The organism is Pseudomonas sp. AOB-7, assembly GCF_003696305.1.
GTDB lineage: Bacteria > Pseudomonadota > Gammaproteobacteria > Pseudomonadales > Pseudomonadaceae > Aquipseudomonas.
Map to the genome: position 1 here is coordinate 54,494 of NZ_RFFK01000009.1, position 55,569 is coordinate 110,062.

The 55,569-nt window shown below is 68.2% G+C and carries 54 protein-coding genes and 1 tRNA gene (1 of these 55 running past the window's edge); 23 read left to right on the forward strand and 32 right to left on the reverse strand.

Annotated elements, in window-relative coordinates:
* Positions 1-33 precede the first annotated feature (33 nt).
* Entirely contained in the window at positions 34-681 is a 648-nt protein-coding gene (locus EA796_RS16800; RefSeq protein WP_021444669.1) for an FKBP-type peptidyl-prolyl cis-trans isomerase, read from the forward strand.
* A 94-nt stretch (positions 682-775) separates the two neighbouring features.
* On the opposite strand, the gene EA796_RS16805 is transcribed toward EA796_RS16800, so the two are convergent.
* From EA796_RS16805 to EA796_RS16840, 8 genes are all read right to left on the reverse strand, one after another.
* Positions 776-1,249, reverse strand: coding sequence for an Rsd/AlgQ family anti-sigma factor (locus tag EA796_RS16805; protein ID WP_021444668.1), 474 nt, complete (start codon positions 1,247-1,249; stop codon positions 776-778).
* A gap of 311 nt (positions 1,250-1,560) precedes the next feature.
* Positions 1,561-2,052, reverse strand: coding sequence for a disulfide bond formation protein B (locus EA796_RS16810; RefSeq protein ID WP_021444667.1), 492 nt, complete (start codon positions 2,050-2,052; stop codon positions 1,561-1,563).
* Between the two features lie 143 nt (positions 2,053-2,195).
* The gene (locus tag EA796_RS16815; RefSeq protein WP_122109434.1) at positions 2,196-3,443 is read right to left on the reverse strand and encodes a heme biosynthesis HemY N-terminal domain-containing protein; all 1,248 of its coding nucleotides are present in this window, start codon (positions 3,441-3,443) and stop codon (positions 2,196-2,198) included.
* Positions 3,440-4,558, reverse strand: a complete 1,119-nt coding sequence (locus tag EA796_RS16820; RefSeq protein WP_122109435.1) for a uroporphyrinogen-III C-methyltransferase — start codon at positions 4,556-4,558, stop codon at positions 3,440-3,442. The genes EA796_RS16815 and EA796_RS16820 overlap by 4 nt, the downstream gene beginning before the upstream one ends.
* Before the next feature lie 13 nt (positions 4,559-4,571).
* Positions 4,572-5,345, reverse strand: coding sequence for a uroporphyrinogen-III synthase (locus tag EA796_RS16825; RefSeq protein WP_122109436.1), 774 nt, complete (start codon positions 5,343-5,345; stop codon positions 4,572-4,574).
* Positions 5,342-6,280 carry a hydroxymethylbilane synthase gene (hemC, locus tag EA796_RS16830; protein WP_122109437.1) on the reverse strand — a complete coding sequence of 313 codons (939 nt, stop codon included), beginning with the start codon at positions 6,278-6,280 and terminating at the stop codon, positions 5,342-5,344. The genes EA796_RS16825 and hemC overlap by 4 nt, the downstream gene beginning before the upstream one ends.
* Before the next feature lie 97 nt (positions 6,281-6,377).
* Positions 6,378-7,124, reverse strand: coding sequence for a LytTR family DNA-binding domain-containing protein (locus tag EA796_RS16835; RefSeq protein ID WP_021443294.1), 747 nt, complete (start codon positions 7,122-7,124; stop codon positions 6,378-6,380).
* On the reverse strand, positions 7,121-8,203 hold the full coding sequence (locus tag EA796_RS16840; protein WP_122109438.1) for a sensor histidine kinase: 1,083 nt from the start codon (positions 8,201-8,203) through the stop codon (positions 7,121-7,123). The genes EA796_RS16835 and EA796_RS16840 overlap by 4 nt, the downstream gene beginning before the upstream one ends.
* Positions 8,204-8,448: 245 nt before the next feature.
* On the opposite strand from EA796_RS16840, the gene argH reads away from it, so the two are divergent.
* The 4 genes from argH (at position 8,449) to EA796_RS16860 (ending at position 13,529) form a co-directional block, all read left to right on the forward strand.
* Positions 8,449-9,843, forward strand: a complete 1,395-nt coding sequence (gene argH / locus EA796_RS16845; protein ID WP_122109439.1) for an argininosuccinate lyase — start codon at positions 8,449-8,451, stop codon at positions 9,841-9,843.
* 79 nt (positions 9,844-9,922) lie between these two features.
* On the forward strand, positions 9,923-10,198 hold the full coding sequence (locus EA796_RS16850; protein WP_122109440.1) for a hypothetical protein: 276 nt from the start codon (positions 9,923-9,925) through the stop codon (positions 10,196-10,198).
* Positions 10,199-10,302: 104 nt separating this feature from the next.
* The gene (locus EA796_RS16855; protein WP_122109441.1) at positions 10,303-10,554 is read left to right on the forward strand and encodes a TIGR02647 family protein; all 252 of its coding nucleotides are present in this window, start codon (positions 10,303-10,305) and stop codon (positions 10,552-10,554) included.
* Between the two features lie 116 nt (positions 10,555-10,670).
* Positions 10,671-13,529, forward strand: a complete 2,859-nt coding sequence (locus EA796_RS16860) for a class I adenylate cyclase (protein WP_122109442.1) — start codon at positions 10,671-10,673, stop codon at positions 13,527-13,529.
* Between the two features lie 7 nt (positions 13,530-13,536).
* Here the strand turns inward: EA796_RS16860 and rnk are convergent, their stop codons facing one another.
* The 4 genes from rnk to EA796_RS16880 form a co-directional block, all read right to left on the reverse strand.
* A complete protein-coding gene (gene rnk, locus EA796_RS16865) occupies positions 13,537-13,962 on the reverse strand; it encodes a nucleoside diphosphate kinase regulator (RefSeq protein WP_122109443.1) in 426 nt (141 codons plus the stop codon).
* Between the two features lie 119 nt (positions 13,963-14,081).
* On the reverse strand, positions 14,082-14,288 hold the full coding sequence (locus EA796_RS16870) for a DUF1289 domain-containing protein (protein WP_122109444.1): 207 nt from the start codon (positions 14,286-14,288) through the stop codon (positions 14,082-14,084).
* Complete coding sequence (gene cyaY / locus EA796_RS16875) at positions 14,278-14,610, reverse strand: iron donor protein CyaY (RefSeq protein WP_021443482.1); 333 nt, start codon at positions 14,608-14,610, stop codon at positions 14,278-14,280. Before cyaY ends, EA796_RS16870 begins: the two co-directional genes overlap by 11 nt.
* 68 nt (positions 14,611-14,678) lie before the next feature.
* Positions 14,679-15,716, reverse strand: coding sequence for an AraC family transcriptional regulator (locus EA796_RS16880; protein ID WP_122109445.1), 1,038 nt, complete (start codon positions 15,714-15,716; stop codon positions 14,679-14,681).
* Between the two features lie 178 nt (positions 15,717-15,894).
* Here EA796_RS16880 and EA796_RS16885 point away from each other — a divergent pair, with 178 nt between their 5' ends.
* The 6 genes from EA796_RS16885 (at position 15,895) to EA796_RS16910 (ending at position 20,547) form a co-directional block, all read left to right on the forward strand.
* Complete coding sequence (locus EA796_RS16885; protein ID WP_003242379.1) at positions 15,895-16,020, forward strand: lipoprotein; 126 nt, start codon at positions 15,895-15,897, stop codon at positions 16,018-16,020.
* Between the two features lie 11 nt (positions 16,021-16,031).
* Positions 16,032-17,279 carry a diaminopimelate decarboxylase gene (gene lysA, locus EA796_RS16890; RefSeq protein WP_122109446.1) on the forward strand — a complete coding sequence of 416 codons (1,248 nt, stop codon included), beginning with the start codon at positions 16,032-16,034 and terminating at the stop codon, positions 17,277-17,279.
* A gap of 10 nt (positions 17,280-17,289) precedes the next feature.
* Entirely contained in the window at positions 17,290-18,120 is an 831-nt protein-coding gene (gene dapF / locus EA796_RS16895; protein ID WP_122109521.1) for a diaminopimelate epimerase, read from the forward strand.
* Entirely contained in the window at positions 18,117-18,815 is a 699-nt protein-coding gene (locus tag EA796_RS16900) for a DUF484 family protein (RefSeq protein ID WP_021443486.1), read from the forward strand. Before dapF ends, EA796_RS16900 begins: the two co-directional genes overlap by 4 nt.
* Before the next feature lie 140 nt (positions 18,816-18,955).
* Positions 18,956-19,858, forward strand: a complete 903-nt coding sequence (xerC, locus tag EA796_RS16905) for a tyrosine recombinase XerC (RefSeq protein ID WP_122109447.1) — start codon at positions 18,956-18,958, stop codon at positions 19,856-19,858.
* Positions 19,855-20,547: an HAD family hydrolase gene (locus tag EA796_RS16910; RefSeq protein ID WP_122109448.1), complete on the forward strand. Its 693-nt coding sequence runs from the start codon at positions 19,855-19,857 to the stop codon at positions 20,545-20,547. The genes xerC and EA796_RS16910 overlap by 4 nt, the downstream gene beginning before the upstream one ends.
* Positions 20,548-20,611: 64 nt before the next feature.
* Here the strand turns inward: EA796_RS16910 and sutA are convergent, their stop codons facing one another.
* From sutA to glnK, 4 genes are all read right to left on the reverse strand, one after another.
* The gene (sutA, locus tag EA796_RS16915) at positions 20,612-20,932 is read right to left on the reverse strand and encodes a transcriptional regulator SutA (RefSeq protein WP_021444673.1); all 321 of its coding nucleotides are present in this window, start codon (positions 20,930-20,932) and stop codon (positions 20,612-20,614) included.
* A gap of 77 nt (positions 20,933-21,009) precedes the next feature.
* Positions 21,010-21,435 (reverse strand): secondary thiamine-phosphate synthase enzyme YjbQ, encoded by a 426-nt coding sequence (locus tag EA796_RS16920; protein ID WP_122109449.1) that lies wholly within the window; start codon positions 21,433-21,435, stop codon positions 21,010-21,012.
* Between the two features lie 98 nt (positions 21,436-21,533).
* Positions 21,534-22,784 (reverse strand): ammonium transporter, encoded by a 1,251-nt coding sequence (locus EA796_RS16925; protein WP_122109450.1) that lies wholly within the window; start codon positions 22,782-22,784, stop codon positions 21,534-21,536.
* A 324-nt stretch (positions 22,785-23,108) separates the two neighbouring features.
* On the reverse strand, positions 23,109-23,447 hold the full coding sequence (glnK, locus tag EA796_RS16930) for a P-II family nitrogen regulator (RefSeq protein ID WP_003096476.1): 339 nt from the start codon (positions 23,445-23,447) through the stop codon (positions 23,109-23,111).
* 409 nt (positions 23,448-23,856) lie between these two features.
* Here glnK and EA796_RS16935 point away from each other — a divergent pair, with 409 nt between their 5' ends.
* Positions 23,857-24,117: an accessory factor UbiK family protein gene (locus EA796_RS16935; protein WP_122109451.1), complete on the forward strand. Its 261-nt coding sequence runs from the start codon at positions 23,857-23,859 to the stop codon at positions 24,115-24,117.
* 34 nt (positions 24,118-24,151) lie between these two features.
* Complete coding sequence (locus tag EA796_RS16940; protein WP_122109452.1) at positions 24,152-25,645, forward strand: YifB family Mg chelatase-like AAA ATPase; 1,494 nt, start codon at positions 24,152-24,154, stop codon at positions 25,643-25,645.
* A gap of 10 nt (positions 25,646-25,655) precedes the next feature.
* Here EA796_RS16940 and EA796_RS16945 read toward each other — a convergent pair whose 3' ends face one another.
* The gene (locus EA796_RS16945) at positions 25,656-26,573 is read right to left on the reverse strand and encodes a LysR substrate-binding domain-containing protein (RefSeq protein WP_122109453.1); all 918 of its coding nucleotides are present in this window, start codon (positions 26,571-26,573) and stop codon (positions 25,656-25,658) included.
* 139 nt (positions 26,574-26,712) lie between these two features.
* Between EA796_RS16945 and EA796_RS16950 the strand changes: the two genes are divergently transcribed.
* Entirely contained in the window at positions 26,713-28,098 is a 1,386-nt protein-coding gene (locus EA796_RS16950; RefSeq protein WP_122109454.1) for a NorM family multidrug efflux MATE transporter, read from the forward strand.
* Positions 28,099-28,114: 16 nt separating this feature from the next.
* Here the strand turns inward: EA796_RS16950 and EA796_RS16955 are convergent, their stop codons facing one another.
* A complete protein-coding gene (locus tag EA796_RS16955; protein ID WP_178082572.1) occupies positions 28,115-29,788 on the reverse strand; it encodes a bifunctional diguanylate cyclase/phosphodiesterase in 1,674 nt (557 codons plus the stop codon).
* Between the two features lie 220 nt (positions 29,789-30,008).
* Positions 30,009-31,670: a bifunctional diguanylate cyclase/phosphodiesterase gene (locus EA796_RS16960; protein WP_021445824.1), complete on the reverse strand. Its 1,662-nt coding sequence runs from the start codon at positions 31,668-31,670 to the stop codon at positions 30,009-30,011.
* Between the two features lie 177 nt (positions 31,671-31,847).
* Between EA796_RS16960 and rep the strand changes: the two genes are divergently transcribed.
* Positions 31,848-33,857 carry a DNA helicase Rep gene (rep, locus tag EA796_RS16965; protein WP_122109456.1) on the forward strand — a complete coding sequence of 670 codons (2,010 nt, stop codon included), beginning with the start codon at positions 31,848-31,850 and terminating at the stop codon, positions 33,855-33,857.
* 117 nt (positions 33,858-33,974) lie between these two features.
* A complete protein-coding gene (locus EA796_RS16970; protein WP_021445826.1) occupies positions 33,975-34,547 on the forward strand; it encodes a xanthine phosphoribosyltransferase in 573 nt (190 codons plus the stop codon).
* A gap of 107 nt (positions 34,548-34,654) precedes the next feature.
* Here EA796_RS16970 and EA796_RS16975 read toward each other — a convergent pair whose 3' ends face one another.
* The 5 genes from EA796_RS16975 to dadA all read right to left on the reverse strand — a co-directional run bounded on the left by EA796_RS16975 (position 34,655) and on the right by dadA (position 38,925).
* A complete protein-coding gene (locus EA796_RS16975) occupies positions 34,655-35,074 on the reverse strand; it encodes a cytochrome c5 family protein (RefSeq protein ID WP_021445827.1) in 420 nt (139 codons plus the stop codon).
* A gap of 113 nt (positions 35,075-35,187) precedes the next feature.
* Entirely contained in the window at positions 35,188-35,736 is a 549-nt protein-coding gene (locus EA796_RS16980) for a cupin domain-containing protein (RefSeq protein WP_031303843.1), read from the reverse strand.
* Positions 35,737-35,982: 246 nt separating this feature from the next.
* On the reverse strand, positions 35,983-37,059 hold the full coding sequence (gene alr, locus EA796_RS16985) for an alanine racemase (protein ID WP_122109457.1): 1,077 nt from the start codon (positions 37,057-37,059) through the stop codon (positions 35,983-35,985).
* Between the two features lie 178 nt (positions 37,060-37,237).
* Positions 37,238-37,588, reverse strand: coding sequence for a RidA family protein (locus tag EA796_RS16990; RefSeq protein ID WP_122109458.1), 351 nt, complete (start codon positions 37,586-37,588; stop codon positions 37,238-37,240).
* Between the two features lie 38 nt (positions 37,589-37,626).
* Positions 37,627-38,925 (reverse strand): D-amino acid dehydrogenase, encoded by a 1,299-nt coding sequence (gene dadA, locus EA796_RS16995; RefSeq protein WP_122109459.1) that lies wholly within the window; start codon positions 38,923-38,925, stop codon positions 37,627-37,629.
* 156 nt (positions 38,926-39,081) lie between these two features.
* Between dadA and dadR the strand changes: the two genes are divergently transcribed.
* The gene (dadR, locus tag EA796_RS17000; protein WP_013713454.1) at positions 39,082-39,570 is read left to right on the forward strand and encodes a transcriptional regulator DadR; all 489 of its coding nucleotides are present in this window, start codon (positions 39,082-39,084) and stop codon (positions 39,568-39,570) included.
* A 254-nt stretch (positions 39,571-39,824) separates the two neighbouring features.
* On the opposite strand, the gene EA796_RS17005 is transcribed toward dadR, so the two are convergent.
* Positions 39,825-40,178: a YkgJ family cysteine cluster protein gene (locus EA796_RS17005; RefSeq protein WP_122109460.1), complete on the reverse strand. Its 354-nt coding sequence runs from the start codon at positions 40,176-40,178 to the stop codon at positions 39,825-39,827.
* A gap of 206 nt (positions 40,179-40,384) precedes the next feature.
* Here EA796_RS17005 and EA796_RS17010 point away from each other — a divergent pair, with 206 nt between their 5' ends.
* Positions 40,385-41,698 (forward strand): FAD-binding oxidoreductase, encoded by a 1,314-nt coding sequence (locus tag EA796_RS17010; protein WP_122109461.1) that lies wholly within the window; start codon positions 40,385-40,387, stop codon positions 41,696-41,698.
* 328 nt (positions 41,699-42,026) lie between these two features.
* Here EA796_RS17010 and EA796_RS17015 read toward each other — a convergent pair whose 3' ends face one another.
* Positions 42,027-43,352 (reverse strand): tetratricopeptide repeat protein, encoded by a 1,326-nt coding sequence (locus EA796_RS17015; RefSeq protein ID WP_122109462.1) that lies wholly within the window; start codon positions 43,350-43,352, stop codon positions 42,027-42,029.
* Between the two features lie 151 nt (positions 43,353-43,503).
* On the opposite strand from EA796_RS17015, the gene EA796_RS17020 reads away from it, so the two are divergent.
* The gene (locus EA796_RS17020; protein WP_122109463.1) at positions 43,504-44,463 is read left to right on the forward strand and encodes an AraC family transcriptional regulator; all 960 of its coding nucleotides are present in this window, start codon (positions 43,504-43,506) and stop codon (positions 44,461-44,463) included.
* A 4-nt stretch (positions 44,464-44,467) separates the two neighbouring features.
* Here the strand turns inward: EA796_RS17020 and EA796_RS17025 are convergent, their stop codons facing one another.
* Positions 44,468-44,689 (reverse strand): DUF1127 domain-containing protein, encoded by a 222-nt coding sequence (locus EA796_RS17025; protein ID WP_122109464.1) that lies wholly within the window; start codon positions 44,687-44,689, stop codon positions 44,468-44,470.
* Between the two features lie 173 nt (positions 44,690-44,862).
* On the opposite strand from EA796_RS17025, the gene EA796_RS17030 reads away from it, so the two are divergent.
* Positions 44,863-46,284 (forward strand): PLP-dependent aminotransferase family protein, encoded by a 1,422-nt coding sequence (locus tag EA796_RS17030; protein ID WP_122109465.1) that lies wholly within the window; start codon positions 44,863-44,865, stop codon positions 46,282-46,284.
* Between the two features lies 1 nt (position 46,285).
* Here EA796_RS17030 and EA796_RS17035 read toward each other — a convergent pair whose 3' ends face one another.
* Both EA796_RS17035 and EA796_RS17040 read right to left on the reverse strand, forming a co-directional pair.
* Entirely contained in the window at positions 46,286-47,458 is a 1,173-nt protein-coding gene (locus tag EA796_RS17035) for an MFS transporter (protein ID WP_122109466.1), read from the reverse strand.
* A 384-nt stretch (positions 47,459-47,842) separates the two neighbouring features.
* Positions 47,843-49,336: an aldehyde dehydrogenase gene (locus EA796_RS17040; protein WP_122109467.1), complete on the reverse strand. Its 1,494-nt coding sequence runs from the start codon at positions 49,334-49,336 to the stop codon at positions 47,843-47,845.
* A 226-nt stretch (positions 49,337-49,562) separates the two neighbouring features.
* On the opposite strand from EA796_RS17040, the gene EA796_RS17045 reads away from it, so the two are divergent.
* Positions 49,563-50,879 (forward strand): aspartate aminotransferase family protein, encoded by a 1,317-nt coding sequence (locus tag EA796_RS17045; RefSeq protein WP_122109468.1) that lies wholly within the window; start codon positions 49,563-49,565, stop codon positions 50,877-50,879.
* A gap of 23 nt (positions 50,880-50,902) precedes the next feature.
* A complete protein-coding gene (locus EA796_RS17050) occupies positions 50,903-51,265 on the forward strand; it encodes a cupin domain-containing protein (protein ID WP_122109469.1) in 363 nt (120 codons plus the stop codon).
* 402 nt (positions 51,266-51,667) lie between these two features.
* On the opposite strand, the gene gabT is transcribed toward EA796_RS17050, so the two are convergent.
* Positions 51,668-52,948 carry a 4-aminobutyrate--2-oxoglutarate transaminase gene (gene gabT / locus EA796_RS17055; protein WP_122109470.1) on the reverse strand — a complete coding sequence of 427 codons (1,281 nt, stop codon included), beginning with the start codon at positions 52,946-52,948 and terminating at the stop codon, positions 51,668-51,670.
* Positions 52,949-53,202: 254 nt separating this feature from the next.
* Positions 53,203-54,654 carry an NADP-dependent succinate-semialdehyde dehydrogenase gene (gabD, locus tag EA796_RS17060; RefSeq protein ID WP_122109471.1) on the reverse strand — a complete coding sequence of 484 codons (1,452 nt, stop codon included), beginning with the start codon at positions 54,652-54,654 and terminating at the stop codon, positions 53,203-53,205.
* A gap of 334 nt (positions 54,655-54,988) precedes the next feature.
* Here gabD and EA796_RS17065 point away from each other — a divergent pair.
* A tRNA-Arg gene (locus EA796_RS17065) sits at positions 54,989-55,065 on the forward strand.
* Between the two features lie 67 nt (positions 55,066-55,132).
* Here the strand turns inward: EA796_RS17065 and EA796_RS17070 are convergent.
* A protein-coding gene (locus tag EA796_RS17070; protein ID WP_122109472.1) for an HD domain-containing phosphohydrolase crosses the window boundary here: on the reverse strand, positions 55,133-55,569 show its 3' end. Its footprint extends 994 nt past the window's final position; the window shows 437 of its 1,431 coding nt (coding positions 995-1,431); its start codon lies off the right edge, out of view; its stop codon occupies positions 55,133-55,135.

A 55,569-nucleotide genomic window follows, 5' to 3' on the forward strand; every position in this document is an offset into this window, starting at 1 on the left:
TAATCGCCGCCATCTTGATCGGGAGACATCGCCATGAGCCGCGCCGCCTTCGCCCTCTTCGTTCTCTGCGCGAGCCTCGCGGCACAGGCCGACAGTCACCAGCAGGATCTGGCCTACAGCCTCGGTGCACGCCTGGGCGAACGCCTGCGCGAGGAGGTGCCGCAACTGCCGCTGAGCGACCTGCTGGAAGGTCTGCGCCAGGCCTACGCCGGCCAGCCGCTGCGCCTGGAAGAGGCGCGCATCGAAGAGTTGCTCGACCAGCACGAGGCGCGCATCGCCGCCGACCCGCAGCGCCATGCCCAGGCCATCGCCGCGCAGCGACGCTTTCTCGCCGAGCAGCGAATCCGCCCCAATGTGCGGGTGATCGAGGGCGGCGTGCTGGTCAGCGAGCTGCGCGCCGGCAGCGGCGCCAAGCCCGGTCCCGGCAGCCGGGTGCAGGTACGTTACCGCGGCACCCTGGCCGACGGCAGCCCGTTCGACGAGAGCAGCGAACCGCAGTGGTTTCGCCTGGACAGCCTGATCGCCGGCTGGCGCAGCGCGCTGCTGCAGATGCCCAGCGGGGCACGCTGGCGCCTGGTGGTACCGTCGGATCAGGCTTACGGGGAAGAGGGCGCGGGCGATCTGATTCCGCCCCATGCGCCGCTGGTATTCGATCTGGAACTGCTCGACGTGGCCGACTGAAGGTCGGCCCGGCAGACAGCTTCTGGCCCGGATGCAAGCCAGGGCCGCCGACCTGTTGCCCGGAATGCATCCGGGCTAAGCGGCCGTCGCAGGCTCAGAGCGCCGGCGCGGCCTGCTCCTGGTGGGCGTTGTGCAGCACCTCGATCAGGCAGTCTTCCAGCTCGAAACGTTCGTGCAGCAACTGCCCCAGGCGACCCAGCTCGGCCACCAGCGACACGCTGTCGCGGCAGTCGCCGTTGTCGCAGTGATCGTTGAAGGCCAGCGCCACCTCGGTGATGGCTTCGATGCGCGGGTAGATCTGCTTGGCCAGTTCCAGGCCGCGCTGGTCGTTGAACGCCTTGGCCTCGCTGGTGAGCTGCTCGTAGACCTCGAAGTGACCGGCCGAGACGTAATCCACCAGGATTTCGCAGAAGCCCTGCAGGGCTTCGCCGTTGGCCGCCGGCGCCTGTGGCGACTCGACCAGGGCGCTGTAGGCCTGCACCAGTTCATGGCGCTCGCCCAGCCAGCGATCGATCAGTTGGTGGACCCCACCCCAGCGTTCCTGTGCGTTCTGGCAACTTTCGAGCATGATGGACCTCGCTTCCCTTATCGCTAATGCCTGTTATGCGTCCGCTCCCGAGACGATTTTTCTGTGGCCTACCATCCCGGGCGGCCAGCCTGCGGGGCATCGCACTCGACGCCACAAATCGCTCCCGACGCTTTTTTGTCAATCGGTGCTTGGCTTTGGGAAGGCAACCGCGAAACGGCGTTTTTCCGGCGGTGCGTGCGAGCCAGATTATGCCCGTGGGCAGGCGCCATCAAGGCACCGCCGGGAGATAATTTCATACGAGCGTTTAATCGACGACCCGCGACAGCCGTGGCCTGGGCGATGGGCCGCGATCAGCTGCGGCGCAGCAACTGGAACAGGCAGAAACCGAGCATGGCGACGAAACCGAGCAGACTCCACTCGGGAATGCTCATGCCGAACAGGCTCCACTTGACCTCGGCGCAGTCGGCGCTGCCCTGGAACACCAGGCGCACGATGTCCTGCATCGGCAGGGCCTGCATCATGAATTCCAGGCTCGGCAGGCAGGCCTCCAACTGGTCGGCCGGCACGCTCTGCAGCCAGATCTGCCGACCGGCCGTGGCGGCGCCGGCGCCGGCGAACAGCAGCGCCAGCAACGCATAGACCCGCCGGCCGAAGCGCGCCGGGCCGTGTACGGCGGCCACCAGGCAGACCAGGCCGAAGGCGATCACGCAGATGCGCTGCAGCACGCACATCGGGCAGGGCTCCAGGCCGACCACGTGTTCCAGGTACAGGGCCGCCGCCATCAGCAGCAGACTGCCGACGAATGCCAGGAAGAACAGGGGACGCGGACTGGCCAGGTACATGGAGGCTCCGGGGGAGAGAAATCGAGGGCAGTTACGGTAGAGGAAAGCGCGGGCGCCTTTCAAGGCGCCTCACGCACTGCCGCGCGCTGTTCGTCCACCCAGCGCGCCCCTTCGTCCGCTGCGTGACGATCGGCCGCAGCGGCTCAGGCGCGCACGCCCTGCGGCTGCGGCAGCGCCGGCAGGCCCTGATGGAGCAGGCCGAGGCTCTCCTGTAGCAGCTGGTTGCTGCGCTCCAGCTCGCCCAGCTGGGCCAGCAGGCGCGCCAGCTCGGCGCAGGTTTCCGGGTGGCGCTCCAGCTTCAGGCTGGTCTCGAAGTAGTCGCGCGCCTTGCCCCACAGCTGGTTCTGCAGGCACAGGCGACCGAGGGTCAGCAGCAGCGCCGGGTCCTGCGGGTGCTGCTTGAGCCAGAGCTCGGCGGTGTGCAGCTGCTGCGCCGGATCGGCGCCGCGCAGCACGCCGTAGAAGCGCGCCAGGCGGCTGTCGTAGGCGCGCTTGAGGGCGCTGCGCAGCACCTGTTCGGCCTCCTCCTGGGCACCCAGGCGACGCAGTTGCTCGACGTAGGCGGCGATCAGCTCGGGCTCCTGGCGCAGCGGCGCGGAGAGCTGCTGCCAGGCCTGGGTCAGCGGCTGCAGGGCGGTTTCGCCATCGCCCAGACCGGCCTGCCCGGCATCGCCCAGGCGACCGCGCCAGGTCGCGCGCTCCAGCTCGTCCAGCTCGGCGGCCGGCAGGGCCTTCTCCTTGCGCAGCTCCGGCAGCAGGCCGAGCAGCGCCGACCAGTCCTGGCGCTGCAGGTACAGGCGCTGCAGCTGGCGCAACACCAGGTGATGGCCGGGATGACGCTCGCGCATCGCTTGCAGGGTCTCCAGCGCCGCGTCGCTCTCGCCGCGGCTCTGCTGCAGTTCGGCATGGGCCAGGGCGATGGCCAGTTCGGCCTGCGGCTGACGCGCCAGGGCGCGCTCGAGCATGGCGTCGCTCTGCTCGTGCTGGCCCAGCTTGTGCGCCGCGCGGGCGGCGCCGAGGTAGTACATCAGCGGCTGGGGTTCGTCTTCGGCGGCCCGACTCAGCTGGCGCAGCGCGCGCGCCCAACGGCCCTCGGCCAGGTCGAGCAGGCCCTGCTGCGAGGCCAGCCGTGCCCGGCGGTGACGATGCAGACGCGACCAGGGGTTGGCCAGGCGCGTCGAGGCGAGCAACAGGCGCAGGCTGGCGCGCAGCAGGTAGAGCAGCAGCACCACCACCAGCACCAGGGCGAGGAAGGCCCACAGCCCGGACTGGTAGCGGAAGCCCTGGTAGGCGAACAGCACGTAGCCGCGGTCGGCCTGGATCGCCAGGCCGAGCAGATACAGCAGGCCGCCGACGGCGAGCAGGAGCAGCAACCAGAGCAGGCGCTTCATGGCGCCTCCCCGGCCGCGGCGGCCCCCTGCCGGCGCTGCGCCTGCTTGCGCTGCAGGTAGGCCTGCAGCGCCTCGAGCGACTCGCTCAGATCCGGCACCTGCACCTCGACCCGCTCGTCGGCCAGCTCGGCGAAGCGCTGACGCAGGGCGCGACTATCGGGGTTGTCCAGATTGAAATGGGCGTCGAGGATCTCCCCGGCCTGCTTCAGTGCCTGCCGATAGACCCCGCTCTGGCCATGCAGCGCGGCCCACTGCGCCTGCTCCAGGGCCAGCGACAGGCTCAGGCGCACCTGGCTCAGGCTCTGCCCGGAGAGCAGCGGACGGATATTGCGGTCGGCGTCGAACTCGATGCGGAAGTACTGCGCCAGGGTCGCCAGCCATTCGCTCCACCAGGCGCGGCCATCGCCCTCGGCGGCCAGGTCGGCGAGCACGTCGCCCTGCCCCGCGAAACTCGGCGCCAGCGGGTTGAGGCTGGCGGCCTGCTCGCGCAGCGCGGCCAGTTGCAGGAACAGGCCGACGCGATCCGGCCGCTGGGTGGTGCGCAGCGCTTCCAGGCTGCGGCTGAGCTGCTCGCGGGCGGCGAAGGCGGCGGGGTCGTCCTGCTCGCGGAGGATCTCGTCGGCGGCCAGCACCAGGGCTTCGGCGCTGGCCACGTCCTGCAGCGCGGACAGGCGCAGGGTGGCCAGGCGCAGCAGGTGCTCGGCCTCGTCCAGGCGCCAGTCCTGGCGGCTGCCGTCGAGCACGCTTTCCAGGCGCTGGCTGAGGCGCTGCTGATCGCCCTGCAGATTGGCCAGCAGACGCCGGCGCTCGTCCAGCTCATCGGCGCTGGGCAGCTGGTTCAGACGGCGTTCGAGTTGCCCGATCAGCTCGCCGACCTTGCCGCTCTCGGCGCGCGCGCTCTGCAGCTGATCGCGCTGCTGCTGATCCTGCTGCTGCAACTGCTGCAGCTGCCACAGGCTCCAGCCACCGGCACCGGCGCCGCCCAGGCCGACCAGCAGGGCGAACGCGGCGAGGCCGCGGCCGGCGCTGCGCGGGGCCTTGGCGGGAGCTGCGGGGGGAGTGGCGGTGGCCTCGCTGGCCGGCGTCTGGTCTTGCGGGGTGGCTGCTTCGCTCACGTATCCATCCTTTCTAGAGGGCAGCGGCCGGGTATCGTTCCAGCGCTGCCAGCAAGGCCGCGGCGCTGGCGCCGCGACAATCCACAACGATCTGTGCACCCGCGCGGCGTGCCTGCTCGGCGACCCGCGGGCTGGGCAGGAACAAGGGTAGCCGAGCCAGTTCGGGCCAGTCGGCAGCGGCCAGTTCGATCAGGTGTTCGAGCCCCTGCCCACTGCTGACCACCAGGGCGTTCAGGCGTTCCGCACGCACCCGTGCGGCCAGTTCGCCCGGCGCGTAGCTGGGCAGCAGGCGGCGGTACAGTGGCAGATAGTCGACCGTCGCACCTTGGCCGCGCAAGCGTTCGGCGAGGAATTCTCGGCCACCCTCGCCGCGCAGGATCAGCACCCGCGGCGCCGGCGCGGCGGCCAGCGCCTGCTGCAGGCGCGGCAGGGCCAGCAGCGCCTCGCTGTCGTCGCCGTCGTCCGGGCAGTGGGCGTTGAGGCCATGCTCGGCGAGCACCGCGGCGGTCGCCGCGCCGACCGCGAACCAGGGCTGCTCGGCCGGCGCCGGCACGCGGTGGCGTTCAAGCAGGGCCAGGCCCAGGCGCGCGGCCGGCTTGCTCACCGCGATCACCGCGCTGTAGTGCGCCAGCTCGAGGATGGCGGCGCGCTGCGCGGGCGTTTCCGCCAGCGGCTCGATGACCAGCAACGGCAGGCTGTGACTGGCGATGCCGCGCTCGGCCAGGGTCTGCGCCAACGCCGCGCACTCCTCGGCCGGCCGCGTCAGCAGCAGGCGCCAGGCGCTCACGGATGGCCGGCCTCGCCGTAGACCGCCTTGAGGATGGCCTCGGCGCCCTGCGCCAGCAGTGCTTCGGCCACCCGCACGCCGAGCGCTTCGGCATCGGCGGCGGCGGCACGCGCCTCGGCGCGCAGCAGCTGGCCTCCATCGGGCTGGCCGACCAGGCCGCGCAGCCACAGCTGCTCGCCTTCGAGCAGGGCGTAGCAGGCGATGGGCACCTGGCAGCCGCCGTTGAGGCGCTTGTTCAGCGCACGCTCGGCGGTGACCCGCAGCGCGGTCTCGCGGTGGTGCAACGGCGCCAGCAGGGCGTGGATCTCGGCGTCGACGCTGCGGCACTCGATGCCGACGGCGCCCTGGCCGCCGGCCGGCAGGCTGTCCTCGGCGCTGAGCGAGCTGCGGATGCGCTCCTCGAAGCCGAGGCGGATCAGCCCGGCGGCGGCGAGAATGATGGCGTCGTACTCGCCGGCATCCAGCTTGGCCAGGCGGGTGTTGACGTTGCCGCGCAGGAACTGGATCTTCAGGTCGGGCCGGCGCGCCAGCAGCTGGGCCTGGCGGCGCAGGCTGGAGGTGCCGACCACGCTGCCGGCCGGCAGCGCATCGAGGCTGGCGTAGCGGTTGGAAACGAAGGCGTCGCGCGGGTCTTCGCGCTCGCAGATGCAGTACAGGCCCAGGCCTTCGGGGAAGTCCATCGGCACGTCCTTCATCGAGTGCACGGCGATGTCGGCCTGGTTCTCCAGCAGCGCGGTTTCCAGCTCCTTGACGAACAGGCCCTTGCCGCCGATCTTCGCCAGCGGCGCGTCGAGCAGTTTGTCGCCGCGGCTGACCATGGGCACCAGGCTGACCTTGAGGCCAGGGTGGGCCGCTTCGAGACGGGTTTTGACGTGCTCGGCCTGCCACAGGGCCAGGGCGCTCTTACGGGTGGCGATACGGATTTCGCGGGACATGGGGCAAATTCCAGAAAACGGATTGCCGCGAATCATAACAGGCTCGCCCGGCGCCAGCTGATGGGCGGCGGCTATCGGCCGCAGCCGGCACCCGGCGCTACAGCGACTGCATCAGCTTGCGCACCCCGGCCACATGGCGCCGGCTGACCACCAGCGAATCGCCCTCCAGCCCCTTGAGGAACAGCTGGAAGTGCCCCAGCGGCGTGCGCTGCAGGCGCTCGATGCGCTCGCGGGCGACCAGGGCGTTGCGGTGGATGCGCACGAAGCGCTCGCCGAACTCGTCTTCCAAGGCCTTCAGCGGCTCGTCCAGCAGCACCTCGCCACCCTCGTGGCGCAGGGTCACGTACTTGTGATCGGCGATGAAATAGACTACGTGATCCAGCGGGATCAGCTCGATGCCCTTGCGCGTACGGGCGCTGATATGGCTGCGCGGGCCGCTGCCGCTCTCGGCGGCCGGCCGGGTCAGCGCCGCCAGCTGCACCCGGTTGGGCCGCTCGGCCTTCTTCAGCGCCTCGCTGAGGCTCTCGGCGCGCACCGGCTTGACCAGATAGCCGACCGCGCTGACCTGGAAGGCTTCCAGGGCGAACTCGTCGTGCGCCGTGCAGAAGATCACCGCCGGCGGCGCCTCGCGCTCGCACAGCTTGGCGGCGACCTGCAGACCGTCCAGCCCGGGCATGCGGATATCCAGCAGGACCACGTCCGGCTTGAGGCTGTCAATCAGGGTCAGGGCCTCCTCGCCATTGCTGGCAGCGGGCTCCAGGACCCGGTAGCCCTCGAGTTCGCCGACCATGCGGCTGAGGCGCTCGCGGGCGAGGGGTTCGTCGTCGACGATCAGGACATTCATATTGCTCTGGCTTCCTGCGTGAGTCTCGCACAAGGATAGCGTAGACAGCTGTAATGGCGGCCGTCACGGCGCTCCACGCTGAGACTGGCGCGCGGCCCGAAAAGTGCCGCCAGGCGCGCGTCGATATTGCTCAGCGCTTGGTGCGTTCCCCGCGACGGGTGCTGCTCGCCCCGCTCTTCATACGGATTGCTGACACACAAGCTGAACACACCATCCTGGTAGTCCGCCTCGATCCGCACCAAGCCGCCCTCGATGCGCGGCTGAATGCCGTAGATCAACGCATTTTCCAACAGCGGTTGCAGGGTCAGCTGGGGAATCGGCAGATCCTCCGGCACACCCTCGACCTCCCACTGCAACTGTAGCCGTTCGCCGAGCCGATAGTGCTCGATCGACAGATATCGTTTCGCCAGTTCCAGTTCCTCCTTCCAGGGCACCAGACTGCCGGGCTTGGCCAGGCTGGCGCGAAACAGGTCGGACAGATCCAGCACCGCCTGTTCGGCCTTGAGCGGGTCGACCGCCACCAGGCTGGCGATGCTGTTCAGGCTGTTGAACAGAAAATGCGGGCGGATGCGCGCCTGCAGCGATTCGATGCGCGCGCGCAGCTCGGCCTGCTCCTGCCGCCGCCATTGGCTCTGCAGGTAGAAATAGCGTAGCAGCAGCGCGGACATGATCAGGCCGATCAATGCATGGCGCAGATAAAGGTTGACCTCGCCGCTGCGCGGCAGCGGCCCGCCCAGCTCGTAGTAGTCGGCCACCGCCGTGCAGCCCAGGGTCAGCAGCACCACCAGGGCGCAGCACAGGCCGCCGGCCAGCGCCGGACGCCTGCGCGCCAGCAGCGGCCGCAGGCGGCACAGCAGCGCCGCCGAAAGCAGCACGATCCACTGCACGAACAGCGAGGTCAGCGCCAGGCGCACCCAGTCGAAGCCGGGCAGCATCGGCTCGGACAGCACCAGCACCAGCACCAGCAGCTCGGCCAGCAGCACCATGCTCAGCAGCGCTTCCGGCTGGCACAGTTCGGGAACGAAGAAGTCGTCGGCAGACGCGTTGTGGTTGTTCTTGGCAGGGACTTGTTTTGGCATCGACGCAGTTTCCGTGTCGCCCGGCGGGCCGGCAAGCCAGACGGCTCCGGCCGGGCAAAATAAAGCACCGAAATGCCGCCGCCGCGACAAAATTGTGAAGCAGCCGACAGCGCCGACGCCTGCCGGGCGGCAAACGCGGCGCGGCGAAAGGGCCGCCGACCCTGTTATTATCGGCGCACTTTGTCCGCCATGCCGGCCGCCGCACGCGGCCCGCCCGATCCAGAGCCCGAACCAGAGCACGTGCCATGAGCAGCGAAAAAACCAACCAATCCTGGGGCGGCCGCTTCAGCGAGCCCGTCGACGCCTTCGTCGCCCGCTTCACCGCCTCGGTCGAATTCGACAAGCGCCTGTATCGCCACGACATCATGGGCTCCATCGCCCACGCCAGCATGCTGGCCAAGGTCGGCGTGCTCACCGATGCCGAGCGCGATGCGATCATCGACGGCCTGAAGCAGATCCAGGCCGAGATCGAGGCCGGCCAGTTCGACTGGCGCGTCGACCTGGAAGACGTGCACATGAATATCGAGGCGCGCCTGACCGACCGCATCGGCGTCACCGGCAAGAAGCTGCACACCGGGCGCTCGCGCAACGACCAGGTGGCCACCGATATCCGCCTGTGGCTGCGCGACGAGATCGACCTGATCCTCGCCGAGATCACCCGCCTGCAGCGGGGCCTGCTGGGTCTGGCCGAAGCCGAGGCGGACACCATCATGCCCGGCTTCACCCACCTGCAGACCGCCCAGCCGGTGACCTTCGGCCACCACCTGCTGGCCTGGTTCGAGATGCTGTCGCGCGACTACGAGCGCCTGGTGGACTGCCGCAAGCGCACCAACCGCATGCCCCTGGGCAGCGCCGCGCTGGCCGGCACCACCTACCCGATCCAGCGCGAGATCACCGCACAGTTGCTGGGTTTCGACGCCGTTGGCGGCAACTCCCTGGACGGCGTGTCGGATCGCGACTTCGCCATCGAATTCTGTGCCGCCGCCTCCCTGGCGATGATGCACCTGTCGCGCTTCTCCGAAGAGCTGGTGCTGTGGACCAGCGCGCAGTTCCAGTTCATCGACCTGCCGGACCGTTTCTGCACTGGCAGCTCGATCATGCCGCAGAAGAAAAACCCCGACGTACCGGAGCTGGTACGCGGCAAGAGCGGCCGGGTGTTCGGCGCGCTGATGGGCCTGCTGACCCTGATGAAAGGCCAGCCGCTGGCCTACAACAAGGACAACCAGGAAGACAAGGAACCGCTGTTCGACGCCGCCGACACCCTGCGCGATTCGCTGCGAGCCTTCGCCGACATGGTCCCGGCGATCAAACCCAAGCGCGCGATCATGCGCGAGGCGGCGCTGCGCGGCTTCTCCACCGCCACCGACCTGGCCGACTACCTGGTGCGCAAGGGCCTGCCGTTCCGCGACTGCCACGAGATCGTCGGGCATGCGGTGAAATACGGCGTGGACAGCGGCAAGGACCTGGCCGAGATGAGCCTGGACGAGCTGCGCCAGTTCAGCGGCGAGATCGAGCAGGACGTGTTCGCCGTGCTGACCCTGGAAGGCTCGGTCAATGCCCGCGACCATATCGGCGGCACCGCGCCGAACCAGGTGCGCGCCGCCGTGGTGCGTGGCCGCGAGCTGCTGGCGGCACGCTGAACGAGCAGCGCAACGAGCCTGCCTTTTCTCCAGCAGAGAAAGGCAGGCGGCACGCAACACCTAGCGGAGAATCCCTCGCATGAGCGACCACGACGACAACGAAGAAGACTTCGCCGAAGCCACCCTGGTCCAGGCTATCGAGAACCAGTTGGAAGCCGGCGAGCCGGCCGCCGCGCAGGCGGTGTACAACAAGCTCAGCCTGGTCGGCTATGCGCGCGAGGAAATCCTCCAGCTGATGGCCCTGGTGCTGGCCCACGAGGTCGACGCCATGCTGCGCGACGACCGCCCGTTCGATGCCGCCTGGTACGAGCAGGCCCTGCGCGCCCTGCCGGAGCTGCCCGAGCAGCAGGACTGAATGCGGCGAAGGTCGCACAGGCGAGCGCGCAAAACCCTCACTACACTGCACAGACCCAAGCCCGGCAGTCGCGTCGGCCTTATAACAACAAGAGCGGAGTCGCCATGAAATCCTTTACCCCCGAACTGATCGACGAGCTGGAAATCCTCGCCCTGTACAACCTGGACAATCACCAGGAGGGGCTCAAGGTGCACAACAACGCCTCGTTCAAGGCCCAGGGCGCCATCACCCGCCTGCATGAGAAGGGCCTGGTCAGCCAGGCCGACGGTGGCTACCTGACCAGCCTGGGCATCGATGCCGCCGAACACGCGCAGAGCCTGCTGACCATTCTCAGCACCAGCAAGACGCCCGCTTAAGCAAGATCCTTCGCCCGCCGCCCTACACTATCGGCCCCGGCGGGCGATATAGCGTCAGGCACTGCAGTGGATGCGCGCCGCTGATAGGCTTGCACCATTCCCCGTAGAGCTCGAGCATGACGCGCACCCTGGAAATTCGCCCGGACATCGACGACGGCATCGACCGCAAGGTGCTGGCGCAGCTGCGCGCGCGCTTCCTGCAGATCAACCAGGGCCGCCTGCAGCGCGCGCGGCAGGGCCTGTCGACGCGCCAGCAGCTGGTGCTCAAGCTGCTGCCGCTGCTGCTGCACGTCAACCATCCGCTGCTGCCGGGCTATGTCTGCGCCAGCACGCCGGCCGGCCTGAGCGGCTTCGAGCCGGACGACGAGGTGCTCGCCGAAGTCCAGCGCCTGACCCGCTCCTTCGTCTACAAGCCGCGCCGTGGCCAGGGCGCCGCGCCGCTGCACGGCCTGTTCCTAATGGGCAGCCTGGGCACAGTGGCGCAGGCCGAGCAGAGCGACATGGACCTGTGGCTGTGCCACGCGCCGACCCTCAGCGCCCGGGAACTGCAGGACCTGCGCAAGAAGTGCGACCAGCTGGAGAGCTGGGCCGCCACCCAGGGCGCCGAGGTGCACCTGTTCCTGGTCGACCCGCAGCGCTTCGCCCAGGGCGCGCGCGAGGCGCAGCTGAGCTCCGACGACTGCGGCACCACCCAGCACTACCTGCTGCTCGACGAGTTCTACCGCACGGCGATCTGGCTCGGCGGACGCACGCCGATCTGGTGGCTGGTGCCGGTCTACGAAGAGCCGCGCTACCACGACTACTGCCGCACCCTGCTGAGCAAGCGCTTCGTGCGCGCCGAGGACGTGCTCGACCTCGGCCACCTGGCGTACATCCCGCCGGAGGAGTTCATCGGCGCCGGCATGTGGCAGCTGTACAAGGGCATCGAGTCGCCCTACAAGTCGGTGCTCAAGCTGCTGCTCACCGAGGTCTACGCCAGCGAGCACCCCAGGGTAGAGTGCCTGTCGCTGCGCTTCAAGCAGGCGGTGTTCGAGGGCCGCCTCGACCTCGACGAGCTCGACCCCTATATCGTCGTCTACCGGCGCCTGGAGGAGTACCTCGGCGCGCGCGGTGACCGCGAGCGCCTGGAGCTGATTCGCCGCTGCCTGTACCTGAAGGTGAACAAAAAGATCAGCCGGCCGCCGACCCGCGGCCGCACCAAGAGCTGGCAGCGCCTGCTGCTCGAACGCCTGACCGGCGAGTGGGGCTGGGATGCGCGCCAGCTCAGCCTGCTCGACAGCCGCAGCCAGTGGAAGGTGCGCCAGGTCGGCGCCGAGCGGCGCGTGCTGGTCAACGAACTGACCTACAGCTACCGCTTCCTCTCCCAGTTCGCCCGCAGCGCACAGACCGGCAGCTCGCTGAACAACCGCGACCTCAACGTGCTCGGCCGACGCCTGTACGCCGCCTTCGAGCGCAAGGCCGGCAAGGTCGAGTTCATCAACCCGGGCATCGCCCCGGACCTGGCCGAGGACACCCTGACCCTGGTGCGCCACCCCAGCCCGGAATCGCCCGAGGAACATCAGTGGGCGCTGTTCAACGGCAGCCTGGGCACCCAGGAATGGCCCGACTTCGCCCCGCTGAAGCGCGCCCGCGAGCTGATCGAACTGCTCGCCTGGTGCCACCGCAACGGCGTGATCGACGCCAGCACGCGGCTGTCGCTGCACCCGGGCAACAGCGATCTCAGCGAGTTCGAGCTGTCCAACCTGATCACCAGCCTGCAGCAGGCCTTCCCCCTGCCGCTGCCCAGCGTGCCGGAGGCCGCCCTGCTGCGCGCCAGCCGCCCCAGCCAGGTGCTGCTGCTGGTCAACGTCGGCGTCGACCCGCTGCCGCAGCACAGCCAGATGAACGTGCACATGACCAGCGGGCGCACCGACGCCCTGGGTTATTCCGGGGTGCGCGAGAACCTGGTACTGACCCTCGACCAGATCGTGCTCAACAGCTGGAACGAGTTGCAGGTCAGCCGCTACGACGGCGCCGACGCCCTGCTCGACTGCCTGCGCGACCTGCTCAACAGCCTGCCGTCGGACGGCGCGCAGCCCCAGGTGCAGGTGCGCTGCTTCTGCCGCAACCGCGCGACGGCCATCGCCGAGCGGGTCGAGGAGCTGCTGCGCGACCTGCTCGCCACCTACGCCGAGGGCCGCCAGGCGCGCTACCTGGTGCAGATCCGCCAGCACTACCACGTGCTGCAGCTGACCCCGGGCCAGGTCAGCCATGCCGTGCTGGGCGATTTGCCGGCGCTGCTCGACCACCTCGGCGGCGAGCAGGAGCTGTACAGCCCGCTGCACCTGGACCGCCACGCGCTGGACGGCGATGACCTGGCGCTGATCCTGCCGATGGGCCGGCCGCAGTGCATCCAGCTGTTCTATCGCCTGCACGAGAGCACCGGCGACGCCGAGCTGACCCTGCTCGACGAATACAACGCGCTGTGGCGCCGGCGCCTGCCGTTTCGCGACGAACAGAGCCTGCTCACCCCGCTGCAGCGCTTCCTGCAGTCGCTGCTGTACCGGCGCAACGCCATGCTGCCGCTGGACAGTGGCGATGCCGGGCCGGCGCTGGAAATCCTCTACTACCAGCTGCTGCCCGCCGCGCCGCTGCGCGCCCAGCGCCTGGAACGCCGGCCGCCGCCGCAGGCGCCGGTCAGCCACCCGTTCTACGACGTGCAGGCGATCCTCGAGCCGGGCGACGGCCGCCAGCCGCACGTCACCCTGTACTGCAACCACCGCGAGTTTTCCGAGCTGGAGTACGGCCGCGAGCTGTACCGCGCCGTGGCCCGGCATATCCTCGCCCAGCGCGCCGGCGGCGAGCGCTACCCCTGCTACATCACCGACCTCGACCTGTCCGCCCTGCTCGCCAGCCAGCAGGCGCAGACCGTGCACTACCTGCGCTACAAGAGCGAACTGGAGGATGCGCTGAACGCGGCGCTGCAGAGCGCCTGAGCCGGCGTCAGGAGGCCGAGGCCGGCGCCTGGGCGTATTCGCCCGCGGCCTCCGGCTGGTATTCCACCGCCAGCAGGGTCAGCTTGAGCAGCTTGCCGCCAGGCGCCGGCCAGTCGATATGCTGCCCGACGGACAGGCCGAGCAGGGCGCAGCCGATCGGCGCGAGGATGCTGACGGTGCCCTCGCCGCCGGCGTCCTGCGGGTAGACCAGGGTCAGGTGGTAATCCTTGCCGCTGCTCTCCTCGCGGCAGTGCACGCGCGAGTTCATGGTCACCACGCCGGCCGGCACCTCGTCGTGCCCGACCACCTCGGCACGATCCAGCTCGGCCTGCAGCGCGGTGGCGCCGGGGCCGAAATCCTCCAGGCTGTCGAGCAGACGCTCGAGGCGCTGCAGGTCGAGACGGGTAATGGTGATAGCGGGCGTGTTGCTCATGATGGCGGCCTGACTCCTCGTGCTGGGCGCAGAAAAAGCAAAACCCCGCCCGAAGGCGGGGTTTTGCGAAACCTTAGACCGACCCTAACACAGCCGGGCAAATAAACAAGACCGCCCGGTCAGGGCGCCGCCTTGCGCTGGCGCAGGCGCTGTTCGGCCTCGCGGCAGATCTGCCGGCGCCGGGCGTCGTCGGCCGCGCCCCAGTCGAGGATGTCCTGCAGGGTGCGACCGCAGCCGAGGCAGACGTCGCCGCCGTCCAGGCAACACTGGCGCCGGCAGGGCGAGGCCAACGGCGCGGTGTCGCGCGAGCCGGGCTCAGAGCTCATCGAACTCCAGCTCGGTGCCGCACTGCTCGAGGGTGATGCGCACCAGCATCTCGCCCAGCTGCTCGTCGCTGCTGTCGCAGATCCAGCGCTCGCTGGCTTCATCGAAGTCGAAGTGGAAGCCGCCGGAACGCGCCGCCAGCCACAGCTGACGGATCGGCTCCTGACGGCTGAAGATCAGTTGGCTGCCGTTGTCGAAACGCACGGTGAGCACGCCGCCGCTGTTCTCCAGGTCGACGTCCAGACCGCTGTCGTCAAAGATGTCTTCCACCGCCTGCTGGGTGGCATCGACCAGGTCGTGGAAGCGGGCTTCGCTCAGGCTCATCGGGGTGTCCTCACAAGGTGCAGCGACTGCAGAAAAATAGGCGAAAACGCCAGACCGGGGTAGCCGGCCTAGCCAAGAAGGTGGCGACGGTACTCGCCCGGACTCCCTCCCGTCCAGCGGCGAAAGGCGCGCGCCAGCGAACCGGGCTCGCTGAAGCCGACCAGGAAGGCGATTTCCGCCAGCCCCAGCGCCGGGTCGCGCAGGTAGTGCAGCGCCAGTTGCTGGCGCGTCTCGTCGACCAGCTGACTGAACGACAGGCCGCCTTCGCGCAGGCGCCGCTGCAGGGTGCGCGGGCTGAGCGCCAGGGCGCTGGCGATGGCCTCCAGATCCGGCCCCTGCTCGGGCAGCTGGCGCGCCAGCTCCAGGCGCGCCCGATCCAGCACGCTGTGACCCTGGCGCAACTCGCCGAGCAGGCGGTCGGCGTAGGCGTCGAGCATCAGCCGCACCTGGGCGTCGGCCTGGCCCAGCGGCACCGCCAGCAGGCGCTTGGGGAACACCAGGGCGTTGTCGGCCTGGCCGAACAGCACCGGGCAACGGAAGATCCGCTCGTGCTCGGAGGTATCGGCCGGCGCCGGGTGCTGGAAGCGCACCTCGCTGGGCGGGATGTCCAGGCCGCTGATCCAGCGGCCGAAGCTGACCCAACCGGCCAGGGTCTCCTCGCTGAGCTGGCGTTGCTGCTGCGCCAGCAGCGGCTGCCAGCTGTGCGCCACCAACGGCTCGCCACCGGGGCGCGGCGGCTCGTCGTCGAGGCCGACCAGGCCCAGGTTGCCGACTAGAGCGGCATAACGCGCCTGGCGATGCAGGGCATCGGCCAGGGTCGCGCAACTCATGATCAGGTAGCCGAGCACGCCGTAGTAGCCGGGCCGCACCGCCTCGCCCAGGTGCAGGCCGAGGCAGTCGTCGCCGCTTAGCCGCACGCCTTCGCCGAGCAGGTTCAGGTAGGCGCTGGCGGCGATGCGCTGGTCGCGCTGGCCGAGCACTTCGGGGGCCAGCTGGGCATGGGCGAGCAGCGCCGCAGGGGCTATGCCCTGGCGTTGCAGGTGATCGACCAGGCCCTGCAGGTAGGCGACCGAGACCGAACTGGCCAGTGGGGCGGGATTGTCCATCGAGGCTCCTTGGGCTTGCCCCATGCTAACCCAGGCGTCGGCAAACGCCGCGCAAGCTGGCGCCAGGGCCACGCGCAGATTGAGCCAGCCCCCGCCAGGCGGGCGCCTGGCGCATAGGCAAGGGGGCGGGGGGTCGGTATACTCCGGCGCAATTCACGCTTATTTCAAGGACCGCCCCATGAAGCGACTGACCCTCGCGCTCCTCGCCGCCGTCTGCCTGCTGGCCGGCTGCGGACAGAAAGGCCCGCTGTACCTGCCGGGCGACGAAAACGCCGGTAACAGCCGAGACCGTTTCGAACTCTGAAGGAGCACCCCATGGAAGCCTTTACCTACCGCGACGGCGAGCTGTTCGCGGAAGGTGTCGCCCTGTCCGCGCTGGCCCAGCGCTTCGGCACACCGACCTACGTCTACTCGCGCGCCCATATCGAGGCGCAGTACCGCGCCTATGCCGATGCCCTGGCCGGCCTGCCGCACCTGGTCTGCTTCGCCGTCAAGGCCAACTCCAACCTCGGCGTGCTGAACGTGCTGGCGCGCCTCGGCGCCGGTTTCGACATCGTCTCCAGCGGTGAACTGGAGCGCGTCCTGGCCGCCGGCGGCGAACCCAGCCGCATCGTCTTCTCCGGCGTCGGCAAGAGCCGCGACGACATGCGCCGCGCCCTGGAAGTGGGCGTGCACTGCTTCAACGTCGAATCCAGCGTCGAGCTGGAACGCCTGCACAAGGTGGCGTCCGAACTGGGCGTCAAGGCGCCGGTGTCGCTGAGGGTCAACCCGGACGTGGACGCCGGCACTCACCCCTACATCTCCACCGGCCTCAAGGAAAACAAGTTCGGCATCGACATCGAGCAGGCCGAGGTGGTCTACGCCCGCGCCGCCGAACTGGCGAACCTGGAAGTGATCGGCGTCGACTGCCATATCGGCTCGCAGCTGACCACCCTCGAGCCCTTCCTCGATGCCCTGGATCGCCTGCTGCTGCTGGTCGACAAGCTGGCCGACCGCGGCATCCACATCCGTCACCTGGACCTGGGCGGCGGCCTCGGCGTGCAGTACCGCGACGAGCAGCCGCCGCTGGCCGGCGACTACATCAAGGCCGTGCGCGAACGCATCAAGGGCCGCGACCAGGCCCTGGTGTTCGAGCCGGGCCGTTTCATCGTGGCCAACGCCGGCGTGCTGCTGACCCAGGTGGAATACCTCAAGCACACCGAGCACAAGGACTTCGCCATCGTCGATGCGGCGATGAACGACCTGATTCGCCCGGCGCTGTACCAGGCCTGGATGGACGTCTCGCCGGTGCAGCCGCGCGCCGGTGAGCCGCGCAACTACGACCTGGTCGGGCCGATCTGCGAGACCGGCGACTTCCTCGCCAAGGATCGCCAGCTGGTGCTGGCCGAAGGCGACCTGCTGGCGGTGCGTTCGGCCGGTGCCTACGGCTTCGTCATGAGCTCCAACTACAACACCCGCGGCCGCGCCGCCGAGGTGCTGGTGGATGGCGAGCAGGCCTATGAAGTGCGTCGGCGCGAGACCGTCCAAGAGCTCTATGCCGGCGAAAGCCTGCTGCCGGCCTGAGGGCGACGCCATGCTATTGCGCTTTACCAAGATGCACGGCCTGGGCAACGACTTCATGGTCCTCGACCTGATCAGTCAGCACGCCCACGTGCAGCCCAAGCACGCCAAGCAATGGGGCGACCGCCACACCGGCGTCGGCTTCGATCAGTTGCTGATCGTCGAGCCGCCGAGCCACCCGGACGTCGACTTCCGTTATCGCATTTTCAACTCCGACGGCTCGGAAGTGGAGCAGTGCGGCAACGGCGCGCGCTGCTTCGCCCGCTTCGTGCTGGACAAGCGCCTGACCACCAAGAAGGTGATCCGCGTCGAGACCAAGAGCGGCGTGATCGAGCTGCGCGTACAGAACGACGGCCAGGTCTGCGTCAACATGGGCGCGCCGCGCCTGGAGCCGGCGCAGGTGCCGTTCCAGGCCGAACAGGCGGCGCTGAACTACAAGGTCGAGGTGGACGGCGAGACGGTCGAGCTGGCCGCATTGTCCATGGGCAACCCGCACGCCGTGTTGCGCGTCGACAGCGTCGACGACGCGCCGGTGCGTGAGCTGGGGCCGAAGCTGGAACATCACTCGCGCTTCCCGCAGCGGGTCAACGTCGGCTTCCTCCAGGTGCAGGACCGCCAGCATGCGCGCCTGCGCGTGTGGGAACGCGGCGCCGGAGAGACCCTGGCCTGCGGCACCGGCGCCTGCGCCGCGGCGGTCGCGGCGATCCGCCAGGGCTGGATGGATTCGCCGCTGCAGCTGGAACTGCCGGGCGGCAAGCTGTCCATCGAGTGGGCAGGCGAAGGGCAGCCGGTTATGATGACCGGGCCCGCTGCGCGCGTATACGAAGGACAGGTTCGCCTATGACAGACCAGCAGGATTGCCCCAAGCCGCTCGACTCGGAAACGGTCGCCGCCTACCTGCGCCTGCATCCGGAGTTCTTCATCGACCATGAGGAACTCATTCCCGAGCTGCGTATTCCGCACCAGCCCGGCAACGCCGTGTCGCTGGTCGAACGCCAGGTCAAGCTGCTGCGCGAACGCAACATCGAGATGCGCCACCGCCTCGGCCAGCTGATGGACGTGGCGCGCGACAACGACCGCCTGTTCGACAAGACCCGCCGCCTGGTGCTCGACCTGCTCGACGCCGGCAGCCTGGAAGAGGTGGTCGGCGCGGTGGAAGACAGCCTGCGCCACGAGTTTCAGGTGCCATTCGTCGGCCTGATCCTGTTCAGCGACAACAAGCTGCCGGTAGGCCGCTCGGCCACCCTGGCCGAAGCGCATGCGCAGATCGGCGGCCTGCTCAGCGGCGGCAAGACCGTCTGCGGCGTGCTGCGTCCGCACGAGCTGGAGTTCCTCTTCGGCAAGGACGACGCTGCCCGGGTCGGCTCGGCCGCCGTGGTTTCGCTCAGCCATCAGGGGCTGCACGGCGTGCTGGCCATCGGCAGTGTCGATCCGCAACACTACAAAAGCTCGCTCGGCACCCTGTTCCTCGGCTATATCGCCGAAGTGCTGGCGCGCGTGCTGCCCGGCTTCGCCACGCCGCTGCGCTCGGTACGCTAACGACTGTCGTCGGATGGGTTGAGCGGCGCACTATCCATCATGGCTCGATAGATCGCCCGATGGTTACGCGCCGCGCGAGTGGCGCCACGCCCTCAACTCTGGTGTCTGGCGCCGCGAACCCATCCTACGAGGCTTGAAGCTTGAAGCTTGCAGCTGACCTTGACGCCTACCTCGAATACCTGCGTCGCGAGCGCCAGGTGTCGCTGCACACCCTCGACGGCTACCGCCGCGACCTCGGCAAGGTGCAGGCCTTCTGCGAGGCGGAGGGGTTGGCCGACTGGGCCGCGCTGGATACCCGCGAGCTGCGCCGCCTGGTCGCTCGCCTGCACCAGCAGGGCCTGGCCAGCCGCAGCCTGGCGCGCCTGCTCTCGGCCACCCGCGGCCTGTACCAGTACCTGCTGCGCGAAGGCCTGTGCCGTCACGACCCGGCCGCCGGCCTCAGCCCGCCCAAGCGCGAACGGCGCCTGCCGCGCACCCTCGATGCCGACCGCAGCGCCCAGCTGCTCGACGGCGCGGTGGAGGACGACTTCATCGCCCGCCGCGACCAGGCCATGCTCGAGCTGTTCTATTCCTCCGGCCTGCGCCTGTCCGAGCTGGTCGGCCTGGACCTCGACGGCCTCGACCTGGCCGCCGGCCTGGTGCGGGTGCGCGGCAAGGGCAACAAGGTGCGCGAGCTGCCGGTCGGCCGTATGGCGCGCCAGGCGCTGGAGCAGTGGCTGGCGCTGCGCAAACTGGCGAATCCCGGCGACGGCGCGGTGTTCGTCAGCCAGCAGGGCCGCCGCCTCGGCGCTCGCGCGGTGCAGCTACGGGTGCGCCAGGCCGGCGTGCGCGAGCTGGGCCAGCACCTGCACCCGCACATGCTGCGCCACAGCTTCGCCAGCCATATGCTGGAGTCGTCGCAGGACCTGCGCGCGGTGCAGGAGCTGCTCGGCCACGCCGATATCGCCACCACGCAGATCTACACCCACCTGGACTTCCAGCACCTGGCCAAGGTCTACGACCAGGCCCATCCGCGCGCCAAGCGCAAAGGCGGTTCCGCATGAGCATTGAGCTGATCACCTTCGACCTCGACGACACCCTGTGGGACGTGACCCCGGTGATGCAGGACGCCGAGGCCGCCCTGCGCAACTGGCTGGCGCTGCACGCGCCGCGCCTGGGCGCAGTGCCGGTGGAACACCTGTGGCAGATCCGCAGCGGCCTGCTGAGCGCCGAGCCGATGCTCAAGCACCGCCTCAGCGAACTGCGCCGGCGCATCCTCCTGCATGCCCTGGAAGGCGCCGGCTACAGCCATGGCGAAGCCCTGGCGCTGGCCGAGGCGGGGTTCCAGGTGTTTCTCAACGCGCGCCACCAGGTCGAACTGTTCGCCGAGGTGCACCCCACGCTGGAAGCCCTGGCCGAGCGTTACCAGCTCGGTGTGATCACCAACGGCAACGCCGACGTGCGCCGCCTGGGGCTATCGGAATACTTCCGCTTCGCCCTCTGCGCCGAGGAGCTGGGGGTGGGCAAGCCCGACCCCAAACCCTTCCGCGAGGCGCTCAGGCGCGCCGGGGTGGCGGCCGAGCGGGCGGTGCATATCGGCGACCACCCCAGCGACGATATCGCCGGCGCCCAGGCTGCCGGCCTGCGTGCGATCTGGTTCAACCCGCAGGGGCTGAGCTGGCAGGCCGAGACCACGCCGGACGCGCAGATCGCCAGCCTGGCCGAACTGCCGGCGCTGCTCGCTAGCTGGTAAGCCGTAGCCCGGGCCGGGCACAAAAAACCCGCCACAGGGGCGGGTTTCGTGCAGCGTGCCGTCCTCAGATAGGGCGGCTGCCATATTTGCTGTCGGGCTTCTTGGGCGGGTCGGCGACCACGTTGGGCTCCACCTCCTGCACCTTGCCGCCACGGGCGAGGAAATCTTCCATCGCCTTGGCCAACGCGTCGCGCTCTTTCTGCTTGGCTTCGATGCTCGGCAGCTCGTCGACTTCGACGGCCTTGGCCTTGCTCTTCTTGCCGCCGGCTACGACTTCGCCGTCGCCCTCGTCGCCGCTGTCGCCGTCGTCGGCAGCCGCCAGCTCCTCACCGTCGTCCTCGTCGGCCCCTTCCAGGTCGTCTTGTTCCAGGTCTTCGTCGCTCATGTTCAACCTCATGACTTGCGAAAAGCAGGTTAGTTATAGCCCAGTCGCGCAGGCTTCACTGCCCGACCGGAAAAAATTCAAATGACCTCGCCTTGCCAGGTCGCCAGCACCCGCCGGGCGCCGCCATGGTCGCGGTGCTCGCCGAGGTAGATGCCCTGCCAGCTGCCCAGCGCTAGGCGCCCGTTCTGTATCGGCAGCTGCAGCTGACAGCCCAGCAGGCTGGCCTTGAAGTGCGCCGGCAGGTCGTCCGGGCCTTCGTCGTCGTGTTCGTAGCCGCCCTCACCCTGCGGCACCAGGCGGTTGAAGAAACGCTCGAAATCGCGGCGCACCGCGGGGTCGGCGTTCTCGTTGACGCTCAGCGACGCCGAGGTGTGCTGCAGCCACAGATGCAACAGACCGACGCGCAGCTGCGCCAGTTCCGGCAAGGCGGCCAGCAGTTCGTCGGTCACCAGGTGGAAACCGCGACTGCGCGGACGCAGGCTGACGGTGCGTTGCTGCCACATCCGACTCTCGCTCCCGATGGCTTCAGCGCGCGCATTCTAGCGCGCCGTCAGAAAAAACAAAGGGCGCCCGAAGGCGCCCTTTGCGATTACCGGGAAAATCACTTGTTGGTGAATTCCGGGTAGGCCTCCATACCGCACTCGGCGATATCCACGCCCTCGTACTCTTCCTCTTCGCTGACGCGCAGGCCGATCACCGCCTTGATGATGCTCCAGACGATCAGGCTGGCGATGAAGACCCAGGCGAAGATGCTGGCGATACCCAGCAGCTGGGCGCCCAGCGAGGCGTCGCCGTTGGTCAGGCACACCGCCAATAGGCCCCAGATGCCGACCACGCCGTGCACCGAGATGGCGCCGACCGGGTCGTCGATCTTCAGCTTGTCCAGGCCGAGGATGGAGAACACCACCAGCACGCCGCCGACGCCGCCGATCAGGGTCGCCTGCAGACCGCTCGGGGTCAGGGGTTCGGCGGTGATGGCCACCAGGCCGGCCAGGGCGCCGTTCAGCGCCATGGTCAAGTCGGACTTGCCGAACAGGATGCGCGCCACGATCATCGCCGCGATCAGGCCACCGGCGGCGGCCATGTTGGTGTTGACGAACACCTGGGCCACGGCGTTGGCGTCTTCGATGGTGCTCATCTTCAGCTGCGAGCCGCCGTTGAAGCCGAACCAGCCCATCCACAGGATGAAGGTGCCGAGGGTGGCCAGCGGCAGGTTGCAGCCGGGGATGGCGTTGACCTGGCCACCCGAGCCGTACTTGCCCTTACGCGCACCGAGCAGCAGCACGCCAGCCAGGGCCGCCGAAGCGCCGGCCATGTGCACCACGCCGGAGCCGGCGAAGTCGAGGAAGCCGGCTTCGTTGAGGAAGCCCGAGCCCCACTTCCAGAAGCCCTGCACCGGGTAGATGAAACCGGTCATGACCACCGCGAAGGCGAGGAAGGCCCACAGCTTCATGCGCTCGGCCACCGCACCGGAGACGATCGACATGCAGGTCGCGGCGAACACCACCTGGAAGAAGAAGTCGGAACGGGCCGAGTAGTAAGGCGCATCGTCGCCACCGGCGAGTACCGAGTCGACGCTGTTCTCGTCGCCGATCAAAAAGCCCAGGCTCGGCAGGATGCCGCCTTCCGGGCTGGAGTACATGATGTGGTAGCCGATCACCAGGTACATCACGCTGGCCACCGCGTACAGGGCGATGTTCTTGGTGAGGATCTCGGTGGTGTTCTTGGCGCGGACCAGGCCGGATTCGAGCATGGCGAAGCCTGCCGCCATCCACATCACCAGGGCACCGCAGATCAGAAAGTAGAAGGTATCGAAGCCGTACTGCAATGCAGTCAATGCTGTGTTGTCCATTTTTCACCTCTTGCCGGCGCTTATTGTGCGCTGTTCGGTTAAGACGCCCGGGTTGGCTCCGGACGCGTTCCGTATGCTTTACAGGTAGTTGCCACGCTCTATCTGGATCGCTGAACCCCCTGCACCGCAAGGCGACCAGGCGTTCCCATCACGGAGCGCGAAACCTGCGAGGGTCAGGCACAGCGGGGCGGCGAGGACTTCGCCGACTCCGGCATTCGTCGTCGACAGCGGCGCGGGACCGCCAATCGAGGGCAAAAGGGCTCCTAGCCCTGCGAAAGTTCGCAGAGTCATGGGTTTACTCCTGGGGCGTGGGGTTCGGAGGTTTTAGATCGCGTCGGTATCGGTTTCGCCGGTACGGATGCGGATCGCCTGTTCCAGATTGACCACGAAGATCTTGCCGTCGCCGATCTTGCCGGTGTTGGCCGCCTTGGTGATGGCCTCGATGACGCGATCGAGCTGATCGTCGGCGATGGCCACGTCGATCTTCACCTTGGGCAGGAAGTCGACCACGTACTCGGCGCCGCGATACAGCTCGGTGTGACCCTTCTGGCGGCCGAAGCCCTTGACCTCGGTGACGGTAATGCCCTGCACGCCGATCTCCGACAGCGACTCGCGCACATCGTCCAACTTGAACGGCTTGATGATGGCAGTGACTAGCTTCATGAAACTTTCTCCCGTGTAAGGTGGACTTGCCCCAGGAATTGCGAACCCGGCTCAAGTCTAAGCGCAGTGTCTGGCTTTTGTAATGCACCGACCGCCCAGCCTGGCGTGGCCGATACCCACCAACCGCTCCCGACGAAACACTCCCCCGCTCCGTCCGACGCACCGGTACTGCATCGGTGCATGAGTCGCTAGGCCCTAAGCAGAAAGCTTGCCAGCTCCCATAAAAGCGCCGTGATTCAGGGTTTTACCTGCAGCCTGATGCAACCGGGGCGAGGCCGCGGCGGCACTTACGCACAATATTGGTGCGCCATGCGCGCCGGCCGTGCGCAAAAATCGTGCAGCTGACGGGACGACGTCCCGCCGTCGACCGCGTGCTACACTGCCCGCCGTCTGTACTCGGAACCCGCCCATGCTGCCGCCCAAAGCCCTGCTCGACACCCTCAGTAGCCACGCCTCGCGTCTGTTCAGCGGCGACAGCCCGCTACCGCGCGCGGAGCTGGAGGCCCAGTTCAAGGCCCTGCTGCAGAGCGGCTTCGGCAAGCTCGAGCTGGTCAGCCGCGAGGAGTTCGACAGCCAGATGGTGGTATTGGCCCGCACCCGCGCGCGCCTGGAGGCGCTGGAAGCCAAGGTTGCCGAGCTGGAAGCCAAGCTGAACCCACCCACCGACTGATCCAACAGAAGGTGGGACCGATCAAGGAGCGATCATGTCCCTGGCCCTCGTCCACAGCCGCGCCCAGGTCGGCGTCGAAGCGCCCACCGTCACCGTCGAGGCGCACCTGGCCAACGGTCTGCCATCCCTGACCCTGGTCGGCCTGCCGGAGACCGCGGTCAAGGAAAGCAAGGACCGCGTGCGCAGCGCCATTCTCAACGCCGCCTTCGAATTTCCCAGCAAACGCATCACCCTCAATCTGGCCCCCGCCGATTTGCCGAAGGACGGCGGTCGCTTCGATCTGGCCATCGCCCTGGGCATTCTCGCCGCCAGCGGTCAGGTACCGGCCCCATCTCTCGAAGCATACGAGTGCCTGGGCGAACTGGCGCTGTCCGGCGCCGTGCGTCCGGTGCAGGGCGTGTTGCCGGCGGCGCTGGCCGCCCGCGAAGCCGGACGCACCCTGCTGGTGCCGGCGGCCAATGCCGAAGAGGCCAGCCTCGCCTCCGGGCTCAGGGTGATCGCCGTCGACCACCTGCTGCAGATCGCCGCGCACCTCAACGGTACGGTCCCGATCGAACCCTATGCCGCCCGGGGCCTGCTCCGGCAGAGCCTGCCCTACCCCGACCTGGCCGAAGTGCAGGGCCAATTGGCGGCCAAGCGCGCCCTGCTGGTGGCGGCCGCCGGCTCGCACAACCTGCTGCTCAGCGGCCCGCCCGGCACCGGCAAGACCCTGCTCGCCAGCCGCCTGCCCGGCCTGCTGCCGCCGCTGGACGAAAGCGAGGCGCTGCAGGTGGCGGCGATCCACTCGGTGGCCAGTCATACGCCGTTGCAGCACTGGCCGCAGCGCCCCTTTCGCACGCCGCACCATAGTGCCTCGGGGCCGGCGCTGGTCGGCGGCGGCAGTCGTCCGCAGCCCGGCGAGATCACCCTGGCGCATCAGGGCGTGCTGTTCCTCGACGAGCTGCCGGAGTTCGACAGGAAGGTCCTGGAGGTGCTGCGCGAACCGCTGGAGAGCGGCCATATCGTCATTGCCCGGGCGCGCGACAAGGTGCGTTTCCCGGCGCGCTTCCAGCTGGTGGCGGCGATGAATCCCTGCCCCTGCGGCTACCTGGGCGATGCGAGCAACCGCTGCCGCTGCACCCCGGAGCAGATCCAGCGCTACCGCGCCAAGCTGTCCGGGCCGCTGCTCGACCGCATCGACCTGCACCTGACCGTGGCGCGCGAAAGCACGGCGCTGGAGGTCCCGGCACAGGATGGCGAAAGCACCGCTGAAGCCGCGGCCAAGGTCGCCGCCGCGCGTCAGCGCCAGCTGCGGCGCCAGGGCGTGGCCAACGCCTTTCTCGACCTGCCCGGGCTGCGTCGGCACTGCGCCCTGAGCGAAACGGATCGCCACTGGCTGGAGAATGCCTGCGAGCGCCTCGGCCTGTCGCTGCGCGCCGCGCACCGGGTACTCAAGGTGGCACGCACCCTGGCCGACCTGGCGGACGAGGAGCGGATCGCCCGCGGCCACCTGGCCGAGGCGCTGCAGTATCGACCGGGGATGGGCTGAGACACCGTCGCTACAACCGCTCCACCTCGGGCAGGCGCATCGCCGCCACCTCTGCCAGCAGGTAGTCGCGCAGCCGTTGCAGGCGCGCCTGGGCGCGGTGCGCCTTGGGCCACACCAGATAGTAGCTGGAGCCGCTGTAGACCGCCTGCCGCCAGGGCAGGCCGAGGCGGCCGGCATTCACGTCCTCGGCCATCAGCAGCAGATCGCCGATGGACACCCCATAGCCGCGCGCCGCCGCGACTATGCCCAGTTCGAGCATGTCGAACAGCTGGCCGCTCTTCAGCGGAATCCGCTCGGCCAGCCCGGTGACCTGCAGCCATTGGCGCCAGTCGCGCCGGTCCGGGGTCGGGTGCAATTGTTCGGCGGCCTGCAGCCGCGCCAGCGGCCAGGGGCCGGCGGCGACATCGGCGGCGGCGCAGACCGGGATCAGCCATTCCTCGAACAGCAGCACGCTGTCCCACTCCTCCGGGAACTGGCCGTCGGCCAGCAGCACCGCGCAGTCGAAGGGTTCGTGGCGAAAATCCACCTTGTCCACGTCCATCCAGGCGCTGGTCAGCTGCACCTCGCTGTCCGGGTAGGCCAGGCGAAAGTGCGACAGGCGCGCCAGCAGCCAGCGCATGGTCAGGGTCGAGGGCGCCTTCAGGCGCAGCACGCTGTCGTCGGCACGCAGCGCGGAGCAGGCCCGCTCCAGCGCATCGAAGCCGTCGCGCAGGCCGGGCAGCAGGGCGCGCGCCGGGTCGGTCAGCTGCAGGCTGCGACCACGGCGCTCGAACAGCCGGCAGGCGAAATGTTCCTCGAGGGTACGGATATGCCGGCTCACCGCACTCTGGGTAATGGCCAGTTCCTCGGCGGCGCGGGTAAAGGAGGCATGCCGCGCCGCCGCCTCGAAGGCGCGCAGGGCGTAGAGCGGCGGCAGACGCCGGTTCATCGCGTCAAACCATGATTTTTAATCATGCCTGGCATGGCTATTTTCCTTTTGTGGGCAACTCGCTCAACCCAGAGAATAACTGTCATTGCTTATCCTCAGACAGTCTGGGGAGGCCTATCCTGCCGAAGTTTTACTCATCATGAAGAATTCCCTTGGCCATGAGCTAGGCGCGCTGCTGCGCCTGGCCGGCCCACTGATCTCCGCCCAGCTGGCCCACGCGCTGATGATCTTCACCGACACGCTGATGATGGCGATGCTCGGCCCGCAGCAACTAGCCGGCGGCGCGCTGGGCGCTACCTGCTACTTCATCTTCTCGATCTTCTGCACCGGGGTGATCGCCGCGGTGGGCAGCTTGGTCGCCATCCGCCACGGCGCCGGCGACCCGAGCGGCGTCGCCCGCCTGCTGCACAACGGCCTGTGGCTGGCCCTGCTGCTGGGCATGGTCAGCGCGCTGTGCCTCAACGGCCTGGGCCCGCTGCTGCCGCACCTGGGCCAGGCGCCTGACGCCGCGGGCCTGGCCATGGAGTTTCTGCGCCCGTTGTCGCTGGCCCTGCCCGGCTACCTGTGCTTCATGGCCTTGCGCGGTTTCACCAGTGCCATCGGCCATCCCGGCCCGGTGATGGCCATCAGCATCGTCGGCACGGCGGCCAACTTCGTCATCAACTATGCGCTGATCCAGGGCTGGTTCGGCCTGCCCAGCCTGGGCCTGGGCGGTATCGGCATGACCACCGCGCTGGTCAGCAGCGGCATGGCCCTGGCGTTGGCGCTGTATATCCTGCTCGCGCCCCACTACCGCCTGTACAAGCTGCGCAGCGGCCTGGGCCGTCCGCAGCGCGCGGAGATGCGCGCCCTGCTGCGCCTGGGCCTGCCCATCGGCGGCACCTACGCCGCCGAGCAGGGCCTGTTCACCTTCGCCACCCTGTGCATGGGCGCGCTGGGCAGCGTGCAGCTGGCGGCGCACCAGATCGCCATGCAGACCGTGGCACTGGCCTTTATCGTGCCGCAGGGGCTGTCCTACGCGGTGACCTTCCGCGTCGGCCTGCACTACGGCGCCGGGCGCCTGCCGCTGTCGCGCCTCAGCGGCCATCTGGGCATGGCCCTGGGGGCGGCGTTGATGCTGCTGTTCGCCCTGCTGTTCTGGCTGCTGCCGGAATGGATCATCGGTCTGTTCCTCGACCGCCACGACCCGGCCTTCGCCGAGATCGTCACCCTGGCGGTGAGCCTGCTGGCGATTGCCGCCTGGTTCGAACTGTTCGACGGTTTGCAGAGCATCGCCATGGGCGCGATCCGCGGGCTGAACGACGGCCGCACCACCTTGCTGATCGGTCTGAGTGGCTACTGGTGCGTCGGGGCGCCGCTGGCCTGGCTGCTGGCCTTCGTGCTCGGCTGGGGCGCCGCCGGCGTCTGGTGGGGCCTCGCGGCCGGCCTGGCGGTGACGGCGAGCGGCCTGGTGCTGGGCTTTCAGTGGAAGACGGCACGCTTGCAGCAGGCGGACCGGGTAACAGGCGAAGCCTGCCTGTCGTAATGGCGCAGCCTGCGCGTTAGGACGGCGTTACCGACAACAGCGGCTGGCGCTGACCGAACACCAGAAAGCGTGCCAGCTCGGCCAGCGGCACGGCCTTGCTGATCAGGTAGCCCTGCACCTGGTCGCAACCGAACTGGCGCAGCATGTCCAGCTGTTCGATGTTCTCCACCCCTTCGGCGACCACCTCGAGGTTGAGGTTGTGCGCCAGGTTGATCATCGCCCGCACCAGCTGGCGATTCTCGGCGCGCTCACCCATGCCGCCGACGAAGCTCTTGTCGATCTTCAGCAGGGTGATCGGCAGGTTGTTGAGGTGAACGAAGGAGGAGAAGCCGGTACCGAAGTCGTCCAGCGAGAAGCGCACGCCGAGCCGCCCCAGGGCCAGCATGGTCTGCTGCACCTGGTCGCTGCGGCGCATCACCGCGGTCTCGGTCAGCTCGAACTCCAGCCACTGCGCGTCCACCCCGCGCTCCTCGATCAGCCGGCTGAGGGTCGGCAGCAGCTGGCTGTCCTGGAACTGGCGGAACGACAGGTTGATCGCCATGTGCAGCGCCGGCAGGCCGCGCCCGCGCAGCCACTGCATGTCGCGCAGGGCGCGGGAGATCACCCAGTAGCCGAGCGGCACGATCAGCCCGGTTTCCTCGGCCAGCGGCACGAACTCGTTGGGCGCCAGCAGGCCGCGCTCGCCGTGCTGCCAGCGCACCAGCGCCTCCAGGCCGACGATGCGCCCGCTCTGCAGGCACAGCCGCGGCTGGTAGTGCAGCTCCAGCTCGTCGCGGCGCAGGGCGCGGCGCAGCTCGCCTTCCAGATCGGCCTGGCTGCGCGCGCTGCGGTTGATGCGCTCGTCGTAGACGTGGAACACGCAGCCCTGCTGACTCTTGGCCTGCTGCATGGCGATGTGCGCGTGCCACAGCAGCGGGTCGGCGCCCTCTCCGGCGCGGGCATGGGCCAGGCCCAGGCTGCAGCCGATCAGCAGGCTCTCGCCGTCGACCCAGTAGGGTTCGGCCAGCACCTCGGTGATGCGCTCGGCCAGGCGCTCGGCGCGCTGCGGGTCGCGGCGGGTGTCGAGGAGCAGGGCGAACTCGTCGCTGCCCAGGCGCGCAAGCTGGTCGCAGGGCTGCAGCAGGCTCTTCAGGCGCGCCACCACCTGCAGGATCAGGCGGTCGCCGGCCTGGTAGCCGAGGGCGTCGTTGGCGTGGCGGAAGTTGTCCAGGTCGAGATGGCCGAGCACCAGGCCGCGTCCGCCGCACTCGGCCAGGCGCGCGGCGAGCAGGGTCTGGAAGCCCTGGCGGTTGGCGATGCCGGTCAGCGGGTCCTGCTCGGCCAGGCGCTGCAGGGTCTGCTTGAGGTTGCCCTGCTCGCGCACGTAACGCAGGCAGCGGCGCAGCACGTCGACACTGAAGGCGCCGGCCACCAGCCAGTCGCAGACCCCGACGGGCTCCTCGGCCGGCTCGGCCTCCAGCAGCAGCACGAGCGGCACGCTGCAACTGTCGGCGGGCGGTCGGCAGTCGGGGGTGCAGAACACCAGGCCCTGGCCGCCGTCCTCGAACAGGTTGCTGGCCGCCGCCCAGGACGGCGCGGTGATCAGCCCCGGGACGGTGCCCAGAGCGTCGATGGTCCGGCGCAGACGCGCCGACCACTCACCTGAGGCGGTCAGCAGTAACAGTCGCATGGGCTCGACGGAATCGGACACTGGGCTTCCCCGGACAGTGGCGTGCCGCCGGCGGCGGTCACTGCCGCGCCAGATCCCGGCGCTGATTGTCTCGACGCATCCCGCGCCGATGTGCGGTCAAGACACCGACACTGTGCCGACAAGCTAACCAAGTACGCGCCCGCTCACCAGCGCCTCACGCGGAACTGTGAGTGAGTTCAGATTCTGGCGCTGGAGTGCGCGCTAGAGCCCGTGCTGGGGCTCAGGCGGAAATCGACTGAGGACGGCTGGCGCGGGCGATGCGACCGAGCAGGAACTGCCGCAGCTCGGCCAGCGGCAGCGCCTTGCTGATCAGGTAGCCCTGGCCCTGGTCGCAGCCGAACTGGCGCAACAGCTCCAGTTCGGCCTCGGTCTCCACGCCCTCGGCGACCACTTCCAGGCCCAGGTTGCGCGCCAGGTTGATCATGGCGTTGACCAGCCGGCACTGCTCGCCGCGTACGGCCATGCCGGAAACGAAGCTCTTGTCCAGCTTGAGCAGGGTGATCGGCAGGCTGGCCAGGTGGACGAAGGAGGAGAAGCCGGTGCCGAAGTCGTCGAGGGAGAAACGCACGCCAAGCTCGCCCAGCGTGCGCATAGTGTCCAGCACGTAGTCGCTGCGACGCATCACCGCGGTCTCGGTCAGCTCGAACTCGAGCCAGCCGCCATCCACCCCGCAGCGCTCGATCAGTCGCTGCACCGTGGGCAGCAGCTGGCTGTCCTGGAACTGGCTGAACGACAGGTTGACCGCCATGTGCACCGGCAGGCGCTCCTGCATCAGCCACTCCAGATCGCGCAGGGCCCGCGCCACCACCCAGTAGCCGAGCGGAATGATCAGGCCGCTCTGCTCCGCCAGGGGAATGAAGTGCTGCGGGTAGAGCAGGCCGCGACTCGGGTGGCGCCAGCGCACCAGCGCCTCGAGGCCGACGATGGCGCCACTGGCCAGGTTCATCCGCGGCTGATAATGCAGCTCCAGCTCGTCGCGGCGCAGCGCCTGGCGCAACTCCGCCTCGAGGTCGGCGATATTGCGCGCGTCGCTCGAGGTGCGTTCGTCGTACAGGTGGTAGGTGCAGCCCTCGCGCCCCTTGGCCTGCTGCATGGCCATGTGCGCGTGCCACAGCAGCGGGTCGGCGTCCTCGCCTGCACGGCAGTAGGCCAGGCCCAGGCTGCAGCCCAGGGTCAGGCTCTCGCCGTTGATCCAGTAGGGCTCGGCCAGCGACTCCATCAGCGCCTGGGCCATGGGTTCGACGCGCTTGGCCGAGCGGCTAACGTCCAGCAGCAGAGCGAATTCGTCGCTGCCCACCCGCGCCAGGCCGTCACCGGGCTCGAGCAGCAACTTGATGCGCTCGGTGACCTGCTGGATCAGCTGGTCGCCGGCCTGGTGACCGAGGCTATCGTTGGCATGGCTGAAGTTGTCCAGATCCAGATAGCCGAGCAACAGACCGCGGCCACGGTTGTACTGCAGACGTTTGCGCAGCAGGCTCTGGAAACCCTGGCGATTGGCGATGCCGGTGAGCGGATCGCGCTCGGCCAGGGTTTGCAGAGCCTGACGCTGTCGGCTGTACTCCAGACAGCGGCGCAACACCTCGCCGGTCAGGCTGTCGCGGGCCAGCCAGTCCTGGGCGTCACGCGGCGCCTCGAGCGGCGGGCGGTCGAGCAGCAGGATGGGGGGGAGCGGGCAATGCTCGGCGGCGGGCTGGCACTGCGGCGTGCAGAACAGCAGATCCGGCAGGTGCTGGCGGTACAGGCGCTCGGCGTCGTGCCAACTGCTGGCGGCGAACAACCAGACCGGCTCGGGCAACTCGCCCAGCAAGGCATCGAGCAGAGCGACCCAATGGTCGTCCGTCGTCAGCACCAGCAGCCGCCTGAACTCGCTTTGGCAGGACACGATACCTCCGCAGCACGCTTTTAATAAACCACTTTAACTTATAGCCGCATTTCGCTAATTAGGCGCAAGAATCTACTCACCTATTTGCAACGCTGCAAGGCCGCTCGGCGGCGCCGCGGTCAAGCCGGGTGCATCCTGCTAGAATCGCCGGCCATTCATCCGCTGCCCCGTACCCCCATGTCCCGACTGAACCCCCGGCAACAAGAGGCCGTGAACTACGTCGGCGGCCCGCTTCTGGTGCTCGCCGGTGCCGGTTCCGGCAAGACCAGCGTGATCACGCGCAAGATCGCCCACCTGGTGCAGAACTGCGGCATCCAGGCCCGTCATATCGTCGCCATGACCTTCACCAACAAGGCCGCGCGCGAGATGAAGGAGCGCGTCGGCAGCCTGCTCAAGGGCGCCGAGGCGCGCGGCCTGACCGTGTCCACCTTCCACAACCTGGGCATGAACATCATCCGCAAGGAATATGCGCGCCTGGGCTACAAGCCCGGCTTCTCGATCTTCGACGACGGCGACATCAAGGCGCTGCTGTCGGACATCATGCAGAAGGAGTACGCCGGCGACGACGGCGCCGACGAGGTGAAGAACCTCATCGACAGCTGGAAGAACGACCTGATCCTGCCCGACGAGGCCCTGGCCAAGGCGCGCGGGCCCAAGGAGCAGACCGCCGCCATCGTCTACCTGCACTACCAGCGCACGCTCAAGGCGTACAACGCCGTGGACTTCAACGACCTGATCCTGCTGCCGGTCAAGCTCTTTCAGGAGCACGCCGACATCCTGGAAAAATGGCAGAACCGCATCCGCTACCTGCTGGTGGACGAATACCAGGACACCAACGCCAGCCAGTACCTGCTGGTCAAGCTGCTGGTGGGCATGCGCAACCAGTTCACCGTGGTCGGCGACGACGACCAGTCGATCTACGCCTGGCGCGGCGCGCGCCCGGAAAACCTGATGCTGCTCAAGGAGGACTACCCCTCGCTGAAGGTGGTGATGCTGGAGCAGAACTACCGCTCCACCAGCCGCATCCTCAAATGCGCCAACGTGCTGATTGCCAACAACCCGCACGTGTTCGAGAAACAGCTGTGGTCGGAGATGGGCGTGGGCGACGAGATCCGCGTGATCCGCACGCGCAACGAGGACGCCGAGTGCGAGCGGGTGGCGCTGGAGATCCTCACCGAGCACCTGCGCACCCAGCGCCCCTACAGCGACTTCGCCATCCTCTACCGCGGCAACTACCAGGCCAAGCTGATGGAGCTGAAGCTGCAGCACCACCAGATTCCCTACCGCCTGTCCGGCGGCACCAGCTTCTTCGCCCGCCAGGAGGTGAAGGACCTGATGAGCTACTTCCGCCTGCTGGTCAACCCGGACGACGACAACGCCTTCCTGCGGGTGATCAACGTGCCGCGCCGCGAGATCGGCTCGACCACCCTGGAAAAGCTCGGCAACTACGCCAGCCAGCGCGGCATCAGCATGTACGCCGCCGCCGACGAGATCGGCCTGGGCGAACAGCTCGACAGCCGCTACACCGAGCGCCTGGCACGCTTCAAGCGCTGGATGGACGGTGTGCGCCAGCAGTGCGCGCAGAACGACCCGATCGCCGCGATCCGCAGCATGGTGATGGACATCGACTACGAGAACTGGCTGCGGCAGAACGCCTCCAGCGACAAGGTGACCGACGCGCGCATGGGCAACGTCTGGTTCCTCGTCGATGCGCTGAAGAACACCCTGGAGCGCGACGAAGACGGCGACATGACCATCGAGGACGCCATCGGCAAGCTGGTGCTGCGCGACATGCTCGAGCGCCAGCAGGAAGAGGAAGAAGGCGCCGAGGGCGTGCAGATGATGACCATGCACGCCTCCAAGGGCCTGGAATTCCCCTCGGTGTACATCATCGGCTTCGAGGAGGAGATCCTCCCGCACCGCTCCAGCATCGAGGCCGACACCATCGAGGAGGAGCGACGCCTGGCCTACGTCGGCATCACCCGTGCCAAGCGCAACCTGGCGCTGACCTTCGCCGCCAAGCGCAAGCAGTACGGCGAGGTGATCGACTGCTCGCCGAGTCGCTTCCTCGACGAACTGCCGCCCGAGGATCTGGTCTGGGAAGGCCAGGAGGAGGCGCCGGTGGAGATCAAGACCGCGCGCGGCAACGACGCGCTAGCCAATATGCGCGCGCTGCTTAGAAAATGACCGGCGCGCGGCGACGGCCCGCAAGGTCATCAAATAGAGTTACTTCGTAGCCCGGATGCAATCCGGGGAAACCGTCCCGGATTGCATCCGGGCTACGTTCAGCATGAGGACAACCGCGTGGAAGCGCTAAAACAGAAGATTCGCGAAGAAGGCATCGTACTGTCCGAGCAGGTGCTCAAGGTCGACGCCTTTCTCAACCACCAGATCGACCCGGCGCTGATGCAGCAGATCGGCCACGAGTTCGCCCAGCGCTTCGCCGGCCAGGGCATCAGCAAGATCGTCACCATCGAGGCCTCCGGCATCGCCCCGGCGATCATGGCCGGCCTGGAGCTGGGCATTCCGGTGATCTTCGCGCGCAAGTTCCAGTCGCTGACGCTCAAGGACGACCTGCTGATCTCCAAGGTGTTCTCCTTCACCAAGCAGACCGAGAGCACCATCGCCATCTCCTCGCGCCACCTGACCGCCGCCGACACCGTGCTGGTGATCGACGACTTCCTCGCCAACGGCCACGCCGCCAAGGCGCTGATCGACCTGATCCAGCAGGCCGGCGCGCGGATCGCCGGCATCGGCATCGTCATCGAGAAGTCGTTCCAGGAAGGCCGCACGCTGCTGGAGAGCGAAGGCTACCGGGTCGAGTCGCTGGCGCGCGTCGCCGCCCTGGAAAACGGCCAGGTACGCTTTCTCGACTAAACCGTAGGGTGCGCACCCGGCAACCGAGCGCCAGCGGTGCGCACGGCCTAGCCTGCGGACATAAAAAAACCGCCTGCAAGAGGCGGTTTTTTATCGAGCGCCGGGTCTTACAGACCGGACATCTTCTTGATCGCGTCGCGCAGCTCGTCGTCGGAGCAGTCGGCGCAGGTGCCTTTCGGCGGCATGGCGTTGATGCCGGAGATGGCCTTGGCCAGGATGCCGTCGAGGCCGCCCTGGTGGTCGGCGCGCTCTTTCCAGGCGGCGGTGTCGCCGATCTTCGGCGCGCCCAGCACGCCGGCGCCATGGCAGGCGTTGCAATGCTTGGCGATGATGTCGTCGGTGCTGCGCGCGCCGCCGGCGGCCACCGCAACGGCGCCGACGCCCTTGCATTCTTCGCCCATGATGCACACTTCGCCGACCGGCTTGAGGCGTTCGGCGATGGCTTCATCGGTCGTGGCCTGAGCAGTCACTGCCCACAGGGCCAATACGGCAGCCGGTGCCACCAGCATTTTCTTCATCAGATTCACGGTACACCCTCTTCGTGGCTAGTCACGCCCGCGGCCACGGTTTCGCGAGCGGGCGACAGTATAACGGCAAGCCGCCCGGGCCGAAACAACCCAGATTGTCGCAGGGTTATTGATCAGAAATTCGCCGGTGTGGTGGCGCTGATCAGCCGCGCCGGCGCGTCGAAGGGGTTGCGGAAGCGGTGCGGCTTGCTGCTCTCGAAGTAGTAGCTGTCGCCCGGCTCGAGGATGAACACCTCGCTGCCCACGGTCAGTTCCAGCTTGCCTTCCACCAGCATGCCGGCCTCCTCGCCCTCGTGGGCGTACATCTCGTCGCCGGTGTCGGCGCCGACCGGGTAGGTCTCGTCGAGGAAGGCGATGGCACGGCTCGGATGGGCCTTGCCGATCAGCTTCATGGTGATGGCGCCGCTGCAGATATCGGTCAGTTCGGAGGCCCGGTAGACCACCTGGGCCTGGTTCTCCTGCTCCAGGTCGAGGGAGAAGAACTCCACCAGCGACATGGGGATGCCGCCGAGCACCTTCTTCAGCGAGCTGATCGAAGGGCTCACGCTGTTCTTCTCGATCATCGAGATGGTGCTGTTGGTGACCCCCGCACGCTTGGCGAGTTCACGTTGGGAAAGGCCTTTGAGCTTACGAATCGATTGCAGTCGAACGCCGACGTCCAATGCTGGTGTCCCCCCTGGGGCAGATGCGGAAAAAGTGTCCGTATCATGGCACAGCGTTCGGAATTTACAACACTGGCGTTCGCGCTCGCCTACACCGCCCCCGTTAGAGCCTATGCAAAGGCTCGCGAGCTAGAGCCATGCAAGGCATAAACAGGCGAGGAAGCGGAGTTTACGAGTTGTAAATGAGCATTCCGAGCCTGTTTTTAACGCAGCAGGGCCGACGCGCAGCAGCCTTTGAACAGGCTCTCAGCCGCCGAGATAAAGCAGCGGCGCCCGGCGCACATTGCAGAACAGCTGGTAGGGAATGCTGCCGGCGGCCAGGGCCACGTCGCTGGCCAGCACCTGCTTGCCCCACAGCTCCACGCGGCTGCCGAGGCCGGCTTGCGGCAGGTCGGTGAGATCGACGGTGAGCATGTCCATCGACACCCGGCCGATCAGCCGGGTCAGCTGGCCGTCCACCGCCACCGGCGTGCCGGTCGGCGCGTGGCGCGGATAGCCGTCGGCATAGCCCATGGCGACCACGCCGACGCGGGTCGGTCGCTCGCTGACGAAGCGCGCGCCGTAACCCACCGGCTCGCCGGCCGGCAGTTCGCGCAGGCTGATGACCTTCGACTCCAGGGTCATCACCGGCTTGAGCCGCGCCGCCTGCGCCTGGGCCTGCTCGAAGGGGGTGGCGCCGTACAGCATGATGCCGGGGCGCACCCAGTCGCTGGGCACCTGTGGCCAGCCGAGCACGGCCGGCGAGTTGCGCAGGCTGACCTCGGCGGCCAGGCCCTCGCGGGCCTGCTGGAACAGCGCCAGCTGTTCGGCGGTGCGCGGGCAGTCGGGCTCGTCGGCACGGGCGAAGTGGCTCATCAGCACGATCTTGCTCACCTTGCCGCTGGCCAGCAGCCGGCGGTAGGCCGCCTGGTAGTCGGCCGGGTGCAGGCCGACGCGGTGCATGCCCGAGTCCAGCTTGAGCCAGACATTCAATGGCGTGCCCAGACTCGCCTGCTCGATGGCCTCGACCTGCCACAGCGCGTGGACCACGCACCACAGCTGGTGCTGCTCGATCAGCGCCAGCTCGGCCGCCTCGAAGAAGCCCTCCAGCAGCAGGATCGGCGCGCGGATGCCGGCCTCGCGCAGGGCCAGCGCCTCCTCGATGCAGGCCACGGCGAAGCCGTCGGCCTCGCGCTCCAGGGCCTGGGCGCAGCGCACCGCACCGTGCCCGTAGGCATCGGCCTTGACCACGGCGAGGGCGCGGGCGCCGCCGCTCAGTTCGCGGGCCAGTTGGTAATTGTGACGCAGGGCGTCGAGGTCGATCAGGGCACGGGCGGGACGCATGGTTCGCGGTCTCTCGATGCTTCGCCGAGGCGAGGTGTTTGGCGCAGCCCGGATGCCATCCGGGCTACGCGCTACCAGTCAAAAAAAGCCCGGCGGGACAGCCGGGCGAAAAGCCAACACAAAAAATTCCGGGAGAAATTTTTGACGTCGCTCCACGACGGTCCGGAGGGTGGCCGCCTTAGAGGGCCGCCACCACCATCATCTCCACTAGCACCTCGGGCTTGTACATCCTCGCCTCAACGCACGCGCGCGCCGGCGCGGCACCTTCGGCGACCCAGGCGTCGTACTCGGCGTTGAGGCCGTCGTAGTGGGCGTCCATGTCCTTGAGGTAGATGGTCACGGAGAGAATCTTGCTCTTGTCGCTGCCGGCCTCGGCCAGCATGCGGTCGATATTGGCCAGGGTCTCGCGGGTCTGCTGGCGGATGTCGCCGCTGTAGTCGTCGGCCAGCTGGCCGGCGAGGTAGACGGTGCCGTTGTGGATCACCACTTCGCTGTAGCGTTTTTCCACATGCAGGCGCTGGATCGACATAGGGGTAAAGCTCCTTGGATTACGGGACGCGCAGGCTATCAGGTGCGCAGCGGCTGCGGCGCGGCCTCGAGCTCGCGGGCCTTGCCCGAGTAACGCGAGATATCCAGGCCTTCGGCGCTGATCTGCGGGCGCTTGTTGCCGATCAGATCCGCCAGCAGGCGACCGGAGCCGCAGGCCATGGTCCAGCCCAGGGTGCCGTGGCCGGTATTAAGGAACAGGTTGCGGTAGGCGCTGGCGCCGACGATCGGCGTGCCGTCCGGGGTGGCCGGGCGCAGACCGGTCCAGAACTCGGCCTGCTTGAGGTCGCCGCCCTCGGGGTAGAGGTCGGCGGTGATCATTTCCAGGGTGGCGCGACGCTTGGGGTTGAGGCTCAGGTCGAACCCGGCGATCTCGGCCATGCCGCCAACGCGGATGCGGCCGTCGAAACGGGTGATCGCCACCTTGTAGGTCTCGTCGAGGATGGTCGAGGTCGGCGCCATCTCGGCGTTGGTGATCGGCACGGTCAGCGAGTAGCCCTTGAGCGGGTAGACCGGCGCGCGCACGCCCAGCGGTTTGAGCAGCTGCGGGCTGTAGCTGCCCAGCGCCAGGACATAACGGTCGGCGGTTTCCAGCTTGCCGTCGATCCACACGCCGTTGATGCGGTCGCCGACGGCGTCCAGGCGCTGGATGTTCTGCCCGAAGCGGAATTCCACCCCCAGCTTGATGCACATTTCGGCCAGCTTGGTGGTGAACATCTGGCAGTCGCCGGTCTGGTCGTTGGGCAGGCGCAGGGCGCCGGCCAGCTTGTGCTTGACCCCGGCCAGGGCCGGTTCGACGCGGGCGATGGCGTCGCGGTCGAGCAGCTCGAAGGGCACGCCGGAGGCTTCCAGCACGGCGATGTCCTTGGCCGCGGCATCGACCTGGGCCTGGGTGCGGAACAGCTGGGTGGTGCCGAGCTGGCGACCTTCGTAGGCGATGCCGGTCTCGGCGCGCAGCTCGTCGAGGCAGTCGCGGCTGTACTCGGACAGGCGCACCATGCGCTCCTTGTTCACCGCATAGCGGCTGGCGGTGCAGTTGCGCAGCATCTGCGCCATCCACAGGTACTGGTCGATATCGCCGGTGGCCTTGATCGCCAGCGGGGCGTGCTTCTGCAGCAGCCACTTGATGGCCTTGAGCGGGATGCCCGGGGCGGCCCAGGGCGAGGCGTAGCCGGGGGAGACCTGGCCGGCGTTGGCGAAGCTGGTTTCCAGGGCCGGGCCGTTCTGGCGGTCGACCACCACCACCTCGAAGCCCTGACGGGCCAGGTAGTACGCACTGGCGGTACCGATCACACCACTGCCGAGAACCAGAACACGCATGCTTTTCTCCCCGCCGCGCCAGGGCACGGACGTCCAAGACCAGAGTTGTCGTTGGGGCGCAGTATAGGGAGAGCCGTGCAGTGCTTTTCACCATATACACAGCTATATTTGGCGAGAATTCTTGGCAAAAATCGCTTTTACAGAGGCGGATTCTCCATGAGAACCCAGCATCAGAGTCGTCGCGAACTGGACAAGATCGACCGCAACATCCTCCGCATCCTGCAGGAGGACGGGCGCATCAGCTTCACCGAACTGGGCGAGCGGGTGGGCCTGTCCACCACCCCCTGCACCGAGCGCGTACGCCGCCTGGAGCGCGAGGGGATCATCATGGGCTACCACGCCCGGCTCAATCCGCAGCACCTCAAGGCCAACCTGCTGGTGTTCGTCGAGATCAGCCTGGACTACAAGTCCGGCGACACCTTCGAGGAATTCCGCCGCGCCGTGCTCAAGCTGCCGCACGTGCTCGAATGCCACCTGGTGTCCGGCGACTTCGATTACCTGGTCAAGGCGCGGATCAACGAGATGGCCAGCTACCGCAAGCTGCTCGGCGACATCCTGCTCAAGCTGCCGCACGTGCGCGAGTCGAAGAGCTATATCGTCATGGAAGAGGTGAAGGAGTCGCTGGCGCTGCCTGTGCCGGAATAAGGCGGCGACAAGCTGCAAGCGACAAGCCCCAAGTTGAAAAACAAGCTGGATGGAAAACCGCGAAGCGTTTTCCACCATGGTCGTGCAACACGTTAGAGCCCCTATTGGTGGATAAGCTTCGCGTTATCCACCCTACTAGCTGGTGCAAAGGCCCGTAGGGTGGGCTTTAGCCCACCAACGACGGTCAGCGTGGGCTAAAGCCCACCCTACAAGAGCCTCTGGCGGGTCGTGGCGATCAGGTGGTGCACCTGGCTCTACACCAGCCGCTGGCGAGTGCTGGCGATCAGCCGGTGCACCTGGCGCTCCACCGCCGGCTCGATCGGCTGCTCGGGGCCGCGACCGTGCGGACAGGGCAGGTTCGGCGTGGTGCCGAACAACCGGCAGATCAGCGGGCGTTGCTCGTAGACCTGGCAGCCCTGCGGCCCCAGATGCACGCAGTTGTAGGCGGCCAGCGCCGCGTCGTGTTCGGCCTCGCTCTTCACCGGCAGCCGCGCCAGTTCCTCCGAGGAGGCGGTGACCGGCCCGCAGCAGTCGTGGCAGCCGGGCACGCAGGCGAAGCGCGGGATCTGCCGGCGCAGGTGGTCGATCTTGCGGTCGGTGCAGCTCATGCTCGGGCATCCGGAAAACGATGCCGGCAGTGTACTGCGCCGCGCGGGCCGGTGCTGCAGGAGCGACTGCAGCCGCGAATCGGCGCGTCATGGTAGCGGCTAAGGCCGCTCCTGCATTGATTTTTCCGGCGGCCCCCTTGGCGTCATGCAGATTCCGCGCTTATGCTGCGTTGAATTTTCCACACACAAAAATCAGGATTTCACACATGAACGCCCGCGTTCACCAGCCGGTTCACGGCCCCCAGCACGCCGCCTCCTACTACGCCGCCAGCGTCAATCGCCAGCTCGCCTACCCGCCTTTGGGCGGCGAGCTGCAGGTGGACGTGTGCATAGTCGGCGGCGGCTATTCCGGCCTGAACACCGCCATCGAGCTGGCGCGCAAGGGCCTGACGGTGGCGCTGCTGGAGGCGCGCAAGATCGGCTGGGGCGCCAGCGGGCGCAACGGCGGCCAGCTGATCCGCGGCGTCGGCCACGGCGTCGAGCAGTTCGCGAACGTGATCGGCCGGGATGGGGTGCGTGAGCTCAAGCTGATGGGCCTGGAGGCGGTGGAGCTGGTGCGCCGGCGCGTCGAAGAGTTCCAGATCGACTGCGACCTGACCTGGGGCTACTGCGACCTGGCCAACAAGCCCGAGCACCTGGCCGGTTTCGCCGAGGACAAGGCCGAGCTGGAGAGCCTCGGCTACCGCCACCAGCTGCGCCTGCTGCAGCCGGAGCAGATGCACGAGGTGGTCGGCTCCGACAACTATGTCGGCGGCATGATCGACATGGGCTCGGGTCACCTGCACCCGCTCAACCTGGCCCTGGGCGAAGCGGCGGCGGCCGCGAGCCTGGGCGTGCAGCTGTTCGAGGACTCGCCGGTGACGCGCATCGACTACGGCCGCGAGCTGCGCGTGCACACCGCCCGCGGCCAGGTGCGCGCCAAGTACCTGGTGCTGGCCTGCAACGCCTATATCAACGGCCTGGAACCGACCCTGAGCGGCAAGGTGCTGCCGGCCGGCAGCTACGTGATCGCCACCGAGCCGCTGTCCGAGGCCCAGGCGCGTTCGATCATTCCGCAGAACATGGCCCTGTGCGACCAGCGCGTGGCGCTGGACTACTACCGCCTCTCGGCCGACCGGCGCCTGCTGTTCGGCGGTGCCTGCCACTATTCCGGGCGCGATCCGGCGGACATCGCCGCCTATATGCGGCCGAAGATGCTCAAGGTCTTCCCGCAGCTGACCGACGTGCGCATCGACTACCAGTGGGGCGGCATGATCGGCATCGGCGCCAACCGCCTGCCGCAGATCGGCCGGCTCAAGGATCAGGCCAACGTGTTCCACGCCCAGGCCTACGCCGGCCACGGGGTCAACGCCACCCACCTGGCCGGCAAGCTGCTCGCCGAGGCCATCGCCGGCCAGGAGAGCCGCGGCTTCGAGCTGTTCGCCAAGGTGCCGCACATGACCTTCCCCGGCGGCAAGTACCTGCGCTCGCCGCTGCTGGCCCTCGGCATGGCCTGGCATCGGTTGAAGGAATTGCTGTAGGTCGGCGCCTGGCCCGGATGCCATCCGGGACGGCCGAGGATGTCCCCGGATTGCAGCCGGGCTACAGGGGCGCGCTGGAAGCGCCGGCTGGCCGGCGTAGGATGCGCCGGACGGCGATCCGCTTTAGCCCAGGCCAACCACCGCTGGTGGGCTAAAGCCCACCCTACGGCCTCTGCCCACCAACACTTAACGCAGACATAGCCTCAGGGAGGGGGAGCCAACGAGCTTTGTGCTCATTGCCCACCCTCTGCCCCATCCCCTCTCCCGTAAGCGGAGAGGGGTGACGAGGCCGATTCTTCTGTGCACGACATTAGGCCCGGCTCGCCCCCTAGGCCGCCAGCTCGGCGGCGCGCTGGCTGTAGCGCCGGGCCACGCCGTTGTGCGGCTTGGCCTGCAGGCGTTCGGCCGCCAGCGCCCGACCCAGGGCCAGCTGGCCGCCGCGCAGGGCCGCCTCCAGCAGGGTCAGGTCGAGCAGGTCACGCTGCGCGTGGCTGCCGCCGAAGCGCTGGGCGATGGAGCGGATCGGCCGCAGCAGCTCGACGCAGCGGCGGTACTCGCCCTGGCCGAACGCCTGCAGCGCCAGGCACAGCGGCTGACCGACCTCGGCGGTGAAACGCCGGTTGTCGGCATCGCCGTGCAGGGCCCGGTGCTGCGCGGCGAGCAGCGCCGCGGCGGCCTCGTCGCGGCCGGCACCGACGAAGGCCATCATCGCGTGGGCATCGTTAAAGGCGTACTGGCCGGCCGTGGCCAGCGGCGCCCAGCCGTCGGCCACCGCCTGCCAGCGCGAGCCCAGCTCGACGCCCTGCAGGTGCAGGCGCCAGAGCAGCGCGGCGGCGTCCACCAGATCCAGCACCAGGCTCGAACGGGCGCCGAAGATCGGCCCGTCGAACAGCGCCAGCGCCTCGTCGACCTCGCCCAGATCCAGGTAGTAGAGCGCCAGATGCCACCAGTTGTGGCCCTGGAAGAAACTGTCGCCGGTCCAGTGCTGCTGGTTGCCGCGCATCCAGGCGATGCCCTCGCGCTGGCGGTTCTGCATCTCCAGCACATGGGCCACGGCGTGCTGCGCCCAGCCGTCGCGCGGCTGCAGCTCCACCGCGCTGCGCCCGGTGGCCTCGGCCGCGGCGTAGTCGCCGTTCTCCTCCAGGCCGAAGGCGTACATGCCGAGCAGCGCGTGGTAGCCGGGCATGCCCATCCGCCAGTGCGGCAGGGCACGGGCGATGCGGTCGCGCAGCATGCGCGAGTGGCCGCTGAAGAAGTCCACCTGGTGCCCGGCCTGCAGGGCCAGGATGTCCTGCGGCGCCTCGATGGCGACGTCTTCGAGGATCAGCCCGGCGCGGCTCCAGTGGCCGTCGAGCAGCGCCGCGATGGCGGCCAGGTGGCCGCGCTCGCGGGCATCGGCCGGCAGGCCCTGGGCCTGCTGCAGGCACTGCCGCGCCACCGCCAGGCCCTCGGGCTCGGTGCCCAGCAGGTGCAGGTAGGCACGCAGGACATGGGCCATGACGAAGTCCGGACGCAGCGCCAGGGCCGCCTCGACCGCGGCGAGCGGATCGCCGGCATAGCACTGGAACTGGGCCAGCCCCCTTTCGTAGTGTTCCAGGCTGTGCGGGTCGGCGCCGCTCAGGCTCAGGCCCAGGTTGTCGCGCAGGCTGTTCATGGCTGTCCTCTGCTGGTTGTGTACCGGTCATCGCGGACGCCGCCGACTGCCGGGCTGCGGCTTCACACCGGTGCTACGGTAAGAGGGACCGGGAGGGACGGATATAGCCCGGCCGCCGTCATTCTTGATCCAGCCGCCGCCCGGAGGATCAATGGACGCACTCTCTCACGTGCTCGCCGCCGTCCACCTGTCGGCCGGGGCCTTCCTGCACGCCGAATTCAGCGCGCCCTGGTGCATCCGCGCCCAGGTCAACGCCGAGGACTGCCGCCTGGCCGGCACCCAGCCGGCGCACCTGATGGCCTATCACTACGTGCTCGACGGACGGTTGCTGCTGGGGATAGACGACGCCCCGCTGCTGCCGCTGGAAGCCGGCGAGATCGTCCTGCTGCCGCGCAACGACCCACACCTGCTGGCCAGTGCCAGCGGGCTGCCGGCGCGGGTGATCGACCACCTGATCCAGTCGCCTGCTCAGGGCAACGGCCTGGCCAGCCTGCGTCACGGCGGCGGTGGCGCCAGGACCCACCTGATCTGCGGCTTCCTCGGCTGCGCGGTGCCGGACAACCCGCTGGTGCAGACCCTGCCCAGCGTGCTCAAGCTGCAGGTCGGCAACAGCCCCGGTGGCGCCTGGATCGAGCAGGCCTTCCGCCTCGCCGCGGTGGAAAGCGCCGGCCAGCGCCAGGGCGCCGGCACGGCACTGAACAAGCTGGCCGAGCTGCTGTTTATCGAGGCGGTGCGGCGTTACCTGGAAGCGCTGCCGAGCGACCGCCACGGCTGGCTCGCCGGCCTGTGCGACCCGCAGGTGGGCAAGGCCCTGGCGCTGCTGCACCGGCAACCGGCCGAACACTGGACCACCGAGGCCCTGGCCCGCGCCGTGGGCCTGTCGCGCTCGGCCTTCGCCGAACGCTTCAGCCGCCTGATCGGCCAGCCGCCGATCCGCTACCTGGCGCACTGGCGCCTGCAACTGGCCGCCGCCCAGCTGCGCGAAGGGCGCAGCCTGGCGCAGATCGCCTACGACATCGGCTACGGTTCGGAGGCCGCGCTCAACCGCGCCTTCCGCCAGCACTACGGGCAGCCGCCCGGTAGCTGGCGCAAGGAGCATGCCGCGGCCTGAGGCGCTACAGCCGCCAGAACGGCAGGCGCGCCTCGCGCTCGGCCTCGGCGCGGCTCAGGCCGATATCGGCGAGCTGGCGCTCGTTCAGCCGCAGCAGGGCGCGGCGGGTTTGCAGGCGGCGCCAGAACGCCGGCCAGTCGCGGCCGAAATGACGCAGCGCGCCCGTCGCCTGTGGCGGCGCAGCCCGCCGCGCCCTGTCGATACCTATCTCGCTGAAGCCGTTCATCGCCTTCTCCTGCAGCCAGTGCCCATGGGAGCTCAGGATGACCCGGGGAGAAAAGCCATGACAGATTCAATAAAACCTTATTTACTCCATACAGTTTTCGCCGAATCCCGGCTGAATCGGAATTTTCGCCGGCATCTGTACCGGTCGCTGCATTCCTGAACGAGGCAACTGTCATGACCCTCTACCTCAATCTGGCCGAACTGCTCGGCGCGCGCATCGAGCAGGGCCTGTACCGTCCCGGCGACCGCCTGCCCTCGGTACGCAGCCTCAGCCAGGAGCACGGCGTCAGCCTGAGCACTGTGCAGCAGGCCTACCGCCATCTGGAGGATCAGGGCCTGGCCACGCCGCGGCCGAAGTCCGGCTACTTCGTCCCGGCCGAGCGCCAGGTGCCGGCGCTGCCGCAGGTCAGCCGGGCGGCGCAGCGGCCGGTGGAGGTGTCGCAGTGGGATCACGTGCTGGCGCTGATCAGCAGCTCGCCGCAGCGCGAGCTGCTGCAGCTCGGCCGTGGCCGTCCGGATATCGGCAGCCCGACGCTGAAACCGCTGCTGCGCATGCTGGCGCGCCAGGCCCGGCGCCAGGACCCGGAGGTGCTGACCTACGGCGACATCCGTGGCGATCTGCGCCTGCGCGAGCAGATCGCGCGGCTGCTGCTCGATTCCGGCTGCCGCATCCCCGCCGAGGACCTGGTGATCACCACCGGCTGCCACGAGGCGCTGTCGGCGGCGATCCGCGCCATCTGCCAGCCCGGCGACATAGTCGCGGTGGACTCGCCGAGCTTCCACGGGGTGATGCAGGCGCTCAAGGGCTTCGGCATGAAGGCCCTGGAGCTGCCCACCGACCCGCTCACCGGGATCAACCTCGAGGCCCTGGAGATGGCCCTGGAGCAGTGGCCGATCAAGGCCATCCAGCTGACCCCGAACTGCAACAACCCGCTCGGCTACATCATGCCCGAGGCCAACAAGCGTGCCCTGCTGCAGCTGGCGCAGCGCCACGACGTGGCGATCATCGAGGACGACGTGTACGGCGAGCTGGCCTACGCCTACCCGCGCCCGCGCACCATCAAGTCCTATGACGAGGACGGTCGCGTGCTGCTCTGCAGCTCCTTCTCCAAGACCCTGGCGCCGGGCCTGCGGGTCGGTTGGATCGCCCCCGGGCGCTACCTGGAGCAGGTGCTGCACATGAAGTACCTGGGCACCGGCAGTACCGCCCAGCTGCCGCAGCTGGCGCTGGCCGAGTTCCTCGAGGCCGGCCACTACGAGCCGCACCTGCGGCGCATGCGCGCCCAGTACCTGCGCAGCCGCGACCTGATGGTGGACGGGGTGTGCCGCTACTTTCCGGCCGGCACCCGCGCCAGCCGGCCGCAGGGCAGCTTCATGCTGTGGGTGGAGATGCCCAGCGGCTTCGACAGCCAGCGGCTCAACCGCGCGCTGCTGCCGCACAAGATCCAGGTGGCGCCGGGCAGCATCTTTTCCGCCGCCGGCAAGTACCGCAACTGCATCCGCCTGAACTACGCCGAGCCGCCCAGCGTGGCCATCGAGGCGGCCGTGCGCCAGGTCGGCGCGACCATCGCCGAGCTGCTCGCCGAAGCCCCCTGAATCAGCGCGGGGCGGCCCCCGGCATGGCCTCGTTGCCCGTTTCGACCTCGCTGAAGGCACCGCGGCGCCAGGCCAGGACGATGAACACCAGCGCGCCGAGGGCCATCAGCAGCGGCAGCGCGTGGCCGCTCAGCCACTGGCTGGCGGCGCCGGTGGACAGCGGCCCGAGCAGGCAGCCGACGCCCCACAGCAGGGCGATATGGGCATTGGCGCGCACCAGCGCATCGTCGCGGTAGCGCTGGCCGACCAGGATCAGCGACAGGGTGTAGAGGCCGCCGGCGCTGGCGCCGAAGCTGAGCAGCAGCGGCCAGATCAGCGGCGTGTGCAGCGCCGCCGGGATGCACAGGCTGGAGCCGAGCAGTATCACCCCGCAGGCGCGCATCAGCGCCTGCCGCGGCACGCGGTCGGCCAGCCAGCCGATCGGCAGCTGCAGCGCGGCGTCGCCCACCACCACGGTGCTGACCATGATCAGCGCCATCTGCTGGGCGAAGCCCTCGCGCAGCAGGTAGACCGGCAGCAGGGTCAGCACCATGGCCTCGAACGCGGCGAACAGCACCACCGCCCAGGCAATCGCCGGCAACTTGCGGCAGAACAGCCCCAGGCCCTTGCCCGAGGCGCTGTGGGCATCCACCGCCGGCGCTCCCGTGCGGCCGATCAGCAGCAGGCTGCCGGCCACCAGCAGGCTGGCGGAGACCCAGAAGCCGCGGTCGCTGGCGGTGCCCAGGGCGGTCAGCAGCAGCGGCCCGCACAGCTGGCTCAAGGCGAAGCCGGTGCCGTACAGCGCCACCAGGCGGCCGCGCAGGCGATCTTCCACCAGTTGGTTGATCCAGCTCTCGCCGAGCACGAAGACCACGGTCAGCGACACGCCGATCAGCAGGCGCAGCAGCAGCCACAGCGGGTAGCTCGGCCACACCGCCAGCAGGCTGACCGACACCGCGCTGGCCAGCAGGCACAGGCGCAGCGTCTGCGGCGAGCCAAACCAGCCGGCCAGGCGGCCGGTCAGGCGCGCGCCGAGCAGCACGCCGATGGCCGGCATCGCCGCCATCACGCCGATGGCGAAGGGCCCGTAGCCCCAGGCCTCGAGACGCAGGGACACCAGCGGCAGGGTCACCCCCAGCGCCAGGCCGACTATCACCACCGCCGCACTGACGGCGAAATAGGTCATCCAGTTCATCGTTCCACTCCAGTCCATGGCGCGCGCGGCGCCGGTCGCAGTGCCCGGCGCGCAAATGCAAGGCGGCCGGGTTCCAGGGGAACCCGGCCGCAGGTGTGGCTCGCAGGGAGCCGGCCCCTCAGTTCGGGGGCTGACCTAAAGGGAGAACAGAAACGCTCTCCCCACAAACAGATTTTCGGCCAAATCCAGCGCCGAAAAAGATCTTCTGGGCTAAGGCCAGAACCAACGACCAACGGGAGTAACAGCCGAAGGCTGGCCCGAAGGGTGAGCGTCAGCGAATCAGGCGCCCCGGAGCTTTTAAGCGCAGCGTACTGCAGTACGTGAGCATTAAAAGCGAGGACGCAACGCCGTATGGCCGACGACCAGGAGATCGTCCCGCTACCGTTAGAGTTTGATCCAGGTGGCCTTCAGCTCGGTGTACTTGTCGAAGGCGTGCAGCGACTTGTCGCGGCCGTTGCCGGACTGCTTGAAGCCGCCGAACGGCGCAGTCATGTCGCCGCCGTCGTACTGGTTGATCCACACGCTGCCGGCGCGCAGGGCCTTGCCCACCAGGTGGGCGCGCGACAGGCTGCTGGTCCACACCGCCGCGGCCAGGCCGTAAACGGTGTCGTTGGCGATGGCCACCGCTTCCTCCTCGCTGTCGAAGCCGATCACCGACAGCACCGGGCCGAAGATTTCCTCCTTGGCGATGCGCATGGCGTTGCTCACGCCGTCGAAGATGGTCGGCTCGACGTAGGTGCCGCCGGTTTCTTCCATCACCCGCTTGCCGCCGGCCACCAGCTTGGCGCCGTCGTCGTGGCCGGCCTGGATGTAGCCCAGCACGTTGTTCAGCTGGGTGGTGTCGACCAGGGCGCCGACGTTGGTCGCCGGGTCCAGCGGGTTGCCCGGCTTCCAGGCCTTGATCGCCTCGACCACCATGGGCACGAACCTGTCCTTGATCGAGTTCTCCACCAGCAGGCGCGAGCCGGCGGTGCACACCTCGCCCTGGTTGAAGGCGATGGCGCTGGCGGCGGCCTCGGCGGCGGCCTGCAGGTCCGGGGCGTCGGCGAAGACGATGTTCGGGCTCTTGCCGCCGGCCTCCAGCCAGACGCGCTTCATGTTCGACTCGCCGGCGTAGATCATCAGCTGCTTGGCGATCTTGGTCGAACCGGTGAATACCAGGGTGTCGACGTCCATGTGCAGGGCGAGCGCTTTACCGACCGTGTGGCCGAAGCCCGGCAGCACGTTGAACACCCCGGCCGGGATGCCGGCCTCGATGGCCAGCTGGGCGATGCGGATGGCGGTCAGCGGCGATTTTTCCGACGGCTTGAGCACCACCGAGTTGCCGGTGGACAGCGCCGGGCCGAGCTTCCAGCAGGTCATCAGCAGGGGAAAGTTCCACGGCACGATGGCGGCGACCACGCCGACCGGCTCGCGGGTCACCAGGCCCAGCTGGTCGTGGCTGGTGGCGGCCACTTCGTCGTAGATCTTGTCGATCGCCTCGCCGCTCCAGCGCAGGGCGTTGGCGGCGCTGGCGACGTCGATGCTCAGCGAGTCGCTGATCGGCTTGCCCATGTCCAGGGTTTCCAGCAGGGCCAGCTCCTCGCCGTGCTGCTCGATCAGCTCGGCGAAGCGGATCATCACCTGCTTGCGCTTGGCCGGCGCCAGGCGCGACCAGGCGCCGGAGTCGAAGGCGGCACGGGCATCACGCACGGCGATCTCGGCGTCGGCGGCGTCGCAGCTGGCGACCAGGCCGAGCAGACGGCCGTCCACCGGGCTGATGCACTCGAAGGTGGCGCCGGACTCCGCCGGGCGGTATTGGCCGTGGACGAAGGCGCGGGTTTCGATGGTCAGGGTCTTGGCGCGCTGTTCCCAGTCGGCACGAGTCAGGCTAGTCATTCCGGCATCCTCTAGGGGTGAAGGTGGCGCCTCGCCGAGGCGCGCACTGTAAATAATTCTGCAAGGCCAGCGAAGTGGCCAAATCCTGTGCGCCACACTAAACCAGAGGGCTGCACCTTTTCAATATTTTTGACAAAGGCCAGGAAAACCCCCTTGTCATGTTCGTTTTATTAAACATAGACTGCCGCCACGCGCACCCTCCTCACCTCGCGCTTCGGTAGCTGACATGACAATAGACAACACCCGGCTCGACGATTTCTGGATGCCCTTTACCGCCAATCGCCAGTTCAAGGCCAAGCCGCGCCTGCTGGAAAGCGCCGAGGGCATGTACTTCACCGCCAGCGACGGGCGCCAGGTTCTGGACGGCACCGCCGGGCTGTGGTGCTGCAACGCCGGCCATGGCCGGCGCGAGATCACCGAGGCGGTGAGCCGGCAGATCGCCAAGCTGGATTTCGCCCCGACCTTCCAGATGGGCCACCCGCTGCCGTTCGAGCTGGCCAGCCGCCTGGCGGCGATCGCCCCGGCCGGGCTGAACAAGGTGTTCTTCACCAACTCCGGCTCCGAGTCGGCCGACACCGCGCTGAAAATCGCCCTGGCCTACCAGCGCGCCATCGGCCAGAGCAGCCGCACCCGCCTGATCGGCCGCGAGCTGGGCTATCACGGCGTCGGCTTCGGCGGCATCTCGGTCGGCGGCATGGTCAACAACCGCCGCGCCTTCCCCCTGCAGCTGCCGGGCGTCGACCACCTGCCGCACACCCTGGACCTCGCCCGCAACGCCTTCAGCCGCGGCCTGCCCGAGTTCGGCGTGGACAAGGCCGAGGAGCTGGAGCGCCTGGTGACCCTGCACGGCGCGGAGAACATCGCCGCGGTGATAGTCGAGCCGATGTCCGGCTCGGCCGGCGTGGTGCTGCCGCCGGTGGGCTACCTGCAGCGCCTGCGCGAGATCACCCGCAAGCACGGCATCCTGCTGATCTTCGACGAGGTGATCACCGGTTTCGGCCGCGTCGGCCAGGCCTTCGCCGCGCAGCGCTGGGGCGTCACCCCGGACATCATCACCTGCGCCAAGGGCCTGACCAACGGCGCCATCCCCATGGGCGCGGTGCTGGTCGATGAAAAAATCCATGACGCCTTCATGCAGGGCCCGGACGGCATCGAGCTGTTCCACGGCTACACCTACTCCGGCCATCCGGTGGCCTGCGCCGCCGCCCTGGCGACCCTGGAGATCTACCAGAACGAGCGTCTGTTCGAACAGGCCATCGAGCTGGAAGGCTACTGGCAGGACGGCCTGCACAGCCTGCGCGAGCTGCCCAACGTCATCGACATCCGCGCCGTCGGCCTGGTCGGCGGCGTGCAGCTGGCGCCGAGCGAGGCCGGTGCCGGCAAGCGCGGCTACCAGGTGTTCGAGCGCTGCTACCAGGACGACCTGCTGGTGCGGGTGACCGGCGACACCATCGCCCTGTCGCCGCCGCTGATCGTCGAGAAGGCGCATATCGACAGCCTGGTGGAGAAGCTCGCCGACGCCATCCGCCAGGCCGCCCACTGACCCCCACCCACGGAAAGCAGAAGATGAAAATCGAGCAGATCCTCGACTTCGCCCAGGCCGCCACCGCCGCCGAACACTACCGCCCGGCGCCGGAGAAAGTGCTCAAGGGCGACCCCGAGCAGAGCGTGCGCAACCACTACGCCAGCCCCTGCGGCCAGTTCAACGCCGGCATCTGGGAGGGCGCGGTGGGCCAGTGGACGGTGAACTACACCGAGCACGAATACTGCGAGATTCTCCAGGGCGTGTCGGTACTGCGCGACGCCGAGGGCAACGCCAAGACCGTGCGCGCCGGCGACCGCTTCGTCATTCCCGCCGGCTTCTCCGGCACCTGGGAAGTGCTGGAAACCTGCCGCAAGGTCTACGTGATCTTCGAGCAGGCCAAGTAAGGATTCCTGTTGCTTGTCACCCTTTGGCCCGCCTCGTGCGGGCTTTTTTATCCGTGGAGAAAATGCCCCGGATCGTGCGAGGGGCTTTAGCCGCGATGCTTGCGGAGCCGAGGGACCTGCAGCCGGATGCAATCCGGGAACGCCCCCGCGCCAGGCACCGGGCCTGGGGAAGCGCTGCAATAGCCGTCATTCCCGCGCAGGCGGGACAGCAGCTTTATCGCTGAACAGCGCTTGCGCTGGCCCGAAGGGGAATAACCCAGAACCTGCAGTCCCTGGGCTCCCGCCTGCGCGGGAGTGACGATAAATGGCTTTTTCAGAACTTCCCCAGGGGTTGCGGGAGCCCCAAACAAGAAGACCCGCTTGCGCGGGTCTTGGGTACAGCATCCGGACGGCGTGGAAACGTCAGGCCAGCTCGTCGAAGCACTCGGCGATGATCGCCAGGCCCTTGTCCAGCTGGGCGTCCGGCGCGGTCACCGGCACCAGCACGCGCAGCACGTTGCCGTAGGTGCCGCAGGACAGCAGGATCAGGCCCTTCTCGCGGGCCTTGGCGACCACCTGCCCGGTCAGCGCGGCGTTCGGCTTGGCGAGGTCGCCGTTCTCGAACAGCTCGACGGCGATCATCGAACCCAGCGCGCGCACGTCGCCGATGGCCTTGTGCTTGGCGGCGATGGCCTTGAGTCCGGTGACCAGGCGTTCGCCGACCGCCTTGGAGCGATCCAGCAGCTTCTCCTCCTCGAACACCTCCATCACCGCCAGGGCCGCGGCGCAGGCGATCGGGCTGCCGGCATAGGTGCCGCCCAGGCCGCCCGGGGCGATGGCGTCCATGTACTCGGCCTTGCCGCACACCCCAGCCAGCGGGAAGCCGCCGGCGATGGACTTGGCGAAGGTGGTCAGGTCGGCGGCCACGCCCATCTGCTCCATGGCGAAGAAGGTGCCGGTACGCCCGGCGCCGGTCTGCACCTCGTCGGCGATCAAGAGGATGCCGTGCTGATCACAAAGGGCCCTGAGGCGCTGCATAAATTCCTTCGGCGCGACGTAGAAACCGCCCTCGCCCTGCACCGGCTCGATGATGATCGCGGCGATGTCGCGCGGCTCGGCATCGTTCTTGAAGACGCGCTCGATGCTGGCCATGGCGTCGTCGACACTGACGCCGTGCAGCGCGCAGGGATACTGGGCGCGGAACACGCCGCCGGGCATCAGGCCCATGCCGGCTGAGTAGGGGTTGACCTTGCCGGTCAGGCTCAGGGTCATCATGGTGCGGCCGTGGTAGCCACCGGTGAAGGCGATCACCCCGGCGCGGCCAGTGGCGGCGCGGGCGATCTTCACCGCGTTCTCCACCGCCTCGGAGCCGGTGGTGACCAGCAGGGTCTTCTTGGCGAAGTCGCCCGGCACCCGCGCGGCGACCTTCTCCGCCACTTCCACGTAGGGTTCGTAGGCCAGCACCTGGAAGCAGGTGTGGGTCAGCTTGGTCAGCTGCTCCTGCACCGCGGCGATGATCTTCGGGTGCAGGTGACCGGTGTTGAGCACGGCGATGCCGCCGGCGAAGTCGATGAATTCGCGACCCTCGACGTCGGTCACGGTGGCGTTTTCCGCCTTGGCGGCGAAGATCGGGTGGATCTGCCCCACGCCACGCGGAACGGCGGCGGTGCGGCGTTGCATAAGGGATTCGTTGGTCTTGCTCATGGTGTCCTCATGGCCGTCATCGCGGCGCAGGTGAAGGATGAAACGCCCCCGGGTTGGCCAGGGCAGCATGCGATGATCGACTGCCGCGGCCGCGGGGGCTCGGTGAATTCGGGCCCGTTACAGCCTAGAGCAAAGCGCTAGGCGCGTAGCGAGCGATGGCCGGGCCAGACGGCGGAACCGGGAAAGTGCAGTTGGCCGTGGCCAACGAGCATTTTCCCGGTTCCGCCGTCTGGCCCGGCCGAGCGCAGCAGCGATTAGATGCCGCCCAGGCACATATATTTGATCTCGAGGTAATCCTCGATCCCGTACTTGGAGCCTTCGCGGCCCAGTCCCGAGGCCTTGACCCCGCCGAACGGCGCCACTTCGTTGGAGATCAGCCCGGTGTTGATGCCGACCATGCCGTACTCCAGCGCCTCGGCCACGCGGAACACGCGGCCCAGGTCGCGGGCATAGAAGTAGGAGGCCAGGCCGAACTCGGTATCGTTGGCCATGGCGATCACCTCGACCTCGTCCTTGAAGCGGAACAGCGGCGCCAGCGGGCCGAAGGTCTCTTCCTTGGCCACCGCGGCGGTCTTCGGCACGTCGAGCAGGATGGTCGGCTCGAAGAAGGTGCCACCGAGTGCGTGCGGCTTGCCGCCCAGGGCCAGCTTGGCGCCTTTGCCTACGGCGTCCTCGATGTGTTCCTGCACCTTGGCCACGGCCTTGCCGTCGATCAGCGGGCCGGTGGTGGTGCCGTCTTCCAGACCGTTGCCGATCTTCAGTTTGCCCACGGCGGTGATCAGCTTCTCGGCGAAGGCATCGTAGACGCCGTCCTGCACATAGATGCGGTTGGCGCAGACGCAGGTCTGGCCGTTGTTGCGGTACTTGGAGATCAGCGCGCCTTCCACCGCGGCGTCCAGGTCGGCGTCGTCGAAGACGATGAACGGCGCGTTGCCGCCCAGCTCCAGCGACACCTTCTTGATGTCCTGGGCGCATTCGGCCATCAGCTGGCGACCGATCTCGGTCGAGCCGGTGAAGGAGAGCTTGCGCACGATGGGGTTGCTGGTCAGCTCGCCACCCACTTCGCCGGCGCTGCCGGTGACCACGCTGAGCACACCTTTCGGGATGCCGGCGCGCTCGGCCAGCTCGACCAGGGCCAGGGCGGAGAACGGCGTCTGCGAGGCCGGCTTGATCACCATGGTGCAGCCGGCGGCCAGGGCCGGGCCGGCCTTGCGGGTGATCATCGCGGCGGGGAAGTTCCACGGGGTGATGGCCGCGGTGACGCCGATCGGCTGCTTGATCACGATCAGGCGCTTGTCCGGCTGGTGGCCGGGGATCACATCGCCGTAGACACGCTTGGCTTCCTCGGCGAACCACTCGATAAAGGAGGCGGCATAGGCGATCTCGCCCTTGGCCTCGGCCAGCGGCTTGCCCTGCTCCAGGGTCATCAGGCGACCGAGGTCATCCTGGTTCTCCATCAGCAACTCGAACCAGCGGCGCAGCTTGTTCGCCCGCTCCTTGGCGGTCAGCGCGCGCCAGGCCGGCAGCGCCTTCTCGGCGGCCTCGACGGCGCGACGGGTCTCGGCGCGGCCCATCTTCGGCACGTGGCCGATGATCTCGCCGGTGGCAGGGTTGTTCACCGCGATGGTCTGGCCGCTGTCGGCGTCCAGCCACTGGCCGTCGATATAGGCCTGCTGGCGGAACAGCTGGGTGTCTTTCAGTTGCATGGCAGTCTCCTTCAGTCCCGACACCCAGGCGTCGGCGTGTGCTCGTTGGAGTCGTGGGCAAGGCCCGGAAAGCGCCGCAGGCGCCTGTCGCAAGGATTCAGAGCCGCCGCCAGGCCGGTTGTTCCGGATAAGCCAGCAGCCCGTTTGAAATCTCAAACGAATCCTAGGGTCGAAGGGGGTAAAGGGCAAGAGCCTGTTCGAAAAAATTAACGAAATATTCAACGCCATGATGCGCCGGCACAGGCACCGACGGCTTCTGCACCTGCGTTCGATATCGCGAACGGGGCGGGCATGGACGCCCAAGGCCGAGATGCGTATGATTGCGCCCCGCAACGCATCCGTAGCTCAGCTGGATAGAGTACTGCCCTCCGAAGGCAGGGGTCGTGGGTTCGAATCCCGCCGGATGCGCCAGATACCAAAGGCCCCAGGTGCAAACCTGGGGCCTTTTCTTTTGTTCGGGCGGCGGCTCCACAGGGGCTCAGATCACTCCCAGGGTCAGCGCCTTCAGCGTCGCGGCGGCGCGGGTCGAGCACTGCAGCTTGCGGAACAGGCTCTCGACGTGGGTGCGCACCGTGCTCGGGCTGATGCCCAGGTCGCGCGCCACTTCCTTGTTGCTCGCCCCGGCGCTGATGCGCCGCAGAATTTGCGTCTCGCGTTCGCTCAAGAGGCCGTTGCCCGCCCTGGCAGCCATTGGCCGTTGCTCGCCACGCGCCGCGGCGATCACCGCCTGGCAGGCAAGCGGGTCGAAGCGGCCCCGCTGCGCCTCGTCCTGCAACAACCGCGCGGCCTGTTCCTCGCTGAACGCCGGGCGCCAGGGGCGTGCGCCACGCAGCGCCTGCCAGGCCAGGCTGGCGGCCAGCAGGCGGTGCTCGGCCTGCAGGGCATCGCCGGCGAGGGCGCGAAAATAGCCGCTGC

Coding starts and splice junctions, on each gene's coding strand:
- EA796_RS16840 (WP_122109438.1), bottom strand. CDS start 8,203: ATGCCAAAACAAGTCCCTGCCAAGAACAACCACAACGCGTCTGCCGAC.
- EA796_RS16940 (WP_122109452.1), top strand. CDS start 24,152: ATGTCCCTGGCCCTCGTCCACAGCCGCGCCCAGGTCGGCGTCGAAGCG.
- EA796_RS17035 (WP_122109466.1), bottom strand. CDS start 47,458: ATGAACTGGATGACCTATTTCGCCGTCAGTGCGGCGGTGGTGATAGTC.
- cyaY (WP_021443482.1), bottom strand. CDS start 14,610: ATGAGCCTGAGCGAAGCCCGCTTCCACGACCTGGTCGATGCCACCCAG.
- dapF (WP_122109521.1), top strand. CDS start 17,290: ATGCTATTGCGCTTTACCAAGATGCACGGCCTGGGCAACGACTTCATG.
- argH (WP_122109439.1), top strand. CDS start 8,449: ATGAGCAGCGAAAAAACCAACCAATCCTGGGGCGGCCGCTTCAGCGAG.
- EA796_RS16880 (WP_122109445.1), bottom strand. CDS start 15,716: ATGGACAATCCCGCCCCACTGGCCAGTTCGGTCTCGGTCGCCTACCTG.
- EA796_RS17015 (WP_122109462.1), bottom strand. CDS start 43,352: ATGAACAGCCTGCGCGACAACCTGGGCCTGAGCCTGAGCGGCGCCGAC.
- EA796_RS17010 (WP_122109461.1), top strand. CDS start 40,385: ATGAACGCCCGCGTTCACCAGCCGGTTCACGGCCCCCAGCACGCCGCC.
- EA796_RS16860 (WP_122109442.1), top strand. CDS start 10,671: ATGACGCGCACCCTGGAAATTCGCCCGGACATCGACGACGGCATCGAC.
- EA796_RS16990 (WP_122109458.1), bottom strand. CDS start 37,588: ATGTCGATCCAGCGCCTGCATGTGGAAAAACGCTACAGCGAAGTGGTG.
- dadR (WP_013713454.1), top strand. CDS start 39,082: ATGAGAACCCAGCATCAGAGTCGTCGCGAACTGGACAAGATCGACCGC.
- EA796_RS16935 (WP_122109451.1), top strand. CDS start 23,857: ATGCTGCCGCCCAAAGCCCTGCTCGACACCCTCAGTAGCCACGCCTCG.
- rep (WP_122109456.1), top strand. CDS start 31,848: ATGTCCCGACTGAACCCCCGGCAACAAGAGGCCGTGAACTACGTCGGC.
- EA796_RS16945 (WP_122109453.1), bottom strand. CDS start 26,573: ATGAACCGGCGTCTGCCGCCGCTCTACGCCCTGCGCGCCTTCGAGGCG.
- EA796_RS16810 (WP_021444667.1), bottom strand. CDS start 2,052: ATGTACCTGGCCAGTCCGCGTCCCCTGTTCTTCCTGGCATTCGTCGGC.
- EA796_RS16950 (WP_122109454.1), top strand. CDS start 26,713: ATGAAGAATTCCCTTGGCCATGAGCTAGGCGCGCTGCTGCGCCTGGCC.
- EA796_RS17030 (WP_122109465.1), top strand. CDS start 44,863: ATGACCCTCTACCTCAATCTGGCCGAACTGCTCGGCGCGCGCATCGAG.
- lysA (WP_122109446.1), top strand. CDS start 16,032: ATGGAAGCCTTTACCTACCGCGACGGCGAGCTGTTCGCGGAAGGTGTC.
- EA796_RS16805 (WP_021444668.1), bottom strand. CDS start 1,249: ATGCTCGAAAGTTGCCAGAACGCACAGGAACGCTGGGGTGGGGTCCAC.
- EA796_RS16800 (WP_021444669.1), top strand. CDS start 34: ATGAGCCGCGCCGCCTTCGCCCTCTTCGTTCTCTGCGCGAGCCTCGCG.
- EA796_RS17005 (WP_122109460.1), bottom strand. CDS start 40,178: ATGAGCTGCACCGACCGCAAGATCGACCACCTGCGCCGGCAGATCCCG.
- EA796_RS16925 (WP_122109450.1), bottom strand. CDS start 22,784: ATGGACAACACAGCATTGACTGCATTGCAGTACGGCTTCGATACCTTC.
- EA796_RS16815 (WP_122109434.1), bottom strand. CDS start 3,443: ATGAAGCGCCTGCTCTGGTTGCTGCTCCTGCTCGCCGTCGGCGGCCTG.
- EA796_RS17025 (WP_122109464.1), bottom strand. CDS start 44,689: ATGAACGGCTTCAGCGAGATAGGTATCGACAGGGCGCGGCGGGCTGCG.
- dadA (WP_122109459.1), bottom strand. CDS start 38,925: ATGCGTGTTCTGGTTCTCGGCAGTGGTGTGATCGGTACCGCCAGTGCG.
- hemC (WP_122109437.1), bottom strand. CDS start 6,280: ATGTCCCGCGAAATCCGTATCGCCACCCGTAAGAGCGCCCTGGCCCTG.
- EA796_RS16900 (WP_021443486.1), top strand. CDS start 18,117: ATGACAGACCAGCAGGATTGCCCCAAGCCGCTCGACTCGGAAACGGTC.
- EA796_RS17020 (WP_122109463.1), top strand. CDS start 43,504: ATGGACGCACTCTCTCACGTGCTCGCCGCCGTCCACCTGTCGGCCGGG.
- EA796_RS16850 (WP_122109440.1), top strand. CDS start 9,923: ATGAGCGACCACGACGACAACGAAGAAGACTTCGCCGAAGCCACCCTG.
- gabD (WP_122109471.1), bottom strand. CDS start 54,654: ATGCAACTGAAAGACACCCAGCTGTTCCGCCAGCAGGCCTATATCGAC.
- rnk (WP_122109443.1), bottom strand. CDS start 13,962: ATGAGCAACACGCCCGCTATCACCATTACCCGTCTCGACCTGCAGCGC.
- alr (WP_122109457.1), bottom strand. CDS start 37,059: ATGCGTCCCGCCCGTGCCCTGATCGACCTCGACGCCCTGCGTCACAAT.
- gabT (WP_122109470.1), bottom strand. CDS start 52,948: ATGAGCAAGACCAACGAATCCCTTATGCAACGCCGCACCGCCGCCGTT.
- glnK (WP_003096476.1), bottom strand. CDS start 23,447: ATGAAGCTAGTCACTGCCATCATCAAGCCGTTCAAGTTGGACGATGTG.
- EA796_RS16920 (WP_122109449.1), bottom strand. CDS start 21,435: ATGTGGCAGCAACGCACCGTCAGCCTGCGTCCGCGCAGTCGCGGTTTC.
- sutA (WP_021444673.1), bottom strand. CDS start 20,932: ATGAGCGACGAAGACCTGGAACAAGACGACCTGGAAGGGGCCGACGAG.
- EA796_RS16870 (WP_122109444.1), bottom strand. CDS start 14,288: ATGAGCTCTGAGCCCGGCTCGCGCGACACCGCGCCGTTGGCCTCGCCC.
- EA796_RS16885 (WP_003242379.1), top strand. CDS start 15,895: ATGAAGCGACTGACCCTCGCGCTCCTCGCCGCCGTCTGCCTGCTGGCC.
- EA796_RS17050 (WP_122109469.1), top strand. CDS start 50,903: ATGAAAATCGAGCAGATCCTCGACTTCGCCCAGGCCGCCACCGCCGCC.
- EA796_RS16910 (WP_122109448.1), top strand. CDS start 19,855: ATGAGCATTGAGCTGATCACCTTCGACCTCGACGACACCCTGTGGGAC.
- EA796_RS17040 (WP_122109467.1), bottom strand. CDS start 49,336: ATGACTAGCCTGACTCGTGCCGACTGGGAACAGCGCGCCAAGACCCTG.
- EA796_RS16855 (WP_122109441.1), top strand. CDS start 10,303: ATGAAATCCTTTACCCCCGAACTGATCGACGAGCTGGAAATCCTCGCC.
- EA796_RS16835 (WP_021443294.1), bottom strand. CDS start 7,124: ATGAATGTCCTGATCGTCGACGACGAACCCCTCGCCCGCGAGCGCCTC.
- EA796_RS17045 (WP_122109468.1), top strand. CDS start 49,563: ATGACAATAGACAACACCCGGCTCGACGATTTCTGGATGCCCTTTACC.